This window comes from Caballeronia sordidicola, assembly GCF_001544455.2.
Classification (GTDB): Bacteria; Pseudomonadota; Gammaproteobacteria; order Burkholderiales; family Burkholderiaceae; genus Caballeronia; species Caballeronia sordidicola.
In genome coordinates this window covers 1-57280 of sequence record NZ_FCOC02000008.1, presented here as the reverse complement: position 1 = coordinate 57280, position 57280 = coordinate 1, and the positions used below count along the sequence as shown (strand labels likewise).

Here is a 57280-nt window from a genome sequence, read left to right as displayed (position 1 = left end):
GTGGTCGAAGACAGTCCAACAGGTGCGCGTGCGGCCATTGCGGCCGGCATGCGCGTGCTCGCGTGGCCGGAACATGCGAGCGCGGCGGCGTCTTTCCCCGACAGCTCCGAAGTAGTCTTCTCCGAACATGAACTCGCCGCCGCACTCGGCGTTCAACTTGACTCCTGATCCACGACCATGCTCAGAACCAGCATCTTCCCTTCACGATATGTCCAGGGCGCAGGCGCGCTCGATTCACTCGATGCCGAGCTCGCGCGTCTCGGCACGCACGCCGCGTGTCTCGTCGACAGCAACGTCGCTTCGTTATTGCAGCCGGCGTTATCGAAGGCCGAGCGCGTGAAACTTGTCGTGCGCGCCGTCGATGCCGCCTGCACCGAGCGTTCGGTCGCCGCCGCCGCTGAATGGATTCGCGAGAGCGGAGCGAACATCGTGGTGTCGTTTGGCGGCGGCAAGGTGGTCGATACCGGCCGCGCCGCCGCCGATGACCTGCGCCTGCCGTTCGTCTGCGTGCCGACCATCGCGGCGTCCGATGCGCCGTGTTCCGCGCTCGCCGTGATCTACGACGAGGAAGGCCGCGTGGTGCGCGATCGTTTTGTACGTCGGAACCCGGATCTCGTGCTGCTCGATACCAGCCTGATCGTGCGCGCGCCGGTGCGATTTTTTATCGCGGGGATTGGCGATGCGCTCGCGACCTTTTATGAAGCCGATGCCTGCCGCCGTGCTTATGCGAAGAATCTGTGCGGCGGCCGTGGCACGGCGCTCGCGTTCGAAGCCGCAAAGCTGTGCCGCGATACCTTGTTCGCGCATGCGGTGCAGGCGGTGGACGATTGCCGAGCGCAAATCGTGACGCCGGATTTCGACGCCACGCTGGAGGCGACCGTATTGCTTTCGGGCATTGGCTTCGAGTCGGGCGGCGTTGCGGCGGCGCACGCGATTCATCATGGCCTGGCGGACCTGCCTTCGTCGCACGGCTTGCTGCATGGCGAGAAGGTCGCGATTGGCGTGCTCGCATCGCTGTTTTTATCGGCGGTGCCAGACGGCGAGCGGCGACGTGTCTTTGAATTCTGCCGGGCAGTCGGCTTGCCGACGCGGCTTTCCCAAATCAACGTGGACGTCGCCGATCAGGCCGCGCTCGAAACCGTGGCGAAGCGTGCCTGCCGCGCGGGCGAGATCATCCACAACGAACCGTATCCCGTTGATGTACCTTTGGTCATTGCCGCATTGAAAGCGATGGACCGCTATGCGGCCCGATTCGATCAGGTTGACTAATCAATCTACACGAGAGACAACATGACAACTGAACTCAAGGGTCAGGAAACGGCGGCGTTCCGTCCCGGCCTTTTCGATGGAAAGAAGGTGCTCGTATCGGGCGCAACGAGCGGCATTGGCCTCGCGATCGCGCAAGGGTTCGCCGCGCTCGGCGCGCAAGTGATCGCGACAGGCAGTTCGGCGCGAAAGCTCGAGGCCTTGCGCGCGGACACTACGCTCAAGGGCATTCGCTTCGAGCAACTGGATGTGCGCGACAACGAAGCAATCAAGGCGTTCGTCGCAACATTGAGCGCGCTCGATGTGCTGGTGAATGCAGCGGGCGTCGCGCGTCCCGCCGACGAATATCGTGACGATGTCTTTCGCGAAGTGATCGATGTGAACTTGACCGCCGCCATGCGCCTCGCGATGGCGTCTCGCGACATGCTTGAGCGCGCCCACGGCTCGATTGTGAACGTGGCCTCGATGCTTAGCTATATCGCCGACGTGGAAGTGCCCGCGTACTGCGCGAGCAAGACGGGCATTCTGGGCCTGACGCGTTCGCTTGCGCACGCGTTCGGGCCCGCGGGCGTGCGCGTGAATGCGATCGCGCCGGGCTATCATCGGACAGACATGACGCGCGCGCTCTGGGAAATGCCGGCGAGCGCCGACAAGATCGCCGCGCGCAGCGCGCTCAAGCGCTGGGGCGAAGTCGACGACCTCGTTGGGGCGACGCTGTTTTTGGCATCGCCGGCGTCGGCGTTCATCACGGGCGTGACGTTGCCGGTGGACGGCGGATACGCAAGCGGGGTTTGACGGCTTGGGCTTCGAGCGTGAGCCAGGGTCTTTCAGCAGCTTCTGTTTTCCAGCGAGATGCCAGCGAGATCGCCGGCGGTGTGTTCGCAGTCATAAAACTGTGCATGTGATCCGGTGAATCCGGGATGCTGGCCCAATGCTCGCTGACGCAACTGTACATGGTGCATGACCGATGGATAAGGCCACAATCAGGGCTTGTCGCGGGTGCATCATCCTACAGGGGCATGAGCCATGAACCGTCGTTACGTCACAGCGGACGTCTTTACCCACACACGATTCCACGGCAATCCGGTCGCCGTCGTGCTGGACGCAGAAGGTCTCTCCACCAGCCAGATGCAGGCGATAACCGCCGAGTTCGGCTACAGCGAAACCACCTTCGTATTGCCGCCGCGCGACCCGGCGCATACCGCCTGGGTCCGCATTTTCACGCCAAGCCGCGAGATTCCGTTTGCCGGGCATCCGAACATAGGCACCGCGTTCGTCCTTGCAACGCGAGCCGCGGCGAACGGAACGCCATTGCCCGACCGGCTCGTGTTCGAGGAGGCCGCGGGCCTGGTGCCGGTCACGCAAATGAAGCAGGGCGGAGTCGTGGCCGGCGCGGAACTCACCGTGCCGGAACGGCTGACACGCCTGTCGACGCTCTCGGCCGAAAGCGTGGCCGCCTGTTTGTCGCTCGATGCATCCGATATCCGCACCGACGCTCACGCGCCGCAAGTGGCGTCTGTCGGCCTGCCGTTTGTCGTGGCCGAGCTTGCATCGCGGGAAGCGTTGCGCCGGTGCATTCCCAGTCTCGTGGACTACAAGAAGGTGCTGCCCGTCGATGGCGCGGTATCGATCTATGCCTATACGCGAGATGTCGGCAACGACACATCCTGCGATATCCAGTCCCGGATGTTCACGCCGCGCATGACCGAAGATCCTGCTACGGGCAGCGCGACCGCGGCAGCCGTGGCGCTTATTGCTGACGTGCGGGGTGAGTCCAGGTTGTTGCTGAGTGTGAGCCAGGGCGTCGATATGGGCCGCCCGAGCGTGTTGATTACAACCGTGGATGTTCATGACGGTCAGCCGCGCGTGCGTATCGGCGGGACATGCGTAAGCGTGATGGAAGGCTCGTTTTATCTCGATGGAGAAGGCTGAGCCATTTCATCGATTCAAATCACGCCCGTGGAACGCATGTCCGCAAGACGCTTTTTCATGTCCAGCACTTCGAGCGTATGCGCCTCGCCCTTGCGCAGCGCTACGCTCGTCGAAAGGATATCGATAATCACAAGGGCGGCGAGGCGCGAGGTCGTCGGCGTGTATACGTCCGTGTTTTCGAGCGTCTCGGCAATGACCGCGACATCGGAAAAGTTCGTCAGCGGGCTATTCGAGCCGGTGATGACAATCACACTCGCGCCGCGTTCTTTCGCCGTTCGCGCGACTTCGATCAATGATCGCGTGGACCCGGTGTTGGAAATGGCGACCACGGCGTCGCCGGGCTTCAGCATGGACGCCGCAATGAATTGCTGATGCGAATCCTGGTGCGCAACGCACGGCACGCCGAAGAGCGGAAACTTCTGCTGCGCGTCCAGGGCGACAATGCCCGACGCGCCGAACCCGAAGAACTCGATGCGCCGCGCTTTCGCCAGCAGATCGACCGCGCGTCCGACGGCAGCGAAATCCAGCTTCTTGCGCGCCCAGTCGAGGCTTGTAATGGTGTAGTCGAAGATCTTGGTCGCGACGGTTTCAGGATCATCGGCCCTGCCGAGTACCGAATGCGTGGCGGGCGCGCCGAGCGCGAGACTCTGCACCACGCGAATCTTGAAGTCCTTGAAGCCGCTGCACCCGAGCGATGCGCAAAACCGCAGCACGGTAGGCTCGCTCACTTTCGCGTTGCGCGCGAGTTCGGCCAGGTTGATGTCTGAGATGGAACCGAGGTTTGCGAGAATGTACTCGGCCACTTGCCGGCTGCCACGGCGCAGATTGGGACGCGCGCGGTCGATCAGTTCGAGGATGTTGTAATCGGGCACTCGATATTCCTTCGTTCATTATGAACGGGGCGCCGCAAGCGGCGCCCCGTGCTTCGTGCTCTTTGTGCGGATGTCCTGCGTTGATACCTGGCTTCCAAGTGTATCGGATTAGCCGGAAAACGCGGCGGCTCCGCCTAGCGGCGCCAGAACCGCGCGCCGCGCTGCGACAGCACGGCCGCGACAATGATCACGCCCATCACCACTTGCTGATGGTATCCCGGCACGCTCGCCAGATTCATGATGTTGCCGATCACGCCAAGAATCAGCACGCCCATCAGCGTGTTCAGCGCGCCGCCCTTGCCACCGGCAAGGCTCGCGCCGCCGATCACCACCGCCGCGATCACGGTGAGTTCATCGCCCACGCCAACGGTCGGCGCGCCCACGCCCGCGCGCGACGTCGAGATAATGCCGGCGAGCGCCGCCAGCAATCCCGAGCTGACATACGTGCCAAGCACATGACGTGCAACCGGCACGCCGGAAAGCCGCACGGCTTCTTCGTTCGATCCTATCGCGCGAACCACGCGGCCCGCGCGCAAGCGGTTCAACGCAATGCCGCCGATCACGAACACGATCAGCATCACGAGCGTGGGACCGGGAATGCCGAAGTACGAATGACGGCCGAAGTCGAGCAGGGCCTGGCCGGGGTCATCGACGAGAATAGGCGAGCCGTTCGACACGATCATCGCGACACCGCGCGCGACCGTCATCATGGCGAGCGTGACAACGAACGGCGTCAAGCGAAACCAAGCGATCAGCGCGCCGGATACGAAGCCGCAAAAGCCGCCGATAACCAGTGTGGCGAGGAGGGCGACCGTCAGCCCGTACTGCGGAATCAGCAATGCGGACAACACGCTGCCAAGCGCGGCGATGGAACCCACCGACAGATCGATACCGCCCGTCAGCACGACCAGCAGCATGCCCACCGACATGATGCCGACGCCCGCGACCTGACGCGAAATGTTCGACAGGTTGGGCACGGAGAAAAAGTCGCTGGATACAAACGACGCGGCAATCACGAGCACGATCAGGATTGCGACCGTGTTGAAGCGTCGCGCGACGGACCACCATTGTTTTGCGTGGGCCTGTGCCGAGCTCGCCGGATGCGTTTTCGGGGTGACGGCGCTGGGATTCATGATGCGGGTCTCCGGATTATTCACAATGCATTTAATGAGTGAGCGTGGCCGGCGCTTCGTCCGGCGCGCGGCGCAGCGACAGCGAGAGGATCTGTTCCTCGCTGAAATCGGCGGGTTGCAGTTCGCCGCGAATCTCGCCTTCGCCCATCACCAGGATTCGATCGCACAGGCCCATGAGTTCCTGATGTTCGGATGAAATCACGAGCACCGCCTTGCCGCGTTCGGCAAGCTGGTTGATGAGCGTATAGATTTCGACCTTCGCGCCTACGTCCACGCCGCGCGTGGGTTCGTCGAGGATGATGAGGTCGCCGTCCGCGTGGAACCATTTCGCCAGCACGACTTTTTGCTGATTGCCGCCCGAGAGCGTGGAGACATCGGCGTCCATGGAGCGCGCCTTGATGCGCAGTTGTTCCATCAGCTTTTGCACGAAGGCGCGTTCGCGGCCGAAGGCGAGGAACCCTCCCGGACTGCTTACCGACTTCAGCGCGGCGAGCGTGGCGTTGACGCGAATCGGCATGGATAACACCGCGCCTTGCCCCTTGCGGTCTTCCGGCACGAAGCCGATACCGGCCTTGACCGCGGCCATTGGCGAGCGGATCGCCATGACCTTTTGATTCAATTCGATGGTGCCGGAATCGCGCGTGTCCGCGCCGAAGATCAGGCGTGCGACTTCCGTGCGTCCCGAGCCGATCAGCCCGCCCAGGCCGACCACTTCACCGGCGCGCAGCGTGAACGATACGTTGCGCACCGCATGACCGCGCACCAGCGCCGTGACCTTCAGCACTTCCTTGCCGAGCGTGGCATGGCGTTGTGGAAACAGCACGGAAAGAGGGCGGCCGACCATCTTGCGGATCAGGCCGTCCATGGTGACGTCGGCCGGCTTGATGGTGTCCACGCGCTTGCCGTCTTTCAGCACAGTGATGCGGTCCGCGATCGCAAACACCTCTTCCAGCCGATGCGAAATATAAACAATGCCCACGCCCCGCGAACGCAGCTCGCGCACGATTTCAAGCAGCTTGTTCGCATCCGATGGCGCGAGTGCGGCCGTGGGCTCATCGAGTACGAGGAGCTTCACTTGACGGCTCAGCGCCTTGGCAATCTCGATCACCTGGCATTGCGCAGCCGACAGGTCGGCGACGAGCGCGGCGGGATCGATATCGAAGCCGAGACTTGCGATCAGCGCACGTGCATTCCTGCGCAGCGTTCCCCAGTCGATGACCGCCGGCAACGCGCCCAGGAACACGTTTTCCGCCACGGACAGATCCGGCGCCAACGCCGTTTCCTGATGAATCACCGCGATGCCTTCTTCCATCGCCGCGTGCGGATTGCGAAAGGACATCTCGTGTCCTTCGACCTTGATCGTCCCGGAATCGGGCTGATGACCGCCGCCGATAATGCGCATCAGCGTGGACTTGCCCGCGCCGTTCTCGCCGACCAGCGCGTGGACTTCGCCGCTGAAGACGTCGAAATCCACGCCCTCGATGGCGTGAATGCCGCCGAAGCGTTTGTCCACGCCGGTCAGCGCAATAAAGGGAATCATAGGAAGGTGTCTCCAGAATGCGGGACGCACCGGACTCGCCGGCGCGCTCTTGCATGAACCCGCAGGCGTTAGAAAATCGCCTTGGGGTTGTAGTACTTGTCGACGTTGCTCTTGTAGATTGCAGCGGACGGCGTGTACGAGATCTTCGGCACGTTGGTGGCTTCACCCTTCGCCGCCTTCACGCCAATATCCACCGCCGTACGCGCAACCAGCGCCGGATCGTTCAGCGCGGTCGCGCCGTACTTGCCCTGCTTGATCAGGTTGAGCGCTTCCTTCTGGCCATCGGCGGCGGCAACCAGCGTGATGCCCGTGCGGTTCGCGCTTTCGATGGCGCGCCGCGCGCCCAGCACCATGCTGTCGTTTTCGCCGAGCACCATGTTGATGTCCTTGTTGGCGACGAGCAGATCTTCCATCGCCTTCAGGCCGCCTTCGTCGGACCAGTTGCCCCAGCCCTGGCCCACGATCTGCAAGTTGACCTTGCCGGTCTTCGCAAGCTGCGCTTCGACAATCCCTTCAATCACGCCATCGCGCCGTTCCTTGCCAACCGGATTGCCTTTCTCGCCCGAGATCAGCGCGATCTTCAGCGGCTTGTCGCCCATGGTGTCGACGACCCACGAACCAACCAGCGCACCGTTCTCGCGGTTGGACGATTGCACGAGTGTCAGGTAGTTGGCTTTGGGATCGAGCGTGCTGTCGATCACGATCACCTTGACGCCCGCGGCGGTCGCTGTGTTGACCACGTTGACGAGACCTTTTGGATCGGCCGGATCGATGATCAGCACCTTGATGCCGCGCGTCAGCATGTCTTCGACGTCCGAAATCTGCTTGCCCATCTTGCCTTGCGCGTCGGCCGTGATGACGTCATTGCCGAGTTCGGCCGCGCGCGCCTTGGCCGATTCCATGGCGGCCGAAAAATAAGGCGCGTTGAGCACCTTCATGGAGATACCCACTTTCATCTTGTCGGCGGCCATTGCCGGCGATGCCGCGATTACACCTGCGACTGCCAGCGCCACACCACACATCACCTTCTTCACGAATCGCGTCATGTCTCCTCCTTTTATCGGGATTTTTAAACAACGTTCAACAACAACTTGCCTGGGTTCAAGATGTTCAGCGGATCGAGCGCGGCTTTCACTGCGCGCATCGCGGCCAGTTCGGCCGGTGTCCTCGATAACCCGAGCACCTTCAGTTTCTTCGTGCCAATGCCGTGTTCGGCCGAGACCGATCCGCCCATTGCGCCGGTCACGCCATAGACGACTTCCTGCACTTGGGGCGCGGTCGTCGGCGGCCAGTCGGGTTCCTGCACGACGATATGCAGGTTGCCGTCGCCGAGATGCCCGTAGATGAGGATCGTTGCGTTGGGCCAGCGCGCGCGAAGCAGCTTTTCGCATTCGTGCGCGGCGCGGCCCACGTCTGTGATCGAAAAGCTCACGTCGAAGGAAACGCGGCCGGGAATCAGGCGCTGATACTCGCCGGGGGCGTCGCGGATCGCCCAGAACGCGGCGGCGTCGGATTCGGAGGAGGCGAGGGCGGCGTCGCTGATCACGCCTGTCTCCAGCATCTCAGCGAGGAAATCCTCGAACGCGTCCGCTTGCCGTTGCGGGTCGGCGCCGCTGCTTTCGAGCAGCACGTAATACGCGTGCCTGCCTTCGAGCGGCGCGCGCAATTCGGGCAACCGCGACAACACGAAATCGTAGTAACCAGGCCACATGACCTCGAAGGACGAGACGCCGGCGGGCAAGCCTTCCTGAGCGCGTCGCAAGAGCGTGGTGACCGCGTCGTAGTCCGGCAATCCGCACCATGCCGTCGATACCGCCCGCGGTTTTGGCCGCAGCCGCAGCACGGCGCGCGTGATGACGCCGAGCGTTCCCTCGCTGCCAATCAACACGTGGCGCAGGTCGTAGCCGGTGTTGTTCTTGATCATCTTGCGCAAGCCGCCGACCACACTGCCGTCCGCGAGCACCGCCTCGATGTCCAGCACCTGATCGCGCATCATTCCGTACTTGATCACGCGGTTTCCGCCTGCGTTCGTCGCGAGGTTGCCGCCTACCGTGCAGCTTCCGCGCGCGCCGAGGTCGAGCGGAAACATGAAACCGGCGGCATCGGCGGCTTCCTGCACGACCTGAAGCGGCGTGCCGCACCAGACCGTCATGGCCGCGCCGACTTCGTCGATGGCTTCTACGCCGTTCATCAGTTCCAGGCTCAGCGCAACCTCTCCGCCGAGCAAGCACGCGCCGCCCGCGAGGCCCGTCAGTCCGCCTTGCGTGACGACCGGCTGCCTGTGCTCGTGGCAAATCCGCATGACGGTCGCGACCTGTTCGGTCGTGCGCGGACGGATCAATGCCAACGGTTCGTCGCAGGGCATGCGGCTCGAATCCGAGTTCCTGCGCCCCGCGAATTCATGCGGAAGGCTGACCACGTCGGCTCCGAGCGCCTCGCGCAGCGCCGTAACCGCGGCGTTGGGCTGAGTGTGTCCGGAGGGCTGCTTGTCTTGCATTGAATGTCTCCAGCAGATGGGATCGAGCAATGGTTCGCTTCCAGCTTTCCTTCCATGAGCAGAAACGCCGATTCAACTTAAGTAGAAGTAACGTTGTCTCTGCACACCTTGAACGATAGTATAGCTATCATTAAGCCGAAAAACAGTGTCGAAGTGACGGGGAAAACCCTGATGTTTTGTATTTAAGTTAACTATATCATTATTAAAACTAACGTTCGCTTTGCTGCGCGAGGCGGCTTGCACTTTTCCAGGAGATGGACCCGATGCAATGGCCTGAACCCCGTTCCTTCGATGTCGATTTGCAGACGGGCCTGATGAATGGCACCGGCTCGCGCTATCAGAAATTCCTTCGCGACCTGAGCGGGCTTTACGCCGACAGCGCCGCGTTCAATGCGCTTGCAGCCGCGCGCGGAGACGAGGTCGTGTACGAAGTCACCGATCATCGGCCGAACAGCAATCCCGGCGACCTGATCACGGGCGTGACGCGCATGAGCCCGGGAAAGGTCGGCGACGAATTCTTCATGACGCGCGGCCACATTCACGCGGCCATAGACCGGCCCGAGCTTTATTTCGGCCTGAAGGGTCACGGCGTGATGCTGATGGAGTCGCCCTCCGGCGACACGCGCGTGGTCGAGGTGAAGGCGAACACGGCGTGTTACGTGCCGCCGCGCTGGATTCATCGGTCGGTGAACCTTGGACGGGAGGACTTCGTGATGCTGTTTTGTTATCCGGCGGATTCGGGGCAGGATTACGCGATCATCGAGCAGTCGAACGGCATGAAGTTGCGCATTGTCGATGACGGCGCGGGGTCGTGGCGCAGCGAGCCGAATCCCGATTACAAGGAGCGCACGCCCGAAGAAGTTCAGGCGCTGCTCGCGCGCGGCGCGCTCGCCACAGAAGGAGCCGGCCGATGAGCGCTTCCGCAAAATACCAGGCCGCGCCGAGTCCGACGTTCTACTTCATTGGCGTCACGACGGCGCAGAGTTCCATCATGCGAGTGTTCCCGGAATGGGCGAAGCATCTCGGTCTTGGCGATGTCGAGATCAAAGGCATCGACTTCCAGCCGCATGCGGCGCCCGAGGCGTACAGGGAAGCGGTGGAATTCCTGAAGCACGATCCAATGTCGGTTGGCGCGCTGGTGACTACGCACAAGATAGATCTGTACGCGGCGTGCAAGGACCTCTTCGACGTCATCGATCCAACCGCCAGGATCATGGGCGAGACAAGTTGCCTGTCAAAGCAGGATGGAAAATTCATCTGTCATGCCAAGGATCCCATTACATCGGGCTTGTCGCTCGATGGTTTTCTGCCGGCGAACCATTTCGCCAACACCGGCGCGGAAGTGTTTTCAATGGGCGCGGGCGGTTCGACCATTGCGCTGACGTGGCATCTGATGCAAAAGGCGCGGGGCGCGAACCGTCCTTCGAAGGTGATCGTATCGAACCGGTCGGCGGGACGGCTCGAAGAAATCGAACGTATTCATCGTGAACTCGAATTCGATGTACCGTGCGAATATGTCGTGGCTCCGCGACCCGAAGATAACGACGCCGTGCTCGCGCGGCTGTCGCCGGGCGCGCTCGTGATCAACGCGACGGGCCTCGGCAAGGACGCCCCGGGCTCACCGCTGAGCAACGCGGCCACGTTCCCGGAACGCGCGGTCGTGTGGGACCTGAATTATCGTGGCGATCTGGTTTTCCTCGATCAGGCGCGCGCGCAGGAAACCGCACGCAAGCTGCAGATAGAGGACGGCTGGACTTACTTCATCTATGGATGGACGCGCGTGATCGCCGAAGTCTTTCACGTCGAGATTCCGGTGAGCGGTCCCGGCTTCGATGAAATCAGCCGCATCGCGGCGCAAGCGGGCAAACCCGCGCCAGCCAAAACAGTTTAAGGAAGACTCACGCATGTATCTCGACAAATTCAAGCTCGATAAAAAGATCGCCGTGGTGACGGGCGCCGCGCGCGGTATCGGGTTCGCCACGGCCGAGGCGCTGGCGGAAGCCGGCGCGCTCGTGGTCCTCACCGACATGAACGCGGAGTTGCTGGATAAAGCTGCGGCAGACCTTGCGGCGAAGGGGTATCGCGCTGAAACCGAATTGCTCGATGTCACCGATTCGAGCGCGGCGCAACGCGTGAATGACGCAGTGGTCGCGCGGCATGGGCGCGTGGACGTGCTCGTGAACAACGCGGGTATCGCGATCTCGAATCATCCTGCGGAAACCATGTCGGACGAAGTCTGGAACAAGGTGATCGACGTTAATCTCAACGGCGTGTTCTGGGCTTGCCGCGCGTTCGGCAAAGGCATGCTTGCGCGCGGCGCGGGCAGTATCGTGAACGTGGGGTCGATGTCGGGGTTCATTGTCAATCGTCCGCAGGAACAGGCGAACTACAACGCGTCGAAGGCGGGCGTACATCACCTTACGCGGTCGCTTGCGGCCGAATGGGGCGCGCGCGGCGTGCGGGTGAATGCGGTTGCGCCTACGTATATCGATACCGAGATGAATACCTACGTGTATCAGAACAAGGAAATGTTCGACAAATGGGTGGGCGGCACGCCCATGAACCGGCTCGGACGCATGGACGAAGTTGCGTCGGTGATCCTGTTCCTCTCAAGCGATGCATCGAGCCTCATGACGGGATCGATCGTGCTCGCCGATGGCGGTTATGTCTGCTGGTGACGTGCAGCTGCTGACCGAGACTTTTTCCACGTCCTTGCGCGAACGGCTGGCCGATTCCGGCGCGGCGCCTCGTCATGGCGAAGTCGTGTTGTACTGGCTCGGGCAGGCTGGATTCGTGATCGAGTCTGGTGGCTTCAGGATGTTGATCGATCCGTATCTCTCGGACTCGCTCGCGCAGAAGTACAAGGGCACGAAGTTTCCTCATACACGAATGATGGCAGCGCCGGTCTTGCCCGATGAGCTCGACCGGCTGGATGTCGTGTTGTGCACGCATCGGCACACGGATCATATGGACCCCGGAACATTGCAGCCGCTTGGCCGGCAGTTCCAAAATCTCAGGTTCGTGGTTCCCGCAGCGGTCGTCGATGAAGCAATCAAGCGGTGTGGCGTTGACAGCGAACGTCTGGTTCCGGTGAATGCGGGCGAGCGGATCGAGGTCCTTCCCGGCTGCTTCGTATCGCCGATTGCGTCCGCGCACGAGTCGCTGGATCGGGACGCCGAGGGGCGCTATCCGTGGCTGGGCTACGCGATAGAAGCAAGCGGATTGCGTATGTATCACTCGGGCGATTGCGTGCCGTATGCTGGGCTCGATGAAGCAGTGTCGGCGTTCGAGCCGCACGTGGCGCTGCTGCCCGTGAACGGTCGCGATGCCGAGCGCAGCGGCAATGGCGTGCCCGGAAACTTCACGCTCGACGAAGCTGTTGCGCTCGCCAAAAACAGTGGCGCCCGGGCATTGATTGCGCATCATTATGGCTTGTTCGATTTCAATACTATCCCTGCCGATGTCATCGATCAGCGTATAGAGCTTGAGGCAAGCGGTCGCTTAACCCTGTTGCGTGCGCAAACCGGATTGGCCTGGCGTTTGAAGCGCGCAAGCCAGCCAGGGGCGATCGTTTAAAGCGCACGACTTTGCTGCGCTGCGCTTTTGCTTGCGCTTGCCTCATTGCTTCATCGTGCCCGTGGCTGCGCCGCCTGATGCGCCTTGCGGCGACATTGCTTTCTGCCGTTGTTGCATCAGCGAACCTTGGTTACCCGACGTGCTGGTTCCCGCACTTGCGGGCTGACCCATCGCTTCGCCTGCGCTCGCGGGATTGCCCTGTGTGGCCGTTCCGCTGTTCGCCGTACTTTTGTTCCCGCTGTTTTGCGCATAGGCACACGTGCTTCCAATACCCGCAAGCAGGCACGCTGCCACGATCATGGTCTTCATGATTTTCTCCAAATGTTCTTCAGGTTTGGACAGCGCCGTTCGCGCTGCATTACTTCTTTCATTCAGCATCCGATGTGCCCAATCGGCGTCAAGGCGTGATGAGTTGCGATGCAGCAGCGCAGGCACAAGGTGTATCGAATGCTGTGACAGTCTGTTTCCCGGTCGCTGAATTCAAGGCGCTCTTGTTACTGTTACCAAGGTTCTCATAGCTCGGTATGACTTATGCATGGCCTGATCGGCGCGTTGATTCCGGCACGGTGCCGCCGTGCGAATGGAGACCCGATAGATGGCTTTTGACGAGCACCTGCAGGATTGGCGCGAGAGTGCGTTGCGCGTCGAACAGAGCGTGGCAAAAGCCGTGATCGGGCAGCGAGACACCGTTCGCCTCATCAACGTAGCGCTGTTTGCGCGTGGACATGTGCTGCTCGAAGGCGGTGTCGGGGTCGGGAAAACCACGGTGCTGCGAGCGTTCTCTCGTGCTATCGGCGGGGATTTTGGACGGGTTGAAGGCACCATCGACATGATGCCGGGGGATCTCGTCTACCACACCTACGTGGATGCCGAGGGCAAGCCGCGGATCGATCCCGGGCCTTTGCTGCGGCACGGCGAAAGGCTGACCACATTCTTCTTCAACGAGATCAACCGTGCCCGGCCGCAAGTGCAATCGCTCCTGCTGCGCGCAATGGCCGAGCGTTCCGTCTCGGCGTTCGACCGGGAATATCGTTTTCCGCACATGATCGTGTTCGCCGACAGGAACAAGGTCGAGCGCGAGGAAACGTTCGAGTTGGCATCGGCGGCACGCGACCGGTTTCTCTTCGAGCTAAGCATGCCGACGCCGTCCGACCCGGACGTGCGCCGCGCGCTGGTGTTCGATCCTGTTTTCCACGATGTCGACACGCTGCTTGAGCAAGTCACGCCGGGCGTGGTCCGGTGGGAAGAACTGAACAGCATTGGCGCGGACATTCAGCGCAGCGTGAGCGCCAGCGCGACTATCGAGCGCTACGTGCTCGACATCTGGCAGGCGACTGAAAACCCGCAACACTTTGATATCGCGCTGGATAACGTCGACATGCAGCGGCTCATTCTCGTTGGCGCGAGTCCGCGCGGCATGAGCGCCATGCTGCGGGCCGCGCGCGTGATTGCGTGGCTCGCAGGCCGCTCGCATCTGATTCCCGAGGATATTCACGCGGTCTTGCTGCCCGCGCTCGGTCATCGCGTGTTCTTCACGCCTATTTACGAGTTGCGCCGGCAGGAACTCGCGGAAGCATTGATTGCGCAGATCATGGCAAAAGTCGCGGTGCCTTGAAATCATGAATACATTCAGCGCGATGCCAGAATTTCACTACCGGTTGCCGATGCGCGCCGGTGGTTCGCGTCCTGGCTCGCATCCGGGTTCGAGCTTCGGCGCGGGTCAGGCATTCGCCATGCACGCGCGCCTGTTCGATCACCCGGACCCGCGCCGCATGGATTTGCGCGCGAGCATGCGCGCCATTCCCGCCGAATGGCTCGTGCGGGTTCATCTTCAAAGAGTCGCGGTGCCGGTTTATGTGGTTATCGACGTATCCGCGTCCATGCATTTCGGGCTGCTTAAGACGAAGCTGGACGTGGCGGCAGATTTTGTCGAAGCGCTGGGATATAGCGCTTTTCGCGCGGGAGACCAGGTTGGCATGCTCGCCTTCGACGCAACCGAGCGCGAAGAACTGTATTCGCCGGCGCGCTACGGTCAGGGCGTGGGCGACGTTTTGGCCAGCCTGCTGCGGGAGGCCGCGCGGATGCCGGGCGTGGCGGGCGGTATCGATGGACTTGAGAAGTCGGTCGCGAAACTGGCGGGGCGGCAGGGCATTATTTTTATTGTGTCGGACTTTCACTGGCCGCTCACGCGCTTGCCGAAGGTGCTCGATACGCTGACGCATGCCTACGTGATCCCGATGATCGTCTGGGATCGCGCGGAGACCGAGCCGCCCGGTCACGGCTCGCTGCTGAGCGTGGACGACGCTGAAACGGGTGACCGGCGAACCCTGTGGTTGCGCGAAAAAACGCGTCAGGACTGGCGTACGGGCGTGCTGCGCCGGCGCGCCGAAATAAACAGTCTCTTCGACAAACGCGGCTTGCAACCCTTCTACATTGAAGGAGCATTCAGCGCAGAAGCGTTGTCGCGATACTTCCTGGAAGCAGCCGCATGAGATTTTTCGCGCGCGGGCTGGCCGCCATCACTCTCTGCTCGATTGCATTGACGATGCAGGCTGCCACCGTCGAGCAACCGCGCGCCTTCGGACATGTGATTGGGGACGTCCTGACGCAACGCATCTTGCTCCCGTCAAAGGGCAACGTGGCGATGCCATCGACCGGGCGTGCCGGCGTCTGGTTCGAGCGGCGCAATCCCCGGATCGAACACGACGCGCAAGGCCGCGCGTGGCTCACGATCGACTACCAGATCACCAATGCACCGCAAGCGCTGACTACCGTCATGCTGCCATCGCTGACGTTGAACGTACCCGGCGGCAGTGCGTTGCAGGTGCCAGAGTGGCCCGTGAGCGTGAGTCCGTTAACGCCGCAGACGGCGTTTTCAACAGGCGATCTTCAGGCGTTGCGGCCTGACCGGCAGGCGTGGGTTGTGGGAACCGCGCCGCTGCGCCGGCAGATGACGTGGACGCTCGGTGTGCTCGCGCTAACGCTTCTGGCGTGGTTCGGCTGGTGGCAATGGCGTAATCGCCGCGATGCAGAACGCCTGCCGTTCGCGCGCGCATGGAACGAGATGCGGGGCTCGAAGGACGATGGAAAGAATAGCGGCGCGCGCGATTGGCTGTGTTTGCATCGAGCGTTGAATGAGACAGCCGGGCAAGTCGTGCATGCGGGAACGCTTGCCGCGTTGTTCGCGAAGGCGCCTTATTTGCGGCCCATGCATGCGCAGCTTGAACGCTTCTACCAGCACTCCGGGGAGCGGTTTTTTGCATCGCGTGAACTGCCTTTGTCCGATGCCGAATTCTCCTTACCGGACTTATGCCGCTCGCTTTATCGCGCGCAAAGGCGGCAGCAGCGATGACGTCGCCTGTCGATTTCGCTCAGCCCTGGGCACTCGTGCTCTTGCCGCTCGCGCTCTTGCCTCTGCTGCGCCGGCGAGGCGATACGCTCAGCTTTTCGTACATTGGATGGCTGCCGGCCGATCAGGTTGGACGCGCTGTGGGATGGCTGTGGAGAGCATGCGCCATGCTGACCATTCTTGCCATTGTCGTGGGGCTGGCGGGTCCGGGCCGCTCCAACCTGAGCGCGTTGCGCACCGGTACGGGCGCCGAGATCCTCATTCTCATGGACCGCAGTTCAAGCATGGACGACTCAATGGGTGGACAGCCCATCGATTCACGCGGCATGTCGAAGAACGAAGTGGCGCGGCGTTCGATCACCCGTTTCGTCGACGAACGTCCCAACGATCGCCTCGCTTTCATGATGTTCGGCATCAGCCCGATCCCCGTGGTGCGCTTCACGGCGAATCACCGGATCATTCTGGATGCAATCGGCGGAACCGGCATTGGCCGTGGCATGGCGGACACGCAGCTTGATCGCGGCCTCAAGGCGGCGATCGGCCAGTTCGACGGCCGCAGCTTCGATGCGCGGCGCGCAATCGTACTCGTCTCCGACGGCGGCGCACGACTCGACGCACAAGCGCGCCGTGACATTGAAGAAGGGCTTGCGCGCAATCGCATCGACCTGTATTTCATCTACTTGCGCAGCGGCGTCTATAGTCCCGACCTGCGGGCGCTGGCCGCCAGCGACGCGTCTGCGGAAGCCGAGTTGCATCGGTTCTTCCTTACGCTCAGGTCCCCGTATCATCTCTATCAGGCAAGCGATGCCGACGCAATGGCCGCCGCCATGGCCGACATCAACCGGCAGCAGAAGTATCAGGTGTCGTTCGTGGAACAGTTGCCGCGCCAGGATCAAAGTTCATATTGCTTCGCGGCCGCGCTCATGTTGTGCACCTTGCTGCTTGCGCTGCATCTCATTCAGGTGAGGAGCTGGGCATGAAGCGCTCGACGGTGCACATCGCGTTCGGCGTGATCGCACTAGGTTGTGCGGTCGTCGCGGTTTATGACGCACTGCAATTGAAGCATGCAGCCGATATCGCGCAAGCAGTTGCAAACCCGCAAAGTCAAAACGTGGATGCGCCCGAAGTCCGGCTCGCGCGCGCGATGGTGTTATCGAAATCGCAAGCCTATGCCGACGCGCAAAAACTCTACGATGCATTGATCCAGGACGAAAACTCGGGACGCGTCGCGAACGATGCGCTATTCGACCTGGGCAATATGTACGTGCGGCAGGCGACAGGCGAGGGCAGCGCGGGGCCGGTCAGATCGTTGCCGCTGCTCGAGCAGGCGAAGCAACGCTACAGGCAGTTGCTGCGCGTGAGCCCGGACGACTGGGACGCGCGCTACAACCTCGAGCGTGTACTGTGGCTCGCACCGGAAGCGGTGCAGGGCGCCGACGAACCCGACGTGAAGGAACAGCACGACGTGAAGCTTCGCGGCGCGCAAGCCGAGGATCTGCCATGATGATCCGGGCGCTCGCGCGGGGCCTTGCCGGAAAACGCCAATGGCCGATTACCCTCGCGCTGCTGTTGCTGATCGCCGCCCTTGTCATGCCGCCTGTAAAGCTGCCGCGCGACAACGCCAACTACATCGTCACGTTCGACATCACGCAAAGCATGGATACGGAAGATGTCGGCAGCGGCCAGATTCCGTTGAGCCGGCTCGATTACGCGCGTGCGGCCATGCGCGAGACGCTTGGCAAATTGCCCTGTGGATCGAAGCTCGGATGGAGCATTTTCACCGGCCAGCGAACCTTGTTGTTGATGCCGCCCATTGAAGTATGCGGCAACTTCGATGCGCTGCTTTCGTCGCTCGACGAGATCAATGGGCGTATGCGTTGGACCAATTGGAGCCGCGTGGCCGAAGGTGGAATTTATTCGGCGGTGCATACGGCGGAGCAGGTCGGGATGAACAGCGCCGTGATATTTTTTACCGATGGGCAGGAAGCGCCGCCTGTGTTGCCATCGAATGACCGGGTTCGCGCGATCGCCGATAGCAAGGTGCGCGGCTGGTTGATCGGCGTGGGTGGCGATCAGCCGGTCAGCGTTCCGAAGACAGATGCGAACGGCAACAGGACAGGTTTCTGGCGTGCCGATCAGGTCATCCAGGTTCCGACAATTCCGGGCAAGCCAACCACGGCTGAGAGTCACGAAGAGTTGTCGTCGCTGCGCGGTGAGTATCTGGCTTCTGTGGCCTCGCGAATTGGTTTTGGCTATGCACGCCTGCGCGACGCTTCGTCGTTGACCAAAGCAATGCTCGATCCGAATCTGGCGCATAGCGAACCTGCGGAGATGAAGGTCAATGGATGCCCGGCATTCCTTGCGCTGCTGTTGCTGACGTGGAGGTTCCTGCCTTTACCCGCGAGGCGGGTCCCACGACGCGCAGCGCTTGCCGCAATAGCTCCAGTAGCAGCTTTGCAGACCATCATACAAGGCAAGAGGGATCGGGGGTTGGCCTCGCGTCATATAACCACGGCGACGGCCAACCCGGCTGGAACTCGTGCGTTTTCCGAATAGCGGGGCGCTCGTGGCGAGAAGCGCCGGCATTATCTTTTTCCGGCGCTTGTTCAGGGCTGATCCAGGGCCATGTAACGCGATAGCACAGAGCGGTTGGCTGCCGCCTGGGCGACGTGCTGGAGCACTGCGTCATTCACCGCAAGATCGCGTTTATCCGGCTGACCTTTGCTGACCACTATCTCTCCGTCAACCACGGTAGCGCGCCGCAGAAACCTTTCGAGGTGCGAATTGTGATGGTTGTAATGCCGACAGAACTTTAGCGCGGTAATTGCAACTGGAAAGTTGGCATGAAATGCCCTGTTCAACGCGATGTCTTCGCCGCCGAACTCGCCGAGAAAGAGTGCGCTTTGGGGGAAACCTCCAACCAGCCAGAAAAGCGGCCTGCGCATTGCAAGATTCCAGGGCGCCGAGTACATGGCGGCGGCGTAGCGCGGATCACTGTCTTCGCAAGAAAGGTCCGCGGGCAGGCCGACGATCTCGGCACCCGATTTCACCGCTCCCCACTGCGGATTGGCCGTGAGTGCGGCTTTTGCAAACTTGTAATACCCGGGTAAGTGCTCGTCGTCGGAATCGAGAAAACACAGGATGTCGCCGGTGGCCGCAGCCGCGCCGATGTTGCGCGCGAACCCCGGCCCACCTCGCGTCACGAGATCGATGACGCGTACTCGCGGATCGGATTGCGCGAACTGCTGTGCAATGAGCGCGCTGTTGTCGGAAGACGCGTCCACTACAACTACGAGTTCATTTAGCTCGACCTGGTTTATTGCGGAAAGAATGGCGCGAGCCAATGTGCTTGCACCATTGTGGCAAGGGATAACGGTCGATAGCGTTGGCGTATCTATTTGCTGATTCATGAGCTCAACATGTTCCGGATATCTGGCTAACTTAATCGGCGTGCATACTTGCTAGGCAATAATATAAATTTGAATCAGAATCGCAACGATAACACCCAAGGGAACTCCGGTAATCCTTCCGCGAATGACCGAATTCCGGTCTTCACGTAGCACAGGATTATCTTCGTCGCGTTTTTGAATAAATTTTTCTATGCACGGCTTTGCGCATACGACAATGATCGAGATGATTGCCGATATGACGATTTTCTCAATCGGCGGCATTGCTGCAATAAAGGGAATATAGTCGCCGGCGTAGCCGAGAAGAAGTGAAAGTGCCGCAGCAACAAGCGCTCCGAGAAAAACCCCGCCCATGAATCTGTGCGCTGAATCAAGCGAATCCATTAAGACCTCCATTCCTGCTAATTCGATAAAAATTAATAACCATATTCGACCTCGACACTTCCGGAAAAGATGCTTCCCATCTTTTCCGCGAATAAACGTCAACGATTGAGACGTTCCATACTGGAAAATCACGAATATTCGTCGGGAAACAAATGTATCGAATTATTGATCTTTGGGGCATAAGCATTGTCCTAATTTTCCGAAAAGCCCGCAGGTCGGTGATTTCGCAGAAAACAGATGGCATTTGGCGGTGCGACGGTTGAATCTCGCTTACGCCAATACTGCTTTTGGTCTGAGTCTGAAGACAATGGACAGGACAGTCACGCATTAGCCTGTGTACAGATTTGCCGCCGCAATCCCCTGCAACCACGCAAGCAGCGGCCTGAGTTTCTCGCGATATTCATTGCGCGGCGGATGCACGAGGTAATATCCCGAGCCCGATTCCAGCACACGGTCGAACGGCGCTACCAGCGCGCCGTTCGCCAGATTCTCCTGCACCAGATTCAAGTCGCCCAGCGCGACGCCCATCCCGCGAACGGCTGCGCCAAACGCGAGGTCGAGCGTATCGAAGACTTGCTCCCGATACGCATGCGAAGCAAGCTCATCGCTTTCCTGCTGCAGCCATAACATCCAGCCGCGCCGCCCAAAGCTCGAATGCAGCAACGTGTGCCGTTTCAGGTCTGCCGGCGTGCGCAGCGGCGGCTCTCCGTGCGCCGTCTGCGGCGAGCACACCGGCGTCAGTCTTTCCCGCATCAGGCACGTCGCTTCCAGCCCGTCCCAACGGCCGTTGCCAAAGAGAATGGCGGCATCTAGCGTGCCTTCGCCGAAATTGGTCGGCAGGAACCACGCGGTATCTATATTGAGCTGCGTTCCCGGCACATCCTCATAGAAGCTCGGCAGGCGCGGCATCAGCCAGCGCGCGGCGAGTGTGGGCGTGACGCGCAAGGTCACTGTCTGGCCGCCCGTGCTCGTGACATGCATGGATCGGCGCGCGGTTGCCAGCAACTCTTCCACGATCGGCACCAGCCGCTGGCACGCCTCCGTCGGGACGACCATGCGCGTATGGCGCACGAAAAGCGCGCAGCCGAAATACTCCTCGATCTGCTGGATATGCCGGCTGACGGCGCTCTGGCTCAGGAACAACTGCTGTGAAGCCGCCGTGAAATTCCCGCACCGCGCAACTACGAGCAGCGACTGCAGAACATTGAACGGCGGATATCGCTCGATTTTCATTTATGCAAGTTGTGCATGGTAACCATGAGATTTTACCGTTGGTGGGCCAGAAATTGGCGTTCATAAAATCGGTGGAATGGCGTGGGCCGCTTTGCGTTTTTGATCGCTAGCCACCGCTGCAAATCATCAGTTCCGTGGAGATTTCGCATGAGTCAACACTCAGACCAGAAGGCGTTCATCAATGCCGGCAACTGATCTCGACAGACCACGCTGGCCCGATGGAAAGCGATCCTGCTTCGCACTCGCTTTCGATCTCGATGGTCCCACTGGCGACGCCATGCTCGACGGTTCGATCTGGAACAACCCGGCGTATTTCACGCTCGGCAGTTACGGCCCGTGGCGCGCCTTGGGCCGTTTGCTCGGCATGCTCGCGGAACGCAACGTACCCGCCACGTTCTTCGTGCCCGCGTGGGTCCTCGAGAACTGGCCGACACAATGCGCGGCGATCCTGGAAGGCGGTCATGAGATCGGCTATCACGGCTACAAGCATGAAGCATTCTGGACGCTCGACCGCGATGCACAGCGCGCGGTGATGGAACGCTCGGCGCAAGTCTTCGACAAATATCTCGGCATGCGCCCGGTCGGTTTCCGCACGCCCTCGGGCGACTGGGGGCCTGACACTATCGGCGTACTGATGGAAGCCGGCGTGCGCTATTCGAGCTCCATGCGCGGCGACGATCGTCCTTACTTCCTTCCCGCGCAACGCGGCGGTACGCCCCTGGTCGAGATCCCCGGGCGCTGGGAGATGGACGACTATGCGTCGCTTGCGTATCACCGCAATCCGAACTTCCCGGCGAGCCTGGATCGCATTGCCAGCTACGACACCACGCTCGACAACTGGCGCCGTGAGTTCGACGGTTCGCATCGCGACGGACTGTGTCTGACCACGCTGTTTCATCCGAAGGTCTCGGGCAAGCCGGGGCGCATTGCGCTGCTTGAGAGCCTGCTCGATCACATGCACGCGAAAGGCGACGTGTGGTTCTCCACGTGCCGCGATGTGGCGCAATGGTGGCACGACGAGTACGCACCCATGAATCCGAAGGAGGCCTGAGCGATGCAGGAGAAACAGGCAGAACACCCTTCGCGCTGGCCGCAGGATGCGCGAAGCGCCGTGGTCGTCACGGTCGATTTCAACGATGAACACGGCATCCTTATGCAGGAGCCACGCATTGCGGGCCGGGAAAAATCGCTGTCGGTATGGCGTTATGGCGCGAAACGCGGCGTGGATCGCGTGCTCGGTGCGCTGGAAGAATTTGATGTCCGTTCAAGCTGGTTCGTGCCGGGCCGCGTGGCCGAGACGCATTCGGAACTGCTTGCCCGGATAGCAGGGCAGAAACACGAGATCGGCAATATCGGTTACGTGTGCGAAAACTTCGATGCGCTCACGCTCGGCCAGCAAAAGGATGTCTTCACGCGAGGGCAAGCCGCGCTTGAACACGTCACCGGCCGCCGTGCTGAAGGCTTTCGCTCGTTCACTGGAAACTGGGCGCCGGGCTTCACGGACTTTCTACGGGACGAAGGCGTCACATGGTCGTCGTCCTGGCGCGGCGACGATCTTCCTTACCTCCATCTGCCGGATACGAATGCCGTGCTGACCAAGCCGCCGCTTGTTGAATTGCCCCTGCACTACGAACTCGAAGACGAACCTTACTTCGCGTACAACCTCTCGCCGGCGGTGCCTGTCGGGCAGCCGCGTATTCCGTCTTATCGTGAAGTGCTTGCTAACTGGAAGCATGACTTCGCGGCGTTTCATCGTTTTGGATTGTGCTTTGTGCTGAGGCTTCATCCGGAAATTATCGGCACGGCGGGGCGCATTGACGTACTGCGCGAACTGCTCGCCCATATCCGCTCGCACAACGATGTCTGGATTGCGACCGGGGCGGAGATGGCCGCGTGGTGGCGCGAGCGCGTTACGAGCAACGAGCCCGGTCATCCGGTCGAGGTGTATGCACGGCACTGGCAGGAGCACGCATGAACACGCGCGAATCGACCTTGTCGCAGAGACTGGCGGATTTTATCGGCGAGACTTCAGGCGACTCGCTGCCAGACGCCGTCGTGCATAAAGCAAAGCGCCATATCCTCGATACGCTTGGCGCCGCGTTGGGTGGCGCTGCGGCAGTTGAAGCGCGCAGCACGCGTGCAGTAATGAGCATGGGAAGCGTGGGCCATGTGCGCGCATGGGGTACGTCCTCGAGCTTCAACGCACGCGACGCCGCCTTCGTCAACGGCGTTGCGGCCCATGCCCTCGAACTCGATGACGCCGGCGGTTGCGATCATTCGGGCGCGGTTGTACTGCCCGCGGCATTCGCCGCGCTTGCCTGCACCGGGCGGCCAGTATCGGGGCGAGAATTCCTGACAGCAGTGGTGATTGGCTATGACGTCGGCCGCCGCGTGCTCGAAGCATGCGGAGGATATTCGCCGCATAACAACACCGGCTGGCATTCCACCATGACGTGTGGCGTGTTCGGCGCGGCTGCTACGAGCGCGCGTCTGCTTGGCCTCGATGCCACCGGGATTGCAGCAGCACTCGGCCACGCCGGAAGTTTCAGCGGCGGATTGTGGGGCTTCATCCATGATGCATCGCAGACAAAACGCATGCATACGGGCCGCGCGGCAGAGGGCGGATTGCTTGCCGCATTGCTCGCGCGAGAGAATATCAGTGGTCCAAAGCAGATTTTCGAGGATGTATGGGGCGGTTTTTTCAACGCCTTCGCACGCAATACGCAGCAACCCGACGCCTTGCTCGCGGATCTCGGCATTGTGTGGAAGCTAATGCGCTGTTCGATCAAACCGCACGCCGCGTGCCGAAGCACGCATGCGGCCATTGATGCCACGCTGGAACTCTTGCAGGGGCGAGCGGCGGACCTGGACAACCTGACCGGCGTGCATGTCAGCCTGAGCGCCTTCGTGAATCAGATGTGCGGTGGACGTGACCTGAACACGCTCGCGTCGGCGCAGATGAGCTTGCCATATGCTATCGCCACGGTGCTGGTCAACGGTCACGCGGGCATAGGCGCGTACCTCGATGCACAGCGTCGCGACCCTCGCATTGCAGCCGCCATGCAACGTATCACGCTCGAGATCGATCCCGCCATGTCGGATTTGGACGAGCCGATCATCACGCTCGCCATGTCCGGCGCCGAGCCGCGTTCGCAACAGGTCAACGTGCCGCGTGGCGACCCGCGCAACCCCGTTTCCGATGCAGACCTGGCTGCGAAGTTCCGCGCGCTGGCGAGCCTGACGCTTCCCGAAGCATCGATCAACGCGATTGAAACCGCGGTGCTCGATCTCGACCATCTCGCCGATGCACGAACGCTCGCGCAGTGGCTCGACGGCAACGCGGACGCGCGCCCTGTACTGCGTTAGGCACGCACCTCGCCATATCAAAGCGCGACATCCGACTCAACCAGACCTTTCATCCAGGGGTGACTTCCATGAAAAAGCTGAACCCGATGCGTGCCGTTTCCAACCTGATGACCGTGTGCCTGTCGGCGTGTCTGTTGACGTGTCTGTTCGCAAGCGGCGCGAACGCGCAGGCCTTGCCCGATGCAATCATGAAGTCGAAGGTGATCAAGGTCGCGGTGAATTCCATCTATCCGCCGATGGAATACAAGGATCCAGAGAGCGGCGATCTGGTCGGTTTCGACATTGATCTTGGCAACGCGATTGCAAAGCAACTGGGTGTGAAGCTCGACTGGCAGGAGTCGGCGTTCGAACAATTGTTGCCGTCGCTGGCGACGGGTCGTGTCGATATGATCCTGAGCGGTTTAAGCGATGTCCCGGGTCGTCGCGATACAGCGGATTTTCTGGACTACCTGAATTCGGGCGCGCAGTTTTATATCCTCGCGTCGCGTGCAAACGAGATCAGGCAGGCCACGGATCTTTGCGGCAAACCGGTCGGAACGAGCCGCAGCACATCCTTCCCCGCCGATACCACCGCATGGAGCGCGAAACATTGCGAAGGCGCGAGCAAGGCCGCAATAGACGTGGCGGGAACCGAGGACACATCCGCGGCGCGTCTGCAGCTCAAGCAGGGCCGGATTGCAGCAGGCGTGCAGGGCAGCGAAACCCTGCCGTACGTCATGAAGCTTGAGCCGAATACGTACAAGCCGATCGGTGAACCGTTTGCGACATCGCCCGAAGGCATTGCGTTCGCGAAGTCGAATGCGAGATTGCGCGACGCCGTGCTCGGCGCGCTCAATACGTTGATCGCCAACGGGACGTACGCCGCGATTGCCGTGAAGTGGAATCTGCAATCGAGCGCGGTCAGGCAGATCACGTTGAACGGTACGACGCTTCGTTAGGGCTGCATCGGATTCGACTCGATTTCAAAATACCGTTGAGGCGTTGCGCGAGCGCTGGATCAGCCTGCGTTACCGTGTTATTTTCATGATCTCGAAAACGCTTCGCCGCTCGCAAAAAGGAGCTTCGCCGATGACCGCATCAGCCGCCGTTCTTGCCATTCTCGCTGCAATATTGATGGGCGCCATGAGCCCAGGTCCGAGCTTTGTACTGGTCGCGCGCAACGCAATCGGCCTGTCTCGCGCCGATGGACTCGCTACCGCGCTCGGCATGGGCGTGGGCGGAGTCTTCTTTAGCGGCATCGCGCTTGCGGGTTTGTATACGCTGCTGTCGGCGGTCGAGTGGCTTTACGTGGCCTTGAAAATTGCCGGCGGCCTTTATCTGATCTATATCGCGTTCAATATCTGGCGTGGTGCATCAAGTCCGTTATCGGTGGACCAGGCGCGTTCTGCGCAGAACCGGAACCTGCGCAAGTCGTTCTTGATTGGACTCACCACGCAACTCAGCAATCCGAAGACCGCCATCTGGTATGGCAGTATTTTCGCGGCGCTCTTACCCCAACATCCGCCGCTCTGGTGCTATCTCGTTCTGCCTCCCATGCTTTTCGGAATCGAGGCTGGCTGGTACACCATCGTTGCATTGTGTTTTTCGAGCCGTCGTCCGCGTGAGGTTTATCTGCGTGGGAAGAAATGGGTGGATCGCGTTGCCGCGACGGCGGTCGCCTTGCTGGGGCTGCGGCTGATTTTTGCGGCGCACAAAGCGGGCATATGAAGTTCAATGCATCTGGAAGCCAACTTCGCGAATTCTGACGTTGAACCGCGTTGCCGCAGTTGCCGTGGCACTCACGCGGTATAGACAGGAAATTTCATGACACGGAATGAGCGGAGCGGATGCCAGGGTTTAAAATTTCACGATTCGATTTTATTTCCACCTTTTATGCGCAAAGCCCCAGTACGGCCGCCGCGAGCCAAAATTTCCCGCCGCTTTCACGTAGCCCGAATCTAAAAAGTACTTGTATATACCGATTTTGTTGTCCTAGACTCGCGGGTATGCTCTTGTATAGACAAGATAGCCTTGCGCGAAAACGCGCAGCCTCACAGCCCAAGGACAACCGATGATCAAGCTAACCCCCGGCAAACTCACTCTCCCGCAACTGCGCCAGATCGCCCGTGAGCGCGTCCAGCTGGAACTCGATGCCGCAAGCCACGCGGCTATCGACGCCAGCGCGAAAGCGGTCGAGGAGATCGCCGCGAAAGGTTTGCCGGCCTACGGCATCAACACGGGTTTCGGGCGCCTCGCCAACACCCATATTCCCGCCGACCAGCTTGAACTCCTGCAGCGCAATCTGGTTTTATCGCACGCGGTCGGGGTAGGCGAGCCCATGTCGCCGCCCGTTGTACGCCTGTTGATGGCGCTGAAATTGTCGAGCCTCGGGCGCGGTCACTCCGGCATTCGCCGCAAGGTGATGGACGCCATGATCACGCTGTTCAACGCGGACGTGCTGCCTGTCATTCCTGTCAAAGGGTCGGTTGGCGCATCGGGCGACCTTGCGCCGCTCGCGCATATGTCGGGCGTCCTGATGGGTATCGGCGAAGTGTTTCTCGATGGAAAAATTGCCCCCGCGCTCGACGGCCTCAAGTCGGTGGGACTCGCGCCGCTGACGCTGCAAGCAAAGGAAGGGCTCGCGCTGCTCAACGGCACGCAGGCATCCACAGCGCTTGCGTTGTACAACATGTTCGCAATCGAAGACCTGTATCGCACGGGATTGGTGTCGGGCGCGTTGTCGGTGGACGCCGCCATGGGTTCTGTCGTTCCCTTCGACGCCCGCATTCACGCGTTGCGCGGCCATCAAGGCCAGATCGATGCAGCGGCTGCCTATCGCACGTTGCTGGACGGTTCGGACATCAACCTGTCGCATCAGGATTGCGACAAGGTTCAGGACCCCTACAGCCTGCGATGCCAGCCGCAAGTCATGGGCGCATGCCTCGACCAGATCCGTCACGCCGGCAATGTGTTGCTGATCGAAGCGAACGCCGTATCGGACAATCCGCTGATTTTCCCGGACACCGGCGAAGTGCTTTCAGGCGGCAACTTTCACGCGGAACCGGTCGCGTTCGCGGCCGACAACCTCGCCATTGCCGCAGCGGAAATCGGCGCATTGGCGGAACGCCGGATTGCATTGTTGATCGACGCCACGCTCTCTGGCCTGCCGCCTTTTCTGGTTCGCGATGGCGGCGTGAACTCGGGTTTCATGATCGCGCACGTGACGGCGGCGGCGCTTGCGTCGGAGAACAAGACCTACGCGCATCCGGCTTCGGTCGACTCGTTGCCGACCTCGGCGAACCAGGAAGATCACGTCTCCATGGCAACGTTCGCGGCCCGCAAGCTTGGCGATATTGCCGAGAACGTCACGCATATTCTCGCAATCGAACTGCTCGCGGCGGCACAAGGCGTGGACCTGCGCGCTCCGCATCTCACGAGCCCGCGTCTGCAGCCCGTCATGCAGTCCATTCGCACCGACGTGGAGCACTACGAACTCGATCATTACTTCGCGCCCGACATTGTGGCGGTGGCGAAGCAGGTCACGAGCGGCAAGATTGCCGGATTCTGCCCGCTGCAATTCGCATCGCACGGCGTGCTTTAAGCTTTGCACCTTGCAGCGGCAGATGCGTGGTCAACTCTGCCGCTGCATGCTGTCGCTGCTGAAACGGCATCCCAGCCGATACCGCGTGCCAGGATGCACGAAGCGCGCGAACGTCACCGCCACGTTGTTGGCCCATGTGCGGCGCACCAGTGTCAGGCACGGCTGATCGGCTCCGATCTCGAGCAGCTTTGCATCGGCGCGTGATGGAAGCACGGCATCCACGACATGCTCCACCTCGTGCGCCGGCACGGTGTTGAACAAATACTCCGACGGCCGCACGGCCGAAAAATCCTGCTCGAGAAAATGCGGTGCGACTTCCGGGTTCACATACCGGTCTTCGAGTTGCACCGGCACGCCGTTTTCACGATGCACGCACACCACATGAAACACGGACGCGCCCGGCGCAAGACCGAGCGCGGCGGAAACATCGCTTGCGGCCGCCTCGCGCGCGGCGAGCATGATGGAGTAACCGTACTCGTGACCGCGGGCGCGGATCTCGTCGCCTATGTGCGCGATCATCAGTAACGTGGATTGCGGCTTCTCTTCTGCAATGAACGTCCCGACGCCCGAAAAGCGCGTCAATACACCTTGCTCGGTCAACTCGCGCAATGCACGGTTGATGGTCATGCGCGACACACCCAGTTCGCCGACCAGCGTCATCTCCGATGGAATCCGGTCACCCGGCCGCCATTCACCGGAGAGAATGCGCGTGCGGATATGTTCCTTCACGCGCTCGTAGCGTGCGAGCGGCGCGGCAGCCTCAGAGGGCGCCGGCGCTGGATTGGAAAGCCCGTTCGTATTCATGTTCGTCATATCCTGCTGGATTCGGTCGCGACCGGCACGGCGCCCGGAGCGGTTTCCTCGCGACGCGCCCAGAATGCATTGCGGTCGAGATAGTTTTGCAGAAACTGGCGAAGGCGCGGTTGCTGCGCATTATGGAACACATCCTCGGGCGAACCGTGCGCGGCAATCCTGCCATGATCGATAAACACGACGGTGTCGGCCACCTGCGCCGCAAACCCCATTTCATGCGTGACGATGACCATGGTCATGCCGTCGTTGGCGAGGTTCTTCATGACTTGCAGCACTTCGCCAACGAGTTCGGGATCGAGCGCCGACGTGGGTTCGTCGAAGAGCATGATGTGCGGTTCCATTGCCAGCGCCCGGGCAATCGCCACGCGCTGCTGCTGGCCGCCGGAAAGGCGCGCGGGGTGATTGTTCGCGCGATCGGCGAGGCCGACTTTATCGAGCATTGCTAGCGCGCGTTTGTGCGCTTCGGCCTTCGGCAGCTTGCGCACCCGCACGAGCGCTTCGGCGACATTTTCCATGGCCGTCATGTGCGGCCACAGGTTGAACTGCTGGAACACCATGCCCACGTTACGGCGCACGCGGTTGATCTCGGCCTGCGGTGCGCGCACGCGCTTGCCGTTGCGTCCGGTCACGTAGCCGAGCAATTCTCCCTCAATGTAGATCTCGCCTTCGCTGTATTCCTCCAGGAACGCAAGCGATCGCAGCAAGGTGCTCTTGCCTGAACCCGATGGCCCGATGATGCACGTCACCTCCGACTTGCGCACGGCGAGCGATACGTCGTCCAGCACCTTGAGCGTGCCGAAATGCTTGCCGACATGCCGGGCATCGACGAGATATTCGGTTTGCGCCGGCGCGTTGCCATTGAGCGGTTTTTTCATGATTCAGCACTCGCGTTGTGTGTTGCTGCCGTTCATGGATTCATCGTGCAAGGAATCGGCCGACACGCAGTTCGACCCACTGTCCCGCCCGTGAAGCGGCTTCCACGAGCACGAGATAACACACGCACAGCGCGAGGAGTGTCTCGACGAATGCAAACTTTTCCGAGCCGATGCCCGTTAGCACGAACGTCAACTCCGGCACCGTGACAACCGACAGCACGGCAGTCTCCTTGCTCAGCACGATAATTAGGTTCGTCAACGCCGGTACGATGATCACCAGCATCTGCGGCAACTGTACGCGCATGATGACTTGCAGCCGCGTGAAGCCGAGACACTGCGCGGCTTCAATGTGGCCGCGCGGCACGGAAGTAAAGCCCGAACGAAATGCTTCAGCGAAATACGCGCTGCCGTACAAGCCCAATCCCACGATACCGGCCGTCAACGGTTCAAGCGACAGCCCCAGTGACGGACCGCCGTAATACAGCACGAAAAGTTGTACAAGAAATGGCGTGCCGCGAAAAATCTCGATATACGCGCGCAGGAACCCGCGCACCCACTTGCCGCAGAAAATTTGCAGAATCGCGATGGCGAAGCCAATAGCCATGCCGATCATCACGCCGCCAATCCACACGGCGATGGTTGTCGCGAAGCCTTCGGCCAGGGCGGGCAGGGAACCGGTGAGAACGGTTGGATCGAAATGAATGGCCATGCTACGCCGCAGCTTGAGCCTGGCGGCGCTCGGCGCGATGACCCGCGAGCGAGAGCGCACCGTTGATGACGAGATACACCAGCCCGGCCGCCACATACGCTTCGAGCGGCCGGTACGTGCTCGCCGCAATATTCTGCGCGGTGCGCGTGACGTCGGCGACACCCACGACCGAGATCAGCGAAGACGCTTTCACGAGCATCACCATTTCATTGACGAGCGAGGGCAGTGTCGTGCGCAGCGCCTGCGGCACCTGAATTCGCAGCACGGCCTGCATGCGCGACAAGCCGAGCAATTGCGCGGCTTCCAGTTGCCCATGCGCAATGCCGATAAAACCGCCACGCAGGATCTCCGCGAGATAAGCGGCCTCGCACAGGGAAACCGCCGCGGCCGCGGCGACCAGCGGCGGCACGTTGATGCCTATGAAGGGCAGGAAATAATAGGTCAGCAGAAGCTGCACGAGCAGCGGCACGCCGCGAAAGAAACCGACATACGCGCCACCGAGCTTCGACACAACGCGGTTCCTGGAAAGCCGCGCGCTGCACACGCCGATCGCAACGACAAATCCCACCACGAGCCCGACGAGTGAAATCAGGACCGTGGCTTGCGCGGCCTTGATGAGAAGCGGCAGGGCGTCCAACAATGCATGAAGGCTGAACATGGGCTGTCCGGCGGGAATTCGAAGGCGCGGCGAACCACTATCGGTTCCCGGATCAATAGTTAGGCGTTGGCATGGTTGTCGGCGTATCCATGGTCACGCCGAACCACTTCTTTTGCAGGGCGGCAAGGCGCCCGTCGCCATGCATCTTGATGATCGCCTGGTTGATCGCATTGAGCAGCGGCTTGCTGTCTGCGTCCTTGCGCCCGAGATAACCGAAATACACTTTCGTGCCGAACGGCGGTTGCACCACGGCGAAGGTGTCGGGACGCTGGCGCGCCACATAGGCAATGTTCGGCAGCGAGTTGCCCACGGCGACGATCCGGCCTGCCGCAAGGTCGGCATAAGCCTGGTTGTTATCGATGTATTCACGCACGCTGGTCTTGCCCGGGAGTGTGGCGACATATTGCTTCAACTGGTCGAGCTGGGCGGTTGCCTTGCCGCCGCCGACCGCCTTGCCGGCGACGTCGGCGTTCGTCTTGATGCTTGCGTCGTTTGCGCGCTTGAGAAGGGCGACCGTGCCGTCCGCAATCGGCAGCATGAATTCGTAGCGCTCCATGCGCGCCTTGGTGATGGTCACGGGACCGCTGACAATGTCGAACTTGCCGGCTTCCAGGCCCGGCAGCACGCTCGGCCAGGGTAAGTCTATGGAGCGTACCTTCACGCCCATTTCCTTCGAGAGTTCAGCAAAGAAGTCCTTGTTGAAGCCTTGTTGCTGACCGTTTTCCAGGAAGTCGAACGGAGCGAATTGCATCTCGGTTCCAACGACCAGTTCTCCCGCCTTCTTGACCTTCGCCAACTGGTCGTCCGCATGCGCTGAAACCGAAATCGCCGCCATGACCCATGCGGTCACGAGCAGGCGACCCTTCAACTTCGAGAACACATTCATTGTTGAACTCCCCTGATATAAGAGAACCCGGCTTTGTTTAGCGAGCGGTTTTGATGGGCGGATGGTGAGCAAGCATGCTGAATTCCAGATGACGCGATTCAGTATATACCGTCAATTTGCATTGCCAAGCGTGTCAAAAATACTTCGTGAAAGGCAGTATCGGGCTTGCATGGAGGCATGTTCAAGTTCGAACAAACGCCGGGTTGCGTTCGCGTAATTGGCGGTATATACAGACAATGTTGACGCGGTCTTGCGCGTGGTCCTGACTTATACGCAGGTCGTTGCTACCAACGCGCGTCACGACGGATCTGACGTAGTAAGTACGTGGTGTATATACCGCCCGCCACCGTACGTCCCTGAGTTTCGAGCGTGCGGTATCGACGGTTTGCAAACCTGACATCAACCCTGGAGTTACGGATGAGTCTGGCTTCCCATATTCCTGTTGTCGATATGGCGGCTGTTCGCGCGCACGATACCGTCGGCTTGCGAGAAGCCGCTGCTGCTATCCGTGATGCGTGCACAAGCATCGGTTTTTTCTATGTGAGCAATCATGGCGTGCCTTCGGACGTGCTAGATAGCGCAGTTAAGGGCGCAAGCGAATTCTTTGCGCATCCGCCGGAAGTGAAGCGTCGCGTGGCGGTGAATCATCGGCACCGTGGCTTCAATGCGCTTGGCGACGCCGTCATGTATCAGGCGACCAAGCCCGACTACAAGGAATTTTTCAGCATCGGCCTGGAGTTGCCCGAGGACGATCCCAGCGTGCTCGCGGGCGAAGCCTTGCGGGGTCCTAACAACTGGCCGGATTTTATGCCGTCGTTGCGTCCCGCGCTGTACGGCTACTACGAAGCCGTCGGCGCCTGTGGCGCGGATTTATTGCGGGCAGTGGCGGTGAGCCTGGATATCGATGAAGCGTTTTTTGCCGACAAGTACACGAAGCGCATGCAGCGCACGCAGATGGTCTATTACCCGCCGCAAGCGCCCAAGTCCGACGCCGACCAGTTCGGTGTGGCGCCGCATACGGACTACGGTTGCATTACGCTTCTGTGGCAGGACAACATAGGCGGCTTGCAGGTGAAGGAGCTTGCCACCGGTAGCTGGATCGACGCGCCGCCGATTCCTGGCACGCTGGTGGTGAACGTCGGCGATCTGCTTGCGCGATGGTCCAACGACCGCTTTCGTTCCACGCTGCATCGGGTGATCAATCGTTCGGGCAAGGAGCGTTATTCGATCGCCACGTTTTACGATCCAACCTACGGCGCACGCGTCGATCCTCGAGACCTTGGTCTTGATGGCGCACCGCCGCTTTATGTTCCGGTCGCGGCAGGCGACTACATACTCGGGCGCATCAACGACTCAATGGGTTATAGAAAGAAGCGCGCTAATGGCTGAGCATGCAATGAAGCCGATCGTACAAAAGCTGATTGATGTACTCGGTCCGGAGTCGGTGCGTTCCGGCGATGCAATCGAGCCGCGCTATCTTGGCGACTGGAGCGGGCGTTCGGCAGTTGCACCGCTGGCGGTTGTGTTGCCGCGAACCGTAAGCGAGGTCTCGGACGTCTTGCGGCTTTGCAATGAGGCGCATCAAAGTGTCGTGCCGCAAGGCGGCATGACGGGCCTGGCCGGCGGCTCCATTCCCTCGGGCAAAGACGTCTGCATTTCGATGGAACGGCTCGTAGGTATCGAAGAACTCGACCGGGCAGCCGCGACCATGACGGTGCTTGCCGGCACCACGTTGCAGACTGTCCAGGACGCCGCGCAAGCCGCAGGTTTCGAATTCGCACTGGATCTCGGCGCGCGAGGTTCCTGCCAGATCGGCGGCAATCTCGCCACGAACGCGGGCGGCATTCGTGTGCTGCAGTCGGGCACGGCACGCGAGCAGGTGCTGGGTCTTGAAGCCGTGCTCGCCGATGGCAGCGTGCTCAGTTCCATGAACAAGATGGTCAAGAACAATACGGGCTACGACCTGCGCAATCTGTTCATTGGATCAGAGGGGACGCTCGGCATCATCACGCGCGCGGTGTTGCGCCTGAAACCGCGTCGGGCGGCTCGAAGCACGGCGCTATGCGCATTGAATGACTACGACGGCGCGGTTGCGCTGTTGCGCGCGCTGCAATCCACGTTCGGCGATGAAATAGGCGCATTCGAAATCATGTGGCCGGAGTTTTACGACTTCGGTGTATCGCTGACGCGTTCGGGACAATCGCCGCTGGGCAATGCGTATCCGTTGTACGCGCTTATTGAGCAGGCGGGTTTTTCCGATGACCACGGCGAGCGCTTTGCTGCGGCGCTCAACGCGCAGCTTGAAGCCGGAGTGGTGCTCAATGCGGTGGTCGCGCAGTCGCAAGCCGAGACGCAAGCGCTTTGGGCGATCCGTGAAGCAACGGCGGAGTTGCCGGTGAAACTGGAACCGATCAACTTCGACGTGAGTTTGCCCATAGGCGAGATCGGGCATTTCGTCGATGCCTGTCGCAGGGATTTTAGGGCGCGCTGGCCCACGCATCATGGCGTGTACTTCGGGCATATCGGCGACTCGAATCTGCACGTCACGCTCGACGCCCGATCGATTCCCGGTGTCACCGTGGAGGAGGTCGATCGTGCACTATATGGCATGGTGCGCGACTACAAGGGTTCCATATCCGCGGAACACGGGATTGGCTTGCTCAAGCGGTCATTTCTCGGCTACTCGCGCAGTCCCGCGGAACTCGCGTGCATGCGTGCGATCAAGCACGCGCTCGACCCGCGCGGCATTCTCAATCCAGGCAAGGTGCTGCCCGCGGCGGATAATCAGGAAGGAATCTAATGAGCGTGAAAGGTTTTATGGACGGACTGCGTGCTGAAGTGCGTGGCTTGCCTGCTTACAACGCGGGTCTTTCAAGCGACGCCGTGCGGACGCGTTATGACGTGCCGCACGTCGCGAAACTCGGCAGCAATGAAAACCCGCGCGGGGCAAGTACGGCGGTTTTGGCACATCTCACCCAGTGGACGACCGCTGCTTCGCTCGCGCTGTATCCGGATCCTTCATGCAGCGTGTTGCGCGCAATGATTGCGGACAAGCTGGGCGTCGAACCTGAACAGATCTTGTTTGGCAACGGCTCGGAAGATTTGCTTGCCATTGCGGCGCATACGTTTATAGCCGCGGGCGAAGACGTGGTCACCGTGGTGCCATCGTTCGGCCTGCACATCATTTATCCGCAAAGCGTCGGCGCGAATGTCATCACTGTGCCCATGCGCTTCGATTTTGAATTCGATGTCGACGCGTTGATTGCCGCACTCTCGCCGCAAACGCGAATGTTGATCGTTAGTAATCCGAGCAATCCCGTTGGTTGTGCAATGAACGCGAAGGAGATGCGACGGCTGCTGGACGCGGTATCGCCGAATACACTCGTGCTATGGGACGAGGCCTATTTCGAGTACGCTGAGAACGAAGAAGATTATCCCGACAGCCTCGCGATACTGCGTGAAACACGACTGCCATGGCTGCTGCTGCGTACTTTTTCGAAGGCCTATGGGCTTGCCGGGCTGCGCGTGGGGTACGGGATCGCGTCGGCGCCGGAACTGGCGGGCCTGATGGACCGCGTGCGCACGCCGTTCAACATCAACCAGATCGCGCAGGAAGCGGCTGCGATCGCGTTTCAAGATGAGGGACATGTTGCGGCGAGCGTGGAAGATGCGCGCGCTGGGCGAGCGCAGATGCGAGCTGCGCTCGAAGCGCTCGGCATCGATCCCGCGCCTTCACTCGCCAATTTCCTCTTCTTCGATTGCGGCGAGGACGCTGCGGCGCTCGCCGCGCGCATGCTCGCCGATGGCGTGATCGTGAAGCCGTGGCGTGAAGCGGGCTATGAGACGTGCATGCGGGTATCGGTAGGAAGCGCCGTCGACAACGCGTTGTTTATCGACTCGTTCAAGCGGCGCCGCACAGCGGGTTAAGCGCCCATCATCTTTTTCTCTTGCGCTTCAATCCACGCGCGGTCGAAACGTCCCTCGGCGATGGATCGAAGCGCGGCGGCTTCCTTGCCCGCCTGTCGCTTCGCGCCTTCGATCACCGCGCTCACGTCTCCGGGAGCAATCGCGAGGACGCCGTCTTCGTCGCCGACCACGATGTCTCCCGGATGCACGACCATGCCGCCCACACTCACCGGCACGTTGACTTCTCCGGGCCCGTTCTTATACGGCCCGCGATGCGTGGCGCCGCGTGCGTAAACGGGAAAGTCATGCGCGCTTAATGCGCCGACGTCACGGATTGCGCCATCGATCACCAGCCCCTGCACCCCGAGGCTTTCGGCGTAGGTTGCCATGATTTCGCCCATGAGCGCTTGTGTTACGTCGCCGCCGCCGTCGATCACGAGCACGTCTCCGGGGCGGCAAAAATCGAAGCCCCGATGAATCGCGAGATTGTCGCCCGGACGCGTGCGCACGGTCACTGCCGTCCCGGCCATCGGCCTGGCTTTGTGATAAGGCATGAGTCCTGTCGTGCCGCTCACGCGCGCCATGTTGTCGCTCAATAGCGATACGGCAAGGCCGCGCAGGACTTCGAGTATTTCAGGACTCGCTTGGCTAGCGGATGCATTGCGACGCCATCCAGGTTGGTTCATGACTGTCATCTCCTTCAGGAAAACTGGCGGGTAAGCTGGTTCGAAAGACGCGCATATACGGTGCGCGCATTGCCTTCGTAAATGCGCTGGCGGTCGTCGTCGGTCAGCCATTCAATGGCGTCGATATAACGGCGCGTATCGTCGTAGTAATGGCCTGTCTCGGGATCGATGCCCTGAACCGCGCCAATCGTCTCCGATGCGAACAGGATGTTCTCGACAGGTATGACCTTCGCCAGCAGGTCGGTGCCGGCCTGGTGATACACGCAGGTATCGAAGAACACGTTCTTGAGCAGATAGTCCTTCAGCAAAGGCCTATTCATGTCCTGGGCGAGCCCGCGATACCGGCCCCAGTGATACGGCACTGCGCCACCGCCATGCGGGATGATGAAACGCAACGCAGGAAAGTCAGCGAACAGATCGGCTGTCAGCAACTGCATGAATGCGGACGTATCGCCATTGATGTAGTGCGCGCCGGTCGCATGGAAATTCGGATTGCATGACGACGACACGTGGATCATCGCGGGCACGTCGAGTTCGACCATCGCTTCGTATAGCGGATACCAGGAGCGGTCGGTCAGCGGCAAGCCGCTCCAATGGCCACCGGAAGGATCGGGATTCAGGTTGCATCCAACGAATCCGAGTTCCTCGACGCATCGGCGCAACTCGGCAATGCAATTCGAAGGCGCTACGCCAGGCGCTTGCGGCAATTGGCAAACGCCTACGAAGTTGCGCGGGAACAACGAGCAGACGCGATGAACCAGGTCGTTGCTCTCTTGCGACCAGCGCGCGTTGGCCTCGGCACCTGCCAGGTGATGGCCCATGCCGGCTGCGCGCGGCGAGAAGATCGTCAGGTCGGTGCCGCGCTCGCGCTGAATGCGCAACTGTCCCGTCTCGATGCTCTCGCGTATCTGTTCGTCGGAAATGACCGGGCGCGGCGGCGGTGGGAGTCCGTCCTTCAGCGCGGCAATCTGCGCTGCCCGCCAAGCTTCATGCTCGGGCGGGGATGTCGTGTAGTGGCCGTGACAGTCGATAATCATTGCTGGTTTCCAGATCGAGGCTTAATGAAGATGTCCCGCAGGGGAATCGCCCGCAGGCAGCGAGTCGTGTTCGTCTTCCGATGGCTTCACCCGCATTACCAGCGCAATGATGGTCGCCACGATCAGGAAGGCCGCAATGGTCAGCAGGGCTAACTTGAAGCTGCCGGTCGCGTTGCGCACGAGCCCGATGCTCCAGGGACCAACGAGGCCGCCGAACTGCGCGATGGTGTTGATCAGCGCAATGGTCGCAGCACCCGCGGCGCCCGTCCTGAACGACGAGGCGAGACTCCAGAACAGCGGATTTCCGGCATAGATAAAGAGACCCGTCACGCAAAGCAGCGCGTAGGCGATCACCGGATTCGGCGCATACGCGCTGCCTGCAATGGCGAGCGCGCTCATTCCGTAGACGAAGGCAAGATGCTTTTTCCGGTCGCCGGTCCGGTCGGAACTGCGGCTGATGACCATCGTGCCGACAACACCAAGAAGCGGCGGCATGGCGGAAAGAAATCCGACTTCGAGGTTGCTCAAATGACCAAGGCTCTTCACGATCTGCGGCAGCCACAGGAAGAGGCCATAGATACCCACGAGCGCGCAGCCGAAGAGACAGGCAAGGCTCCATACGCGGATGTCACTGGCTACGCGCAGCATCGGAAAATGTTTATCTGCGCCGAGCGCTTCGCGCTCTTTCGCGAGCGTGGACTCGAGCCAGTGTTGCTGTTCCGGCGAGAGCCACGCCGCTTCCGAGGGGCGCTCGGTCATCAGGCGCAAGGTCAGGAGACCGAGCAGCATGGCGGGAACGCCTTCCAGGATGAACATCCATTGCCATCCCTGCAGGCCGAGCGGCCCGTTCGCGTAGGTCATCAGCGCGGTTGAAATAGGGCCGCCCAGCACCGCCGAAAAAGATCCCGCGATGATGTAGCCGCCGACCGCGCGCGCCCGGTAGCGCAACGGAAACCACTTCGTGAGATACACGGCAACGCCGGGCAGAAAGCCCGCTTCCATCACGCCCAGCAGGAAGCGCAGCACGTAGAAACTCGACTCGCTGAAGACAAACGCGGTAGCGGCTGCCACAGCGCCCCATGTCAGGAGAATCCGCGCGATCCAGCGCCGCGCGCCGAGCCGGTGCAACAGGAGATTGCTCGGGACTTCGAGCAGCATGTAGCCGAAGAAAAAGATGCTCCCCGCACAGCCGAAGACAGCGGGGCTGAAGCCGAGCTGCTTGTTCATGTCGAGCGCGGCGAAGCCGATGTTGATCCGGTCCAGGTAATTGAAGAACATCATGGCGAAGAGCAACGGCATGAGACGGCCGTAAACCTTGCGCATAGTCGCGCTTTCAATTGGGTCGATCATCGACGTCTCCTGTCTTTTCGGGCGCCCGTGGACCGGGCGTCATATGTATGGTTCGCTTATGGCAGAGGCGAGCGTATTCCCGCGGGCGATGCCGCGTTGTCCGCCGTGAACGCCAATTGGTTTGCCATGCGAAAACCAGAACTGCTGCGGGCGCTGTGCTGCATCCAGTGCATGACCGGTATAGCCATGTTACGAACCTGCGCACCGCGCGTCCAAGACCGTGTTTTTATCTTTTTATAATGATTTTCTTATAGTGCGGCGCGCGGTTTCCGGGGCACGGGCGCCAGGCACTTGAGGAAGGCCTGAAGATGGGATGACGTGTCGTCGCTGCGAAAGCTCGCCGACAGCGTCGTGATCTGGGAAGCCAGAGGCGCGTTCAGGCGCACATAGACGACGTCGGAGCGGCCGTGCCGCGCGACCGACTCACCCACGAACGTCACACCCAGTCCGGCCGCAACCAGCGCAATGGCGGTCTGGATTTCATAGGCCTGATGCGCGATATGCGGCGTGACGCCCGCATTCCGATAAAGCGACTCCACGAATCGCGAATACTGTCCGTTCGAATGCTTCGGGTAGAGGACCAGCGGGGTATCGGCGAGTTGCGCGATACGCACGGACTTTGCGCGCGCAAGCGGATGGTCGGGCGACAGCACAACGGTTACGCGCTCATGCAACAGCGGCAGCGTCGTGCAGCCTGCGATGTCCTGAACCTGCCGCCCGATGCCGATATGAATCCGCGTCTCGTGAAGCGCGTCGGTCTGTTCTTCGGTGAGCATCTCGAAGAGCTTCAGTTCCACGTTGGGATAGGCGAGGTGGAACGCCTTGAGCGCGGGCGGCAGCACGCTATACATCGACGAACGGGTGAAGCCTATGCCGAGCCATCCGCGCAAGCCGAGTCCGATTTCACGCGTGCCGAGCGCGGCCTGATCGAACGATGCAAGGATCTGCCGCGCCTCGATGCACAGATAGCTCCCTGCTTCGGTGAGCCGCAGCGGACGGCTGCCCCGATCCACGAGCTGCGTGCCGAGCCGGTCCTCCAGCGCGCGAATCTGCTGGCTGAGCGCCGGCTGTGCGACATGCAGTCGATCCGCCGCTCGGCTGAAGTTCAGTTCTTCCGCAAGTACGACAAACGCGTGCAGATGGCGCAGATTCATGGTGTTTCGACTTTAAGCGTTTGTTCGGTCATGAGTTGGCCCTGGCACAAAGGGTTACGAGGCAACGCTCAAGGATTCTCCTTTCCGGCTGCCAGCAACCGCAATATGCCGATAAATTCCTGCACCGGCTGCGCGGGCGTCTCATGCTTGCGCGTCACGATTCCGTAACTGGTCATGATGCGGCGGATCGGAACTGGAAGCTGTCCCAGCAAGCCGTGATTCACATATTTTTCGACAGCGGCTTGTGGCTGCAATGAAATCATGTCGGTGGCCTGCAGGAGTTCCAGCGCGGAAAAAATCGACGTCAGTTCCACCATCCCGACCGGTACAGGAATGGCCGCGGCCGAGAACGTCTCCTCGAATAACTGCCTTATCGCAGTGGCCTGCGGATAAAGAATCCAGGGCCATTCGGCAAGATCGGCCAGTTCCAGCTTGCGCTTCTTCAGTAGCGGATGATGGCTTCCCGCCACCACGCAGACCGGTTCGGCGGCGAGTACCTCGAAGTCGAACAACGCATGATGACGCGGCTCGGTCAGCCGGCCGACCATGACGTCCAGCTTCTTTTCGTCCAGCCAGATTGCGAGTTGATCGCTGCTGAGTTCGAATAATTTTACGACCAACTGCGGCCGCATTCGGCGGATCTCGCCAATACCGGCCGTCACCAGTTGCGCCGCCGAGGCTGAAATCGCGCCGACCGTGATGTGTCCATAGCCGCCATTTTTCAGCGTCGCGAACTCGCCGACAAAGCGCCCGAGATCGCCGAGCGCGGTGTTTGCATACCGCAAGGCAAGATGTCCCAGTTCGGTCGGCCTCATCTCGCGCGGCAGCCGCTCGAACAGCGGCGCGTCGAGCAGGCTTTCCATGTCGCCGAGAATTTTGGTCGCTGCGGGCTGCGTCATATGCATCTGCTCGGCGGTGACGCGCATGTTGCGCGTGCGTCCCAGAATGTCGAGCAACTGCAGGTGTCGGTATCGCAGACGGCCAAGAATGGCCGATAAAACCAGCGCGGAAGGTTTCGACATGGAGGGTTAACCTGTATCGACTCATAACCGGATGGAATCGATTGTAGCCAATAAGCGATTGGATGTTTATTCCCGAGTTGGCTTAGAGTGATGCCAGATCAATAGACCGGGGCGGATCCGGCGTCCTCACGATGGAGACAACACACATGCAGACCCAGGCACTCTCGTCCCAGCCGCTGGCGAGCGCCGTGCGCAAAGCGCGGTTGCGCCTGACACCTTTTCTCGCGCTGATGTTCGCGCTATCCATGCTCGACCGGTCCAACGTCGGCTTCGTCAAGCAGGCGCTGCAGGTCGATTCGAACATTGGTAATGCCGCGTTTGCGCTGGGCGCCGGGATCTTTTTTATCGGCTATGCGGTGTTCGAGATTCCGAGCAACATGATGCTGCATCGTGTTGGCGCGAAGCTCTGGTTGAGCCGCATCATGGTCACGTGGGGCATTGCGTCGGCGGCTATGATGTTCGCGCACAACGAGACGGCGTTCTACGTGCTGCGCTTTATTCTCGGTGTGGCGGAAGCCGGCTTTTCTCCGGGCGTGATCCTCTATTCAACGTACTGGTTTCCGGCGAGAGAACGCGGCAAGGCGCTCGGCATCTATTACTTTGGCGTGCCGGTCGCGCTCGTGCTCGGCAGTCCGTTGTCCGGCTATCTGATGGAAGTCATGGGCGGTTTGCTCGGCTTGCGCAACTGGCAGTGGATGTTCCTGATCGAAGGGCTGGCTGCGTCCGTTGTGGGCGTGATCGCGTTCTTCTATCTTGTAAGCAAGCCACGTCACGCGAAGTGGCTGACAGACGCCGAAAAAGATGCGCTCGAATCGGCCATCGCGGCGGAGGATCGCCACAAGGTGGCGCATGGTCCGACGACTGCGCTTGCCGCGCTCGGCAACTGGAACGTGCTGCGCTTCGTCGCTATCTACTTCGCGATCCAGGTCAGCGTGTACGGTGTGATCTTCTATCTGCCTACTCGCATCTCCGAACTGACCGGCACGGCAATAGGCGCAAAGGTGGGCTTTCTCACTGCGATTCCGTGGTTCTGTGCGCTAGTGGCGTTGCGTTTCGTGACGGGTTATGCCGATGCACGCGGCAAGCATCGTGAAGTCGCGGTGCTGATGCTGGTCATGGCGGCAGCGGGAATAGGATTTTCGACGATGGGCACGCATCTCGTGCCCGTGCTGTTCGCGTTTTGCGTGGCCACCATCGGCTTCGTGGTCGTGCAGCCGCTGTTCTGGACACTGCCTACGGCATATCTGAGCGGGACGGCGGCAGCGAGCGGTATCGCGTTGATCGGCGCGTTGGGCAACCTTGGCGGTTTCATTGCGCCCACGTTGAAGACCGCGGTCGAGACCCTCTTTCAGAGTCAGCGCGCGGGCATGGGCGCGCTCGCGGTGGCGGGTGTGATCGGCGTGCTGCTGCTGTTGAGTATCGGTATGCGAGGGCGCCGTCAGGAAGCAGGGCAACTGGCTGCATCGAAAACGGCCTCGCGCTGAGGGGCAGTGACGCGGACTATCGCGCGAACGACGGAGAAACCAACATGAAATCGGTAATCGAAACAGCCACTGCAAATTCGGCGACGGTGCGCCTCAATCCTGTCGACGACGTGCTTATCGCGCGCCATCAGCTTGTCGCCGGCATGCAACTCGCCGATGGCGACGTTACGGTTCGCGGCCTGATTCCGGCCGGGCACAAGATTGCGGTCAAGGCGCTCGCGCAAGGTCAGGCGGTGCGTCGCTATGGACAGATCATAGGCTTCGCGAAGCGTGACATTGAAGTGGGCGAGCATGTGCACGTGCATAACCTCGCGATGGGCGATTTCGCTCGCGACTATGCGTTCGGCGCCGACGCCAAACCCACGCAACGTGTAGCGCAGCCCGCGACCTTCCTGGGCATCCGCCGTCCCGATGGACGAATCGCGACGCGCCATTACATCGGTGTGCTTACGTCCGTGAATTGCTCGGCCACAGCCGCGCGCGCTATTGCTGACTATTTTCGGCGTGACGTACATCCCGAAGCGCTTGCCGCGTTTCCGAACGTGGATGGCGTGGTCGCGCTCACGCATGGTCAGGGCTGCGCGGTCGACTCCGAAGGCGAGGCGCTGCAGATGCTTCGCCGCACGCTTGGTGGCTATGCGCGGCATGCGAATTTTGCCGGCGTGCTGATGGTCGGGCTCGGCTGCGAGACCAATCAGATCGATGGACTCCTGCAGGAACAGCATCTTCAGACAGGCGCCCGACTGAAGACCATGACGATCCAGGCAACGGGCGGCACGGCGCGCACGGTTGCGGCGGGTATTGAAGCCATCAAGGTAATGCTCGGGGACGCAAACGAAGTGGTGCGCGAACGTGTCGATGCAAGCCATCTCGTGATCGGCCTGCAATGCGGCGGATCGGATGGCTATTCGGGGATAACGGCGAATCCCGCGCTCGGCGCAGCGGTCGATCGTCTTGTCGCGCACGGCGGCACGGCCATCCTCTCTGAGACGCCTGAGATTTATGGCGCGGAACACTTGCTGACGCGGCGGGCAGTATCGAAGGAAGTGGGCGACAAGCTGATCGAACGCATTCATTGGTGGGAGGAATATTGCGCGCGAATGAACGCCGACCTGAACAACAATCCGTCGGCGGGCAACAAGGCGGGCGGACTCACGACGATCCTCGAGAAATCCCTCGGCGCAGTGGCGAAGGGCGGGACAACGAACCTTGTTGATGTATATCGGTATGCCGAGCATGTCAGTGCGCGCGGCCTCGTGTTCATGGACACGCCGGGCTACGATCCGGTGTCGGCGACAGGGCAGGTCGCGGGCGGCGCAAACCTTATCTGCTTCACGACGGGACGCGGTTCCGCATACGGATGCGCGCCATCGCCGTCGCTCAAGTTCAGCACGAATACTGCTTTGTGGAAGCGTCAGGAAGAAGATATCGACTTGAACTGCGGCTCGATTCTCGACGGTGAAAAGAGCGTCGATGAACTCGGTCAGGAGATTTTCGAACTGATGCTGGAAACAGCGTCGGGCACGTTGTCGAAGAGCGAAGTGCATGGCTACGGGCAGAACGAATTCGTCCCGTGGCAAATTGGTGCGATTACCTAAAAATCCAAATGGCGCGTCATTGAGAACGCGCCATTATTTTATTCGATACCGCATCAAAAAACGTTCCCGCTGCCTTTGGGAATGTGAATTAGCAGAGTTGCAAATGGCTGCTTATACTAGCCACGTCGTTGGTCATCGACGCAAATTTTGGGGCTTCCACACGCACCCGCCAGTTACCGGCAACGCATCGGTAAGCTGACTGCCAGTCGCGTGAGTGCGTTCGATGCAACCGACTTCTCCATGCCCCCACAGCCAGGAGATTTCCGCCATGAATGTCCAGTCTTCCCCCACGCGCCTATTGGATGAAACGGTCGGGCCCAAAGCCGAAGCGCCGGTATCGAACAATCAGAACGTGACTGCGCGTACGACCGAATCCGTCACTATTGCCGTCGAGCTTTCAGTCAACGGCAGAAATTACGCGATGTCGCTCGATCCTCGCACCACCTTGCTCGACGCATTACGAGAGCATTTGCACCTTACTGGCACCAAGAAGGGATGCGACCACGGGCAGTGTGGCGCGTGCACGGTGCACGTCAACGGACGCCGCGTCAATTCTTGCCTGTGTCTCGCGGCGAACCACGCGGGCGACGATATCACCACCATAGAAGGCATCGGCAGTTCCGACGCGCTGCATCCCATGCAAGCCTCGTTCGTTGAGTGCGATGGCTATCAGTGCGGCTACTGTACGTCCGGGCAGATCATGTCGGCGGTCGCGCTACTCGGCGAACCTGTCGGCGCGAGCGACGCCGACGTGCGCGAAGCCATGAGCGGCAACCTGTGCCGCTGCGGCGCTTATCAGAACATTGTCGCGGCGATCCAGACCGTGCGCGGCAAAGCCTGAGGAGCCGCCGCCATGGATCTCTTCGAACTATCCCGCGCGCGCGACGTGCAGGACGCGATCAAGCACGGTGCTGCATCGCACACGGCGCAGCAAGGCGCCGAAGTGCGTTTTCTTGCGGGCGGCACCACGCTGCTCGACCTGATGAAGTTGAACGTGGAACGGCCGGGCAGGGTGCTCGACATCAGCCGCTTGCCGCTTGGCGAGGTCCAAGCAACGGCCGACGGCGGTGTGAAGATTGGCGCGACAGTGCGCAATGCCGATCTCGCCAACCATCCGCTGATTCACGATGCTTACCCGGTGCTGTCGCAAGCGCTGCTTGCCGGTGCATCGGCGCAATTGCGCAACATGGCGACGACCGGTGGCAATCTGCTGCAGCGCACCCGATGCGTCTATTTCCGCGATACCGCAATGGCCTGCAACAAGCGCAATCCCGGATCCGGGTGCGCGGCAATCAACGGCTTCAACCGCACGCAAGCCATTCTAGGCGTCAGCGATTCATGCATTGCAAGCAATCCGTCCGACATGAACGTGGCGCTGATGGCGCTCGACGCAGTGGTTCATATTCAGGGGACGCGCGGCGAACGCAGCGTGGCCATCGACGATTTCTTCCTGCTGCCGGGTCATACGCCGGAGCGCGAAACCATGCTCGAACCCGGCGATCTCATCACGCATGTCACGTTGCCGCCGCCAGCAACAGGCAGCCGCTCGCTGTATCTGAAACTGCGCGATCGTGCGTCGTATGAGTTTGCGCTGGTCTCGGCGGCGGTGGTGGTCAGTGTCACCGATGGCCATATCAGCCATGCGCGCGTGGCGCTCGGCGGAGTCGGCACAAAGCCTTGGCGATCGCGCGAAGCAGAAGCCGCGCTTGCATCGGCCACGCCAGATGCCGCGAGCTTCAGGCGCGCGGCAAGCGACGCACTGGCCCAGGCTCAGCCGCAATCTGAAAATGGCTTCAAGGTTGAGCTCGCGCAACGCTGCCTTGTGCATGCGCTGACGCTCGTCACGCGTTCAACCTGACCGCATAAAGGAACGCTCCATGTCTACCATATCTGAATCATCGCAGGCAGTTCATGACGCTCATGACGTCATTGGCCGCGGGCATTCGCGCATCGATGGCCCGCTGAAAGTCAGCGGTGAAGCAACCTATACGTCCGATGTCGATTTGCCGGACATGCTGCACGCGGTTCCAGTGGGCAGCACCATCGCGAGCGGCAAGCTTGTGTCGCTCGAGTTCGCCGCTGCCGAAGCCATGCCGGGTGTGCATGCGGTGCTGCATCGGGGGAATATCGGGCGGTTTTATCGGATCGCCGGCAATTCGATGGACACAGGTTTTGTCGATGAAGCGCGCCCGCCGTTCGAAGACGATGTGATCCGCTACTACGGACAGTACGTCGCGCTGGTTATTGCCGATACTTTCGAGGCCGCAAGCGCCGCGGCGGCGGCGATCAAGGTCGGTTATGAAACATCGGAGCACGATGTGAGCACCACGCTTGCGAGCGCCAAAGAATCGGATGTGGAAAGCGAACGTGGCGATGCGGCCAGCGCATTTGATGCGTCGCCCGTGAAGATAGATGAAACCTACGTCACGCCGGTCGAGACGCACAATCCGATCGAACTGCACGCCACGGTTGCCTACTGGGACGGCGATTCCTACACGTTCTACGAAACCACGCAGGCCATTTCCAATCATCAGGGCACGCTCGTGCAGATGCTTGGCTTACCTAAGGAAAAGGTCCGGGTGATCTCGCGTTATCTTGGATCGGGCTTCGGCGGCAAGCTGTGGATGTGGCCGCACTCGTTGCTTGCCGCTGCCGCGACGCGTCATACGGGGCATCCGGTCAAGCTGGTGCTCAATCGCAAGATGATGTTCCAGAACGTCGGACACCGGCCACTCACGCAGCAGCGCATGCGTTTATCGGCGAAAGAGGATGGTACGCTGACATCCATCCGGCAGGATTATCTCAACCACACGTCGATCCTCGATACCTACGCAGAAGATTGTGGCGAGGCCACGCCGGGTCTTTACAGCACGCCGAACCTGCGTGTGACAGCGGGCACGGTTGCACGCAATGTGGGGTCGCCGACCGCCATGCGCGGACCCGGCGCGGTGCCGGGATTGTTCGCGCTCGAATCGGCCATGGACGAACTGGCGGCCGAGCTGAATATGGACCCCGTGGAACTGCGCCTAAAAAACGAACCGAGCGTGGATGAAAGCAGCGGCCTGCCGTTTTCATCGCGTCATCTGGCGGAATGCCTGCGAACCGGCGCCGATAAATTTGGCTGGGCGCAACGCACGCCGGGCATTGGTTCAATGAAACGCGATGGGCTCACACTCGGCTGGGGCGTAGGCGCGTGCAGTTGGCCCGGCATACGATTTTCGGCTGACGCTACCGTGGATCTGCGTGCCGATGGGACCGCGCGGGTGGTGTGCGGGACGCAGGATATCGGCACGGGAACGTACACCGTTCTTGCGCAACTCGTGGCCGCGCAAACCGGCTTGCCGCTGAACAGGATCGAAGTCGGACTGGGCGACACCGCTTTGCCGCGTGGCCCGATCTCGGGTGGCTCGGCGGCGACGGCATCGTTGATTCCAGCCGTCTCCGATGCCGCGCGCGCGGCGATCAAGGCTGTACTCGAACGCGCGGCTTCGGTCTCCGGCTCGCCATTCGAAGGCGCGAAGGCGGATACGCTCGCGTTCAGCAATGGCCGCGTGCATTCGAAGAACGAAGCGCCTGAGCGCGGCGTGCCTTTTGCCGAGATTCTCGGCGCCGCAAAGATGCATGCCGCCTCGGGAAGCGCGAGCGCGAAGGGCGGCTTCGACGATCCGCTGAAGAAGAAATACTCGATCCATTCGTATGGCGCTCATTTCGCCGAAGTCACGTGGCAGCCGGAAATCGCACAACTGCGGGTGAGCCGCGTCACGACGGTAATCGACGCCGGGCGCATCCTCAATCTGAAGGCAGGGCGCAACCAGATAGAAGGCGCGATTGTGATGGGCGTGGGCATGGCGCTGTTCGAACACACGAGTTACGACAAACGCACGGGCGCGCCCATCAACAGCAATCTGGCCGACTACATCATGGCGTCTCATGCGGATACACCCAGGCTCGATGTCACGTTCCTGGATCATCCCGATACGATCTTCAACGAGCTCGGGGCAAGGGGTATCGCGGAGATCGGGTTAGCGGGCATCGCGGCGGCGATCACGGGTGCTATTTATCACGCGACGGGTGTACGGGTAAGAAGGCTGCCGGTGATGATCGAGGATCTGCTCGACGCGCAAAATTAGGCGGTATTCGAACTTTCGACTTTCGACCTTCAACGCAAGTTCGCGAGCGCGCATGGGTTGGCCTGTGGCGCTCGCCGCACGCCCGGCACAAACCACGTCAGTCCCACAACAAGAAGGGAAGCAATGGCGGCGCAGACATAAACCGGTTGAAACGATCCGGATACGCTCTTGCACAGGCCACCGATCAGGTTGCCCGCTGCGCCGCCCACACCAAACGACGCTTCGCAGACGCCGCAAACAATAGCCGCGAATGCCGGCGCGCTCGTCTTGCCAACATAAGCATGAAGCAGTCCGAAAAGCGGAAAGAACGAAAAGCCGAACGCGACCGCCGCGATCATCAGCGCAAGAACGCCGGGCCGCGATGCTGTTATCGCCGATGCGCACAGCAACAGGATGCTTGCGCTTATCAGCGCCGTGCGCATGCCGTCGCGTTGCCGTTGTCCGGCAGCGGATCGTGCGTCGCCAATCATGCCGAGCGCCAGGCCGCTCACCGCACCGGCGAGCCCTACCAGGGCCCAGGCATGCGCGGTGACGTTGAGTCCGAGATGCAGGTCGTCGTGTGCGTAAGCCGAGAAGTAGGTGACGAAGGGAACGCCCGCGAAGCCCGACAGCAGCGCAATGGCATAGACGAGCAGCCAGCGCCGCGACAGCATCGAGCGTACTTCCATGCGCGGACGTGTTGTCCGTGGCCGGGCGCTCGCCGCTTGCCTTGACGTACCGAGCCGCGCAAACAGCAGCACGATCACAACGCTGAGTGCCGCCGTAAGCAATGCGGTTGCGAGCCAGACTGAACGCCATCCCCATAACGCCATCAACGCCGGCACCAAAAGGCCGTTGAGCAGTACGCCATAGTTGGTGCCGCTGCCAATCACGCCGATGGCTTTTGCCTGATGCCGTTCATCGATCAATGGAGCAACGAGCGCCATCATGGGAACCCAGGTCGCCGCCGCACATGCGTTGAGTGCAACCATCACCACGCCCACGAGCCACGCGTCTTGAGCGAATGCCAGACACGCAAGTCCCACGGCCGAGAGTGCGGTGGCCGCGAGCATGACTCTGGCCGCGCCAAAACGCGATGCGGCGAGCCCGGACAGCAAGGCCATCGCGACATTCGCAATCTGCCTGGCTGCGGTGATATAGCCGGCCTGCGCGTAGCCGAAGCCGATCTCGTGTTTCATTTCCGGCAATACGACCGGAAACAGATAGACGCCGAAGCCATAGGTCGCGGCAATCACGGCGCTCAACAGCAGTGTGAGCACGACGGGCCGCAAGCCGTGACGCGAATCATCCATGAGGATCTACCGGAAAAGGATGTACGAAAGTGTCAGTCCCATTCTCGGCAAATCACCGCCATGACGGAAATGATTTAATTTACTATCATTCATTAAATCACTTCATCATCGGATTTATCGTGAATCTCGATCCTGCCTTGCTGCGTGCATTTATTGCTGTCACCGAAGCGGGCGGCTTCACCAAGGCCGCGCGGCGCTTGAATCTCACGCAATCTGCGATTAGCCACCAGATCCGCCGGCTCGAAGAAGAAGTTGGCAGGCTGTTGCTTTATCGAACGACGCGCGCGCTCACGCTGACGGAAGACGGTGCGGATTTCCTGCGGTATGCCACCCAAATACTCGACGCAATGCAGGCGGTTACGCAGCGCTTTCATTCGTCGCCGGCATCAGGCGTGGTGCGTTTCGGCGCGCCCGATATTTTCATGGGCGAACGCCTGCCCGTGTTGCTGACACAATTCTCGCGGGCATTTCCGAACGTGAGGCTCGATGTCAGTGTTGGCATGAGTATCGATTCGGAAGCCATGGTCGACGCGCAGGAACTCGATCTCGCCGTGGTCTTGTGCGTACGCGACCATAAGCGCAAGAGCGGTGACGAAGGCATCGTGTTGCGCCGCACGCGTTTTGTCTGGGTCGCGGCTGAATCGGTTGAACTGCGCGAGGGTGCGTCGCTGCCGATGGCGTTTTTTCCCGCGCCTTGCGTGAACCGGCGCGTGGCTGTCGAAACGCTCGATGCCCTGGCCGTGGACTGGCATGTGGCGTTTACGTCGTCGAGTCAATCGGGCATTCGTGCGGCCGTGATGGCGGGACTGGGCGTTACCGTGTTCACGCGTGACGATCTGGAACCGGGGATCGCCGTCATCGACGGGCAGTACGGCCTGCCCGCATTGCCCGAGGCCGAATTCAGGCTGCTGTGGGGCAAGGGTGAAAAGACGCTGGCAGCTAAGGAGTTCGGCCGGCTTGTCCTCGATACGCCGGTCGAGCGTCCATTGCGAACGTGTGAAGCGCGGACTGCTTGATGATTCGCCCCGCGTGGAGCGCATTACCGCGAAAATCGCACAGTGGAGAAGGAAGCGCTTAGTATTCCTCTCAGGGCAACCGCCCGACTTTCATGCGCTAATAGTGAGACTTCAAATGACCCGATCTATTGCCGAAAAACGCGCTGTATTTCGTACCCTTCATGAAGAAGGCTGTTTCGTGATCCCCAATCCCTGGGACGTCGGCAGCGCACGGTATCTGCAAAGCCTCGGCTTCAAGGCCCTGGCGACCACCAGTTCCGGCTTCGCATGGTCGCAGGGACACGCGGACGACACCGTCGCGCGCGACCTGATCCTGACGCATCTGCGGAACATGGTTGCATCGACCGATTTGCCGGTCAACGCGGACTTCGAAAGCGGCTATGCCACCGATGCCAACGGCGTCGCCGAAAGCGTACGCCTGGCAATCGAGACAGGCGCGGCCGGATTGTCGATCGAAGATTCGACGGGCAATGCCGACGAACCGCTATATAGCATCGACGTTGCGGTCGAGCGATTGCGGGCTGCGCGAAGGGCGATCAATGCAGCAGGCGGGGACACCTTGCTCGTGGGCCGCGCGGAAAATTTCATCGCCGGGCGGCCGGATCTGGCGGATGCTATCGCGAGATTAAAAGCGTATTCGGACGCGGGCGCGGATTGCTTGTATGCGCCGGGAATCAGCACGCGTGAACAGATTGCGGCCGTAGTCGCGGCGGTTGCGCCAAAGCCGGTCAATCTGCTGGTTGGGTCTGCGAGCGAGTTGACCGTGGACGAGATCGCGGCCCTCGGCGTGCGGCGCGTGAGCGTGGGAGGCGCGCTGGCGCGCGCGGCATGGGGAGGTTTCATGCGTGCAGCCGAGTTGCTGGCAGAAGGGCGTTTCGATGGGTTTGAGGGCGCGGCGCCCGGCAAGACGCTGAACGCACAATTTGGCGGTTGAGCACGCGCTCGCATGAAAACAGCACGTTCGCTTCACGCTGAAGCGAACTCGCCTTGCCATTTCTATCTCACGGTTTCGCGCCTCGTCCACCCGTTCAAACCCGCGCAAACGAGCAGCAGGGCTGCAGTCACAAAAAACACAGCGCGCAAGCTGACATGTGCGCCAATCTGGCCGCCAATCAACGGACCAATGACCTGTCCGCTGAATTGAGCGGACTGCAGGAATCCGAGGGTCTTGCCCGAGTTGTGATCGGCAACTGCATGCCGCACTTCCTTCGCAATCGATGGAAGCAATCCGGCAAGCGACATGCCCATCAGGCCGCGAAGAATGGCAAGCTGCCACCATTGGGTGACAAACGCCTGCGGCACGAGGACCACGGCCGTTGCGGCCAGACATCCAATGATTACCCTGGCGCTTCCAATCCGGTCAGCGAGGGCGCCAAGCCGTGCGGCGGTCAGCATGCTGCCGAACGCCGAGGCCGCCATCACAATGCCTGCCATGCGTGAAACGTGATCTCCGGCCACGCCGAGTTCTTCGATGAAGACGGTAATGATCGGTTCTATCGACATGTTTGCCAGCAACACCATCATTGCCGTCACGAGCAACACGGCGATCACCCCGCGATTGACGGATGGCAACGACGCCACACCCGGGTTGGTCCGTTTCCTTGTGTCGATGGCGCGATCGAAGTTCTCCCGGACCACGAAGATGGTGAGAATGGCAGCGACCGCAATGATCGCGCCGCCTACGAAGAACGTTCCGCGGATGCCGACCCATGTAGGCAGAAAGCCGCCGACCAGCGGCCCCACGAGATTGCCGGCGAGCGCACCTGTAGACAGCACGCCGAGCGCCCATCCTGAACGTTCGCGCGGAACTTGTGTGCCGACCATGACTATTGACGCGGATGCGTAACCGCCAATCAATCCGGCCATCAAACGCAGCACGACAAGCTCGGTCAGGTTATGAACCAGGCCGATCAAGGACATCACGACAGCCATGCCGAGCGCCGCGCGCACCAGCATTGGCTTGCGCCCGTACCGGTCGGCAAGACGGCCCCAGAGCGGTGCCGTAATCGCAGTGCCAAAAAACGTCGCGCCAAAGGCGACGCCCGACCACTGCACGATTGCCGATGGCGTTCGCACGCCCAACTGCTCGACGTATAGCGGAAGGAACGGCAACAACATACTCAGGCTCAGCAGGGTCGTGAAGGATCCGAACACGCAGACGAAAAGATTGCGCCGCCAATAAGGCGCGTTGCGCTCGGCATAGCTGAGTACGCCGGCTGCTTGCTGATTCATGGAAACCTCGATTGTCCGTGGGAGCGTTGATCAGTGACCGCGAAAAGAAGTACGTGGCTTGCATATTATCTCTATTTGGGAATAATATGTTTACATCGTTCTCTATCAGAGATTTAAGTGGACCATACGACTCTCGACATTTTTTGTGTCGTTGCCGCCGAACTCAGCGTGACCCGCGCGGCCAAGCGGCTTGGCCGGGTGCAATCGAACGTCACGACGCGAATCCAGCAGTTGGAAGAAGAGCTGGGTGTTGCGCTGTTTCGGCGCGATGGCAATCGGCTGACGCTAAGTGCCGAAGGCGAACGCTTTCTCGGCTATGCGAACCGCATGCTCGCGCTTGCCGACGAAGCGCGGCAGGTGCTCGCCCCGCAAGCACCGTCGGGCACGCTCAGGATCGGCACCATGGAAAGTACGGCGGCGGCTCGTTTACCCGGTCCGCTTGCAGCGCTTCACGTCCAGTATCCGGAGGTCCAGCTCCGGATCTCGACGGCGCCTTCCAGGCAGTTGCTTGAACAAGTGAGCACTGGTCTCATCGATTGCGCGTTCGCGGCGTTGCCGCCTTGTGGCGACATGACATCGGCATCGGATCTGGAGGCTGCGGGACTTCACGGCGAACCGGTCTTTCGCGAAGAGATACTGCTGGTGCTGCCGCCCGGACATGGCGTGGTTCGCCGGGGCGAGGACGTTGCCGTGCGTTCGCTTGCCGCATTCGCGCAGGGCTGCAGTTATCGCGTGCTCGCCGAAGAGTGGCTCGGGCAGGGCGCATCGCCACCCGACATCCAGGAGGTCGGTTCGTATCACAGCATGCTCGCATGCGTAGCGGCGGGGGGATGCGTGTCGCTCGTACCGCGCAGCGTGCTCGAGCTGCTGCGCGAACCACCGAAGTTCCGCACACACGTCGTCGCGAAAGTGGATACGTGGCTGGTCTATCGAAGTGGATATCAGACCGCTGCATACAACGCACTGCGCGAGGCGCTTACGCCATTCATGCCAAAGCTTCGGTCCACCAAAGGGGCATTGTCATGAGCACGATCCGGCAGGTTTCATCGACTGCAGGCCAGGGTATGGCCGCGCTGGTTGCCGCGCTCGTCATGGCGGTTGGAATGGGATTCGGACGGTTTGCTTTTACAGGCATCTACCCGGTCATGGTCAGCGATGCAGTGCTTACCGTGCATCAGGGAACGCTCGCCGCTTCCGCCAACTATGCCGGTTATCTGGCTGGGGCATTGCTGACTGCGGCCGTTCATCCGCGGCACTCGCGCAGGTTGTGCATGCTTGCGCTTGTGGGCATCGCGGTTTGTCTCGGTGTGACGGCGTTGTTGAATGCGCCCTGGTTGATCATCGCCATGCGCGGGATGACGGGCGCTGTCAGCGCGGTCACCATGGTGGCGGCTTCTCTCTGGCTCTTGCAGCATCGCGGTCACACACGCGGCGCGCCCATGCTCTATGCAGGCGTGGGCATCGGCATTGTGCTGTCGTCCGAAATGCTCGTCGCCGGCCGTGCTTCCGGCCTGCATAGCGCAGGACTTTGGTGGGTATTGGCTGCCGGTGCGGTGGTCCTCGGGGCAGTTGCGCTACCCGGTCTCGATGCACGTCCGGTCCACGACACGCAAACGCGTGCTGCGTTACACGGCCACGAGTCCTTTCCCGCGCTTGGCGCGAAACCGCTGATAGCGCTCTATGGACTTGCCGGCTTCGGCTACATCATCACAGCAACCTATCTGCCGCTCTTCGTCAGGGACGCTATTGGTTCAATCGATCCAATCCAGGTCTGGGCACTGTTTGGTCTGGGCGCCATACCGTCGTGCTTTGTATGGCATGCGGTCCACATGCGGCTTGGCACGAGGCGGGCACTGTTTCTGAATCTAGCGCTGCAGGCGGTGGGCGTTGTCTTGCCGGTGCTAGCTGCGAACCCCATCGGGTATCTTGGCAGTGCATTGATCGTAGGCGGGACGTTCATGGGCACCGCGACCATTGCGATGCTGGCCGCGCGTCGCGTCGCGCACACCATGCGCATCAGCATTCTTGCAATGATGACCGCGTGCTTCGGCGTTGGGCAGATAGTCGGACCGCTTGTCGCCAATGCAATGTACACATCGCATCATTCGTTCGCAACGTCGCTTGAGACGGCGGCGGCAGCGCTCGCCGTGGCGGCGTTGTTATGCGTGCGTCCGAATATTTCGCGTGGCTGAGATCAGGGCAGATGATGCGGAGTTTCGCGCAAGACCTTGGGCATTTAGCTGCCCCGAGGCCTAAGTGCAGGGAGTAATGCATGACTCAGCGCGGGGGTGCTACTCAGGAATTCATTAATCGAGGGCAGGCGATTCTTGTGCCAACGGCGCAGCTATCCCACGATGCGTTTCGTCCTCCTTATCGGCTTTAACTTCTCCGTGGTCGGAACGAACCCGCCCAAGCAGCGCAAAGACCAGGACGGCAGCAATCAGGGTCAGGATAATCGCGACCCAAAGAAGCTGCTTGAACGCAAGGTCATAGGCGAGAAGCAGGTGTGCATGATCGAAGTCCGAAAGGATCGATCCGGCTTTCGCCAGCGTTCCGGCAGCAAGCTGCGCTGCACCTGACGCCAGCGTGTCCGGATTCTGATCGGGCCTGATTCTGGTCAGGGTTTGGCGCGCAAAAAATGCCAGCAACGAACCTACGATAGCCATGGCCGTGCTATCAATCGAAACGCGCAAGGCGCCGAAGATACCAACAGCCATACCGGCTTTGTCGCTGGGAACGACACTGACGGCGAGGTTATCCATCAATCCCCATGGGATGGCAGCACCCAGCCCGATCAAAACCAGATCCATGCGCATCAGGACGCCATGATCTCCGAGTGGCACCTGAGTGAATAAAAAGAGGCCCGCGACCGAGATGAGCATGCCCAGACCCGAAAGGATGCCGACCGGAATAAATCGGGTAAGCATCGCCGAAAAGAACGGAATAAAGAGCAGGGGCGCCGAGAAATAAAGCATCAGGATGCCAGCATCGAGTGCATTGAGTCCTTCAATCCCGATGAACCGCAGCGGCAGAATAACCAGCAGCGCGATATACGAATACGCGGTCGCAAGCGGCAGAAGTTGTGCGCCCAGGAAGCGCGGATAGCGAAAAAGGCTGAGATCGAGCATGGGATTCAAGACTCTCATCTCGATCACGACAAAGAGGGCCAGCACCAGAGCGCTCGCCAGAAAGAGTCCCAGGACGAGCGGACTCGTCCATCCATGCACTGGGGCTTCAACCACTGCGAAGGTGAAGAGCGTCAACATGAGGGTGAAGGTGCCGGCTCCTGCCCAGTCAAGACCATGCGCCGAAGGATTCTTGCTGTCCGTCATGAAGAAAATGCACAGGACCAGCGCAATACCACTGATAAGCGCACTGCTGAGAAAGACCGCATGCCAACTGAAAGAAGCGATCAGGATACCGGCCAGAGTCGGGCCAAAGGCCAGGCCTGCGCCAAACGCGATTCCTATAAGGCTGAAAATCCTGACGCGTGCGGGACCTTCGAATTCCTGGGCCAGCATGGATACGCCGCCGGCATAAGCGCACGCCGCCGCAAGACCATGCGGGACGCGAAGGAAATCGAGCCACAAGACGCTTGGGGCGAGCGGCATCAGAAGCGAAACGACCGTCATGACCAGCATGCCGATGAAGAAGATTTTCTTGCGGCCATAGTGATCGGCAAGCGCGCCGGCCACCATCAAGGTGCTGCCGCAGGCGAGCATGAACGCGTTGGTGATCCAGGAAAGCGCAACGGTGCCTCCCGCAAGGTCTCGACCGATGAATGTCTGAGCGGCAGGTCCCGCGGAAAGACTCAGAGGCAAGCTGATGCAGGCCAAAATCACCGCAATGAGAACAAGGGTTTTGGCTCGTTTTGACGAGGGCGCCGTTGGAGAAGCATGCGTGGTGCGCTGGAGCATCGATAAGATTCCCTAGGGTTCATGCAATACAGGAGCGGCGCGACGGGTTTCTCCCGTTCCTGCGAGTGCGTCAATCCTAGGGATGTCAACGTCGTGGATAAAGGAAGGCAATGCGAATTCATCTGTCGGGAAACGCGAATAATGGGACTGGCTGCGTGGACAGACGATTATTGTCTTGGACTCAAGAAGGCCAAATGAATCCGGTTTTCTTTAGCTTGAGCATCCGGTCTATCACAGCTTGAATCACTTTGAGCCGCTCGAGTTCGCACACGTAAATGTCCCCGTTAAGTTCAAATGTCGGTAAATGTCGAGGCTAAGTTCAGATGTCGGGGTTCAAACTTTTTAGAGATGTCGGGTTTTGACTTTATCAATCTCTGTTT

At 60.7% G+C, this 57280-nt stretch carries 54 protein-coding genes (1 of these 54 cut by a window edge); 32 read left to right on the top strand and 22 right to left on the bottom strand.

What is annotated here, in order from left to right; genetic code table 11:
- The 4 genes from AWB64_RS14940 to AWB64_RS14925 form a co-directional block, all read left to right on the top strand.
- On the top strand, positions 1-168 hold the 3' end of the coding sequence (locus tag AWB64_RS14940; RefSeq protein ID WP_060856215.1) for an HAD family hydrolase. 492 nt of this gene lie to the left of the window's left edge; the window shows 168 of its 660 coding nt (coding positions 493-660); its start codon lies beyond the left edge, outside the window; it ends in the stop codon at positions 166-168.
- A gap of 9 nt (positions 169-177) precedes the next feature.
- A complete protein-coding gene (locus tag AWB64_RS14935; RefSeq protein ID WP_060856214.1) occupies positions 178-1269 on the top strand; it encodes a glycerol dehydrogenase in 1092 nt (363 codons plus the stop codon).
- Positions 1270-1290: 21 nt separating this feature from the next.
- Complete coding sequence (locus tag AWB64_RS14930) at positions 1291-2061, top strand: SDR family NAD(P)-dependent oxidoreductase (RefSeq protein WP_060856213.1); 771 nt, start codon at positions 1291-1293, stop codon at positions 2059-2061.
- 231 nt (positions 2062-2292) lie between these two features.
- Positions 2293-3198 carry a PhzF family protein gene (locus AWB64_RS14925; protein ID WP_060856212.1) on the top strand — a complete coding sequence of 302 codons (906 nt, stop codon included), beginning with the start codon at positions 2293-2295 and terminating at the stop codon, positions 3196-3198.
- Positions 3199-3212: 14 nt separating this feature from the next.
- On the opposite strand, the gene AWB64_RS14920 is transcribed toward AWB64_RS14925, so the two are convergent.
- The 5 genes from AWB64_RS14920 to AWB64_RS14900 all read right to left on the bottom strand — a co-directional run bounded on the left by AWB64_RS14920 (position 3213) and on the right by AWB64_RS14900 (position 9240).
- On the bottom strand, positions 3213-4070 hold the full coding sequence (locus tag AWB64_RS14920; RefSeq protein ID WP_060856211.1) for an SIS domain-containing protein: 858 nt from the start codon (positions 4068-4070) through the stop codon (positions 3213-3215).
- Between the two features lie 134 nt (positions 4071-4204).
- On the bottom strand, positions 4205-5203 hold the full coding sequence (locus AWB64_RS14915; protein ID WP_060856210.1) for an ABC transporter permease: 999 nt from the start codon (positions 5201-5203) through the stop codon (positions 4205-4207).
- A gap of 31 nt (positions 5204-5234) precedes the next feature.
- Positions 5235-6743, bottom strand: coding sequence for a sugar ABC transporter ATP-binding protein (locus tag AWB64_RS14910; protein WP_060856209.1), 1509 nt, complete (start codon positions 6741-6743; stop codon positions 5235-5237).
- 68 nt (positions 6744-6811) lie between these two features.
- Positions 6812-7789, bottom strand: a complete 978-nt coding sequence (locus AWB64_RS14905; RefSeq protein ID WP_099050539.1) for a sugar ABC transporter substrate-binding protein — start codon at positions 7787-7789, stop codon at positions 6812-6814.
- A gap of 23 nt (positions 7790-7812) precedes the next feature.
- Positions 7813-9240: an FAD-binding oxidoreductase gene (locus tag AWB64_RS14900; RefSeq protein ID WP_060856208.1), complete on the bottom strand. Its 1428-nt coding sequence runs from the start codon at positions 9238-9240 to the stop codon at positions 7813-7815.
- 263 nt (positions 9241-9503) lie between these two features.
- On the opposite strand from AWB64_RS14900, the gene AWB64_RS14895 reads away from it, so the two are divergent.
- From AWB64_RS14895 to AWB64_RS14880, 4 genes are read left to right on the top strand one after another with little or no spacing between them, the layout of a single operon-like run.
- On the top strand, positions 9504-10154 hold the full coding sequence (locus AWB64_RS14895; RefSeq protein WP_060856207.1) for a glucose-6-phosphate isomerase: 651 nt from the start codon (positions 9504-9506) through the stop codon (positions 10152-10154).
- The gene (locus AWB64_RS14890) at positions 10151-11131 is read left to right on the top strand and encodes a shikimate dehydrogenase family protein (RefSeq protein WP_060856206.1); all 981 of its coding nucleotides are present in this window, start codon (positions 10151-10153) and stop codon (positions 11129-11131) included. Before AWB64_RS14895 ends, AWB64_RS14890 begins: the two co-directional genes overlap by 4 nt.
- A gap of 13 nt (positions 11132-11144) precedes the next feature.
- Positions 11145-11918, top strand: a complete 774-nt coding sequence (locus tag AWB64_RS14885; RefSeq protein WP_060856205.1) for an SDR family NAD(P)-dependent oxidoreductase — start codon at positions 11145-11147, stop codon at positions 11916-11918.
- The gene (locus AWB64_RS14880; protein ID WP_060856204.1) at positions 11905-12816 is read left to right on the top strand and encodes an MBL fold metallo-hydrolase; all 912 of its coding nucleotides are present in this window, start codon (positions 11905-11907) and stop codon (positions 12814-12816) included. Before AWB64_RS14885 ends, AWB64_RS14880 begins: the two co-directional genes overlap by 14 nt.
- A gap of 42 nt (positions 12817-12858) precedes the next feature.
- Here AWB64_RS14880 and AWB64_RS14875 read toward each other — a convergent pair whose 3' ends face one another.
- Positions 12859-13125, bottom strand: coding sequence for a hypothetical protein (locus AWB64_RS14875; RefSeq protein ID WP_063493222.1), 267 nt, complete (start codon positions 13123-13125; stop codon positions 12859-12861).
- A gap of 286 nt (positions 13126-13411) precedes the next feature.
- Between AWB64_RS14875 and AWB64_RS14870 the strand changes: the two genes are divergently transcribed.
- Genes AWB64_RS14870 through AWB64_RS14845 form a run of 6 tightly spaced genes read left to right on the top strand, consistent with a single transcriptional unit; the run spans position 13412 to position 18721 of the window.
- Positions 13412-14431 carry an AAA family ATPase gene (locus tag AWB64_RS14870; protein ID WP_060856202.1) on the top strand — a complete coding sequence of 340 codons (1020 nt, stop codon included), beginning with the start codon at positions 13412-13414 and terminating at the stop codon, positions 14429-14431.
- A gap of 4 nt (positions 14432-14435) precedes the next feature.
- The gene (locus AWB64_RS14865; protein ID WP_060856201.1) at positions 14436-15308 is read left to right on the top strand and encodes a DUF58 domain-containing protein; all 873 of its coding nucleotides are present in this window, start codon (positions 14436-14438) and stop codon (positions 15306-15308) included.
- Positions 15305-16168, top strand: coding sequence for a hypothetical protein (locus tag AWB64_RS14860; protein WP_060856200.1), 864 nt, complete (start codon positions 15305-15307; stop codon positions 16166-16168). The genes AWB64_RS14865 and AWB64_RS14860 overlap by 4 nt, the downstream gene beginning before the upstream one ends.
- Positions 16165-17145, top strand: a complete 981-nt coding sequence (locus AWB64_RS14855; protein WP_060856199.1) for a vWA domain-containing protein — start codon at positions 16165-16167, stop codon at positions 17143-17145. Before AWB64_RS14860 ends, AWB64_RS14855 begins: the two co-directional genes overlap by 4 nt.
- On the top strand, positions 17142-17669 hold the full coding sequence (locus AWB64_RS14850) for a hypothetical protein (RefSeq protein WP_060856198.1): 528 nt from the start codon (positions 17142-17144) through the stop codon (positions 17667-17669). Before AWB64_RS14855 ends, AWB64_RS14850 begins: the two co-directional genes overlap by 4 nt.
- On the top strand, positions 17666-18721 hold the full coding sequence (locus AWB64_RS14845) for a vWA domain-containing protein (protein ID WP_063493219.1): 1056 nt from the start codon (positions 17666-17668) through the stop codon (positions 18719-18721). Before AWB64_RS14850 ends, AWB64_RS14845 begins: the two co-directional genes overlap by 4 nt.
- Before the next feature lie 50 nt (positions 18722-18771).
- On the opposite strand, the gene AWB64_RS14840 is transcribed toward AWB64_RS14845, so the two are convergent.
- The 3 genes from AWB64_RS14840 to AWB64_RS14830 form a co-directional block, all read right to left on the bottom strand.
- Complete coding sequence (locus tag AWB64_RS14840) at positions 18772-19575, bottom strand: glycosyltransferase family 2 protein (RefSeq protein ID WP_075643288.1); 804 nt, start codon at positions 19573-19575, stop codon at positions 18772-18774.
- Positions 19576-19626: 51 nt separating this feature from the next.
- Positions 19627-19956, bottom strand: coding sequence for a hypothetical protein (locus AWB64_RS14835; RefSeq protein ID WP_060856196.1), 330 nt, complete (start codon positions 19954-19956; stop codon positions 19627-19629).
- Between the two features lie 327 nt (positions 19957-20283).
- Positions 20284-21189: a LysR substrate-binding domain-containing protein gene (locus AWB64_RS14830; RefSeq protein ID WP_060856195.1), complete on the bottom strand. Its 906-nt coding sequence runs from the start codon at positions 21187-21189 to the stop codon at positions 20284-20286.
- A gap of 181 nt (positions 21190-21370) precedes the next feature.
- Between AWB64_RS14830 and AWB64_RS14825 the strand changes: the two genes are divergently transcribed.
- The 6 genes from AWB64_RS14825 to hutH all read left to right on the top strand — a co-directional run bounded on the left by AWB64_RS14825 (position 21371) and on the right by hutH (position 28135).
- Positions 21371-22240 (top strand): polysaccharide deacetylase family protein, encoded by an 870-nt coding sequence (locus tag AWB64_RS14825; RefSeq protein ID WP_060856194.1) that lies wholly within the window; start codon positions 21371-21373, stop codon positions 22238-22240.
- 3 nt (positions 22241-22243) lie between these two features.
- Entirely contained in the window at positions 22244-23164 is a 921-nt protein-coding gene (locus AWB64_RS14820; protein WP_060856193.1) for a polysaccharide deacetylase family protein, read from the top strand.
- Positions 23161-24555 (top strand): MmgE/PrpD family protein, encoded by a 1395-nt coding sequence (locus AWB64_RS14815; RefSeq protein ID WP_060856192.1) that lies wholly within the window; start codon positions 23161-23163, stop codon positions 24553-24555. Before AWB64_RS14820 ends, AWB64_RS14815 begins: the two co-directional genes overlap by 4 nt.
- Before the next feature lie 68 nt (positions 24556-24623).
- Entirely contained in the window at positions 24624-25493 is an 870-nt protein-coding gene (locus AWB64_RS14810; protein ID WP_244164066.1) for an ABC transporter substrate-binding protein, read from the top strand.
- Between the two features lie 130 nt (positions 25494-25623).
- Positions 25624-26262 carry a LysE family translocator gene (locus tag AWB64_RS14805; protein WP_060856191.1) on the top strand — a complete coding sequence of 213 codons (639 nt, stop codon included), beginning with the start codon at positions 25624-25626 and terminating at the stop codon, positions 26260-26262.
- 343 nt (positions 26263-26605) lie between these two features.
- Positions 26606-28135: a histidine ammonia-lyase gene (gene hutH / locus AWB64_RS14800; protein WP_060856190.1), complete on the top strand. Its 1530-nt coding sequence runs from the start codon at positions 26606-26608 to the stop codon at positions 28133-28135.
- 30 nt (positions 28136-28165) lie between these two features.
- Here hutH and hutC read toward each other — a convergent pair whose 3' ends face one another.
- The 5 genes from hutC to AWB64_RS14775 are packed head-to-tail and all read right to left on the bottom strand — an operon-like array spanning position 28166 to position 32076.
- Complete coding sequence (hutC, locus tag AWB64_RS14795) at positions 28166-28939, bottom strand: histidine utilization transcriptional repressor HutC (protein WP_244164065.1); 774 nt, start codon at positions 28937-28939, stop codon at positions 28166-28168.
- Positions 28940-28944: 5 nt separating this feature from the next.
- Positions 28945-29823, bottom strand: a complete 879-nt coding sequence (locus tag AWB64_RS14790) for an amino acid ABC transporter ATP-binding protein (RefSeq protein ID WP_060856188.1) — start codon at positions 29821-29823, stop codon at positions 28945-28947.
- 40 nt (positions 29824-29863) lie between these two features.
- A complete protein-coding gene (locus AWB64_RS14785; RefSeq protein ID WP_060856187.1) occupies positions 29864-30532 on the bottom strand; it encodes an amino acid ABC transporter permease in 669 nt (222 codons plus the stop codon).
- A gap of 1 nt (position 30533) precedes the next feature.
- Positions 30534-31190 (bottom strand): amino acid ABC transporter permease, encoded by a 657-nt coding sequence (locus AWB64_RS14780; RefSeq protein ID WP_060856186.1) that lies wholly within the window; start codon positions 31188-31190, stop codon positions 30534-30536.
- A gap of 52 nt (positions 31191-31242) precedes the next feature.
- Complete coding sequence (locus AWB64_RS14775) at positions 31243-32076, bottom strand: transporter substrate-binding domain-containing protein (RefSeq protein WP_060856185.1); 834 nt, start codon at positions 32074-32076, stop codon at positions 31243-31245.
- Between the two features lie 417 nt (positions 32077-32493).
- Here AWB64_RS14775 and AWB64_RS14770 point away from each other — a divergent pair, with 417 nt between their 5' ends.
- From AWB64_RS14770 to AWB64_RS14760, 3 genes are read left to right on the top strand one after another with little or no spacing between them, the layout of a single operon-like run.
- Entirely contained in the window at positions 32494-33465 is a 972-nt protein-coding gene (locus AWB64_RS14770) for an isopenicillin N synthase family dioxygenase (RefSeq protein WP_060856184.1), read from the top strand.
- Positions 33466-33472: 7 nt separating this feature from the next.
- Positions 33473-34876: an FAD-binding oxidoreductase gene (locus AWB64_RS14765; protein WP_082850502.1), complete on the top strand. Its 1404-nt coding sequence runs from the start codon at positions 33473-33475 to the stop codon at positions 34874-34876.
- A complete protein-coding gene (locus tag AWB64_RS14760) occupies positions 34876-36003 on the top strand; it encodes an aminotransferase class I/II-fold pyridoxal phosphate-dependent enzyme (protein WP_060856182.1) in 1128 nt (375 codons plus the stop codon). Before AWB64_RS14765 ends, AWB64_RS14760 begins: the two co-directional genes overlap by 1 nt.
- Here the strand turns inward: AWB64_RS14760 and AWB64_RS14755 are convergent.
- The 5 genes from AWB64_RS14755 to AWB64_RS14735 all read right to left on the bottom strand — a co-directional run bounded on the left by AWB64_RS14755 (position 36000) and on the right by AWB64_RS14735 (position 41231).
- The gene (locus tag AWB64_RS14755; RefSeq protein ID WP_060856181.1) at positions 36000-36668 is read right to left on the bottom strand and encodes an RraA family protein; all 669 of its coding nucleotides are present in this window, start codon (positions 36666-36668) and stop codon (positions 36000-36002) included. The two genes, AWB64_RS14760 and AWB64_RS14755, sit on opposite strands and share 4 nt — an antisense overlap.
- A gap of 14 nt (positions 36669-36682) precedes the next feature.
- Positions 36683-37705: an amidohydrolase family protein gene (locus AWB64_RS14750; protein WP_060856180.1), complete on the bottom strand. Its 1023-nt coding sequence runs from the start codon at positions 37703-37705 to the stop codon at positions 36683-36685.
- Between the two features lie 21 nt (positions 37706-37726).
- Complete coding sequence (locus tag AWB64_RS14745; RefSeq protein WP_060856179.1) at positions 37727-39055, bottom strand: MFS transporter; 1329 nt, start codon at positions 39053-39055, stop codon at positions 37727-37729.
- 248 nt (positions 39056-39303) lie between these two features.
- Positions 39304-40209 (bottom strand): LysR family transcriptional regulator, encoded by a 906-nt coding sequence (locus AWB64_RS14740; RefSeq protein WP_060856178.1) that lies wholly within the window; start codon positions 40207-40209, stop codon positions 39304-39306.
- 68 nt (positions 40210-40277) lie between these two features.
- The gene (locus AWB64_RS14735; protein ID WP_060856177.1) at positions 40278-41231 is read right to left on the bottom strand and encodes a LysR family transcriptional regulator; all 954 of its coding nucleotides are present in this window, start codon (positions 41229-41231) and stop codon (positions 40278-40280) included.
- 146 nt (positions 41232-41377) lie between these two features.
- Here AWB64_RS14735 and AWB64_RS14730 point away from each other — a divergent pair, with 146 nt between their 5' ends.
- The 5 genes from AWB64_RS14730 (at position 41378) to AWB64_RS14710 (ending at position 48443) form a co-directional block, all read left to right on the top strand.
- The gene (locus AWB64_RS14730; RefSeq protein ID WP_060856176.1) at positions 41378-42715 is read left to right on the top strand and encodes an MFS transporter; all 1338 of its coding nucleotides are present in this window, start codon (positions 41378-41380) and stop codon (positions 42713-42715) included.
- A 44-nt stretch (positions 42716-42759) separates the two neighbouring features.
- Positions 42760-44313 (top strand): D-arabinonate dehydratase, encoded by a 1554-nt coding sequence (locus tag AWB64_RS14725; protein ID WP_060856175.1) that lies wholly within the window; start codon positions 42760-42762, stop codon positions 44311-44313.
- Between the two features lie 268 nt (positions 44314-44581).
- Positions 44582-45154: a (2Fe-2S)-binding protein gene (locus tag AWB64_RS14720; RefSeq protein WP_082850494.1), complete on the top strand. Its 573-nt coding sequence runs from the start codon at positions 44582-44584 to the stop codon at positions 45152-45154.
- Between the two features lie 12 nt (positions 45155-45166).
- On the top strand, positions 45167-46171 hold the full coding sequence (locus AWB64_RS14715) for an FAD binding domain-containing protein (RefSeq protein ID WP_060856174.1): 1005 nt from the start codon (positions 45167-45169) through the stop codon (positions 46169-46171).
- Between the two features lie 19 nt (positions 46172-46190).
- On the top strand, positions 46191-48443 hold the full coding sequence (locus AWB64_RS14710) for a xanthine dehydrogenase family protein molybdopterin-binding subunit (protein WP_060856173.1): 2253 nt from the start codon (positions 46191-46193) through the stop codon (positions 48441-48443).
- Positions 48444-48472: 29 nt separating this feature from the next.
- Here AWB64_RS14710 and AWB64_RS14705 read toward each other — a convergent pair whose 3' ends face one another.
- A complete protein-coding gene (locus AWB64_RS14705; protein WP_060856172.1) occupies positions 48473-49735 on the bottom strand; it encodes an MFS transporter in 1263 nt (420 codons plus the stop codon).
- 119 nt (positions 49736-49854) lie between these two features.
- On the opposite strand from AWB64_RS14705, the gene AWB64_RS14700 reads away from it, so the two are divergent.
- Together AWB64_RS14700 and AWB64_RS14695 are read left to right on the top strand one after the other, a co-directional pair.
- Complete coding sequence (locus AWB64_RS14700) at positions 49855-50751, top strand: LysR substrate-binding domain-containing protein (protein WP_060856332.1); 897 nt, start codon at positions 49855-49857, stop codon at positions 50749-50751.
- 115 nt (positions 50752-50866) lie between these two features.
- Positions 50867-51685, top strand: a complete 819-nt coding sequence (locus tag AWB64_RS14695; RefSeq protein WP_060856171.1) for an isocitrate lyase/PEP mutase family protein — start codon at positions 50867-50869, stop codon at positions 51683-51685.
- 62 nt (positions 51686-51747) lie between these two features.
- Here the strand turns inward: AWB64_RS14695 and AWB64_RS14690 are convergent, their stop codons facing one another.
- A complete protein-coding gene (locus tag AWB64_RS14690) occupies positions 51748-52983 on the bottom strand; it encodes an MFS transporter (RefSeq protein WP_060856170.1) in 1236 nt (411 codons plus the stop codon).
- A gap of 117 nt (positions 52984-53100) precedes the next feature.
- Here AWB64_RS14690 and AWB64_RS14685 point away from each other — a divergent pair, with 117 nt between their 5' ends.
- Positions 53101-54009 (top strand): LysR family transcriptional regulator, encoded by a 909-nt coding sequence (locus AWB64_RS14685; protein WP_060856169.1) that lies wholly within the window; start codon positions 53101-53103, stop codon positions 54007-54009.
- The gene (locus tag AWB64_RS14680) at positions 54006-55175 is read left to right on the top strand and encodes a YbfB/YjiJ family MFS transporter (RefSeq protein WP_063493218.1); all 1170 of its coding nucleotides are present in this window, start codon (positions 54006-54008) and stop codon (positions 55173-55175) included. The genes AWB64_RS14685 and AWB64_RS14680 overlap by 4 nt, the downstream gene beginning before the upstream one ends.
- 114 nt (positions 55176-55289) lie before the next feature.
- Here the strand turns inward: AWB64_RS14680 and AWB64_RS14675 are convergent, their stop codons facing one another.
- Positions 55290-56900, bottom strand: a complete 1611-nt coding sequence (locus tag AWB64_RS14675; protein ID WP_063493217.1) for an MFS transporter — start codon at positions 56898-56900, stop codon at positions 55290-55292.
- Positions 56901-57280: the final 380 nt, after the last annotated feature.

Coding starts and splice junctions, on each gene's coding strand:
- AWB64_RS14675 (WP_063493217.1), bottom strand. CDS start 56,900: ATGCTCCAGCGCACCACGCATGCTTCTCCAACGGCGCCCTCGTCAAAA.
- AWB64_RS14880 (WP_060856204.1), top strand. CDS start 11,905: ATGTCTGCTGGTGACGTGCAGCTGCTGACCGAGACTTTTTCCACGTCC.
- AWB64_RS14860 (WP_060856200.1), top strand. CDS start 15,305: ATGAGATTTTTCGCGCGCGGGCTGGCCGCCATCACTCTCTGCTCGATT.
- AWB64_RS14775 (WP_060856185.1), bottom strand. CDS start 32,076: ATGAATGTGTTCTCGAAGTTGAAGGGTCGCCTGCTCGTGACCGCATGG.
- AWB64_RS14740 (WP_060856178.1), bottom strand. CDS start 40,209: ATGAATCTGCGCCATCTGCACGCGTTTGTCGTACTTGCGGAAGAACTG.
- AWB64_RS14885 (WP_060856205.1), top strand. CDS start 11,145: ATGTATCTCGACAAATTCAAGCTCGATAAAAAGATCGCCGTGGTGACG.
- AWB64_RS14855 (WP_060856199.1), top strand. CDS start 16,165: ATGACGTCGCCTGTCGATTTCGCTCAGCCCTGGGCACTCGTGCTCTTG.
- AWB64_RS14890 (WP_060856206.1), top strand. CDS start 10,151: ATGAGCGCTTCCGCAAAATACCAGGCCGCGCCGAGTCCGACGTTCTAC.
- AWB64_RS14930 (WP_060856213.1), top strand. CDS start 1,291: ATGACAACTGAACTCAAGGGTCAGGAAACGGCGGCGTTCCGTCCCGGC.
- AWB64_RS14765 (WP_082850502.1), top strand. CDS start 33,473: ATGAAGCCGATCGTACAAAAGCTGATTGATGTACTCGGTCCGGAGTCG.
- hutC (WP_244164065.1), bottom strand. CDS start 28,939: ATGAATACGAACGGGCTTTCCAATCCAGCGCCGGCGCCCTCTGAGGCT.
- AWB64_RS14840 (WP_075643288.1), bottom strand. CDS start 19,575: ATGAATCAGCAAATAGATACGCCAACGCTATCGACCGTTATCCCTTGC.
- hutH (WP_060856190.1), top strand. CDS start 26,606: ATGATCAAGCTAACCCCCGGCAAACTCACTCTCCCGCAACTGCGCCAG.
- AWB64_RS14680 (WP_063493218.1), top strand. CDS start 54,006: ATGAGCACGATCCGGCAGGTTTCATCGACTGCAGGCCAGGGTATGGCC.
- AWB64_RS14760 (WP_060856182.1), top strand. CDS start 34,876: ATGAGCGTGAAAGGTTTTATGGACGGACTGCGTGCTGAAGTGCGTGGC.
- AWB64_RS14715 (WP_060856174.1), top strand. CDS start 45,167: ATGGATCTCTTCGAACTATCCCGCGCGCGCGACGTGCAGGACGCGATC.
- AWB64_RS14845 (WP_063493219.1), top strand. CDS start 17,666: ATGATGATCCGGGCGCTCGCGCGGGGCCTTGCCGGAAAACGCCAATGG.
- AWB64_RS14805 (WP_060856191.1), top strand. CDS start 25,624: ATGACCGCATCAGCCGCCGTTCTTGCCATTCTCGCTGCAATATTGATG.
- AWB64_RS14785 (WP_060856187.1), bottom strand. CDS start 30,532: ATGGCCATTCATTTCGATCCAACCGTTCTCACCGGTTCCCTGCCCGCC.
- AWB64_RS14770 (WP_060856184.1), top strand. CDS start 32,494: ATGAGTCTGGCTTCCCATATTCCTGTTGTCGATATGGCGGCTGTTCGC.
- AWB64_RS14725 (WP_060856175.1), top strand. CDS start 42,760: ATGAAATCGGTAATCGAAACAGCCACTGCAAATTCGGCGACGGTGCGC.
- AWB64_RS14850 (WP_060856198.1), top strand. CDS start 17,142: ATGAAGCGCTCGACGGTGCACATCGCGTTCGGCGTGATCGCACTAGGT.
- AWB64_RS14755 (WP_060856181.1), bottom strand. CDS start 36,668: ATGAACCAACCTGGATGGCGTCGCAATGCATCCGCTAGCCAAGCGAGT.
- AWB64_RS14695 (WP_060856171.1), top strand. CDS start 50,867: ATGACCCGATCTATTGCCGAAAAACGCGCTGTATTTCGTACCCTTCAT.
- AWB64_RS14745 (WP_060856179.1), bottom strand. CDS start 39,055: ATGATCGACCCAATTGAAAGCGCGACTATGCGCAAGGTTTACGGCCGT.
- AWB64_RS14750 (WP_060856180.1), bottom strand. CDS start 37,705: ATGATTATCGACTGTCACGGCCACTACACGACATCCCCGCCCGAGCAT.
- AWB64_RS14735 (WP_060856177.1), bottom strand. CDS start 41,231: ATGTCGAAACCTTCCGCGCTGGTTTTATCGGCCATTCTTGGCCGTCTG.
- AWB64_RS14825 (WP_060856194.1), top strand. CDS start 21,371: ATGCCGGCAACTGATCTCGACAGACCACGCTGGCCCGATGGAAAGCGA.
- AWB64_RS14705 (WP_060856172.1), bottom strand. CDS start 49,735: ATGGATGATTCGCGTCACGGCTTGCGGCCCGTCGTGCTCACACTGCTG.
- AWB64_RS14720 (WP_082850494.1), top strand. CDS start 44,582: ATGAATGTCCAGTCTTCCCCCACGCGCCTATTGGATGAAACGGTCGGG.
- AWB64_RS14875 (WP_063493222.1), bottom strand. CDS start 13,125: ATGAAGACCATGATCGTGGCAGCGTGCCTGCTTGCGGGTATTGGAAGC.
- AWB64_RS14915 (WP_060856210.1), bottom strand. CDS start 5,203: ATGAATCCCAGCGCCGTCACCCCGAAAACGCATCCGGCGAGCTCGGCA.
- AWB64_RS14810 (WP_244164066.1), top strand. CDS start 24,624: ATGAAAAAGCTGAACCCGATGCGTGCCGTTTCCAACCTGATGACCGTG.
- AWB64_RS14895 (WP_060856207.1), top strand. CDS start 9,504: ATGCAATGGCCTGAACCCCGTTCCTTCGATGTCGATTTGCAGACGGGC.
- AWB64_RS14820 (WP_060856193.1), top strand. CDS start 22,244: ATGCAGGAGAAACAGGCAGAACACCCTTCGCGCTGGCCGCAGGATGCG.
- AWB64_RS14815 (WP_060856192.1), top strand. CDS start 23,161: ATGAACACGCGCGAATCGACCTTGTCGCAGAGACTGGCGGATTTTATC.
- AWB64_RS14910 (WP_060856209.1), bottom strand. CDS start 6,743: ATGATTCCCTTTATTGCGCTGACCGGCGTGGACAAACGCTTCGGCGGC.
- AWB64_RS14865 (WP_060856201.1), top strand. CDS start 14,436: ATGAATACATTCAGCGCGATGCCAGAATTTCACTACCGGTTGCCGATG.
- AWB64_RS14900 (WP_060856208.1), bottom strand. CDS start 9,240: ATGCAAGACAAGCAGCCCTCCGGACACACTCAGCCCAACGCCGCGGTT.
- AWB64_RS14925 (WP_060856212.1), top strand. CDS start 2,293: ATGAACCGTCGTTACGTCACAGCGGACGTCTTTACCCACACACGATTC.
- AWB64_RS14835 (WP_060856196.1), bottom strand. CDS start 19,956: ATGGATTCGCTTGATTCAGCGCACAGATTCATGGGCGGGGTTTTTCTC.
- AWB64_RS14935 (WP_060856214.1), top strand. CDS start 178: ATGCTCAGAACCAGCATCTTCCCTTCACGATATGTCCAGGGCGCAGGC.
- AWB64_RS14710 (WP_060856173.1), top strand. CDS start 46,191: ATGTCTACCATATCTGAATCATCGCAGGCAGTTCATGACGCTCATGAC.
- AWB64_RS14790 (WP_060856188.1), bottom strand. CDS start 29,823: ATGAAAAAACCGCTCAATGGCAACGCGCCGGCGCAAACCGAATATCTC.
- AWB64_RS14905 (WP_099050539.1), bottom strand. CDS start 7,789: ATGACGCGATTCGTGAAGAAGGTGATGTGTGGTGTGGCGCTGGCAGTC.
- AWB64_RS14730 (WP_060856176.1), top strand. CDS start 41,378: ATGCAGACCCAGGCACTCTCGTCCCAGCCGCTGGCGAGCGCCGTGCGC.
- AWB64_RS14690 (WP_060856170.1), bottom strand. CDS start 52,983: ATGAATCAGCAAGCAGCCGGCGTACTCAGCTATGCCGAGCGCAACGCG.
- AWB64_RS14780 (WP_060856186.1), bottom strand. CDS start 31,190: ATGTTCAGCCTTCATGCATTGTTGGACGCCCTGCCGCTTCTCATCAAG.
- AWB64_RS14870 (WP_060856202.1), top strand. CDS start 13,412: ATGGCTTTTGACGAGCACCTGCAGGATTGGCGCGAGAGTGCGTTGCGC.
- AWB64_RS14830 (WP_060856195.1), bottom strand. CDS start 21,189: ATGAAAATCGAGCGATATCCGCCGTTCAATGTTCTGCAGTCGCTGCTC.